This window comes from Blastocatellia bacterium (genome assembly GCA_035275065.1).
In the GTDB taxonomy this organism is placed as follows: Bacteria; Acidobacteriota; Blastocatellia; order UBA7656; family UBA7656; genus DATENM01.
This window is the reverse complement of the sequence record DATENM010000105.1, coordinates 115,073-168,743: the sequence shown is the minus strand read 5'-3', so window position 1 is coordinate 168,743 and position 53,671 is coordinate 115,073. Positions and strand designations below refer to the sequence as shown.

General features: G+C 57.0%; 38 protein-coding genes (1 of these 38 only partly in view). 10 read left to right on the top strand and 28 right to left on the bottom strand.

Annotation, left to right across the window (positions count from 1 at the left end):
• Nucleotides 1-47: 47 nt before the first annotated feature.
• From VJ464_23680 to VJ464_23665, 4 genes are all read right to left on the bottom strand, one after another.
• Nucleotides 48-593, bottom strand: a complete 546-nt coding sequence (locus VJ464_23680) for a hypothetical protein (protein HKQ08147.1) — start codon at nt 591-593, stop codon at nt 48-50.
• Nucleotides 590-1,201 carry a hypothetical protein gene (locus tag VJ464_23675; protein HKQ08146.1) on the bottom strand — a complete coding sequence of 204 codons (612 nt, stop codon included), beginning with the start codon at nt 1,199-1,201 and terminating at the stop codon, nt 590-592. The genes VJ464_23680 and VJ464_23675 overlap by 4 nt, the downstream gene beginning before the upstream one ends.
• A gap of 184 nt (nt 1,202-1,385) precedes the next feature.
• The gene (locus VJ464_23670; protein HKQ08145.1) at nt 1,386-3,095 is read right to left on the bottom strand and encodes a ParB/RepB/Spo0J family partition protein; all 1,710 of its coding nucleotides are present in this window, start codon (nt 3,093-3,095) and stop codon (nt 1,386-1,388) included.
• A 90-nt stretch (nt 3,096-3,185) separates the two neighbouring features.
• Nucleotides 3,186-3,470, bottom strand: a complete 285-nt coding sequence (locus VJ464_23665) for a hypothetical protein (protein HKQ08144.1) — start codon at nt 3,468-3,470, stop codon at nt 3,186-3,188.
• A gap of 320 nt (nt 3,471-3,790) precedes the next feature.
• Here VJ464_23665 and VJ464_23660 point away from each other — a divergent pair, with 320 nt between their 5' ends.
• From VJ464_23660 to VJ464_23650, 3 genes are read left to right on the top strand one after another with little or no spacing between them, the layout of a single operon-like run.
• Nucleotides 3,791-4,225, top strand: a complete 435-nt coding sequence (locus tag VJ464_23660; GenBank protein HKQ08143.1) for a MerR family transcriptional regulator — start codon at nt 3,791-3,793, stop codon at nt 4,223-4,225.
• Nucleotides 4,222-4,452, top strand: coding sequence for a hypothetical protein (locus VJ464_23655; GenBank protein ID HKQ08142.1), 231 nt, complete (start codon nt 4,222-4,224; stop codon nt 4,450-4,452). Before VJ464_23660 ends, VJ464_23655 begins: the two co-directional genes overlap by 4 nt.
• Nucleotides 4,453-4,479: 27 nt before the next feature.
• Nucleotides 4,480-5,202, top strand: coding sequence for a hypothetical protein (locus VJ464_23650; GenBank protein ID HKQ08141.1), 723 nt, complete (start codon nt 4,480-4,482; stop codon nt 5,200-5,202).
• Between the two features lie 203 nt (nt 5,203-5,405).
• Here VJ464_23650 and VJ464_23645 read toward each other — a convergent pair whose 3' ends face one another.
• The 8 genes from VJ464_23645 to VJ464_23610 all read right to left on the bottom strand — a co-directional run bounded on the left by VJ464_23645 (nt 5,406) and on the right by VJ464_23610 (nt 18,481).
• A complete protein-coding gene (locus tag VJ464_23645; protein ID HKQ08140.1) occupies nt 5,406-9,983 on the bottom strand; it encodes a strawberry notch family protein in 4,578 nt (1,525 codons plus the stop codon).
• 81 nt (nt 9,984-10,064) lie between these two features.
• Complete coding sequence (locus VJ464_23640) at nt 10,065-10,364, bottom strand: hypothetical protein (GenBank protein ID HKQ08139.1); 300 nt, start codon at nt 10,362-10,364, stop codon at nt 10,065-10,067.
• A gap of 116 nt (nt 10,365-10,480) precedes the next feature.
• Nucleotides 10,481-10,837 (bottom strand): HNH endonuclease, encoded by a 357-nt coding sequence (locus VJ464_23635; protein ID HKQ08138.1) that lies wholly within the window; start codon nt 10,835-10,837, stop codon nt 10,481-10,483.
• Between the two features lie 360 nt (nt 10,838-11,197).
• On the bottom strand, nt 11,198-14,788 hold the full coding sequence (locus VJ464_23630; GenBank protein HKQ08137.1) for a DUF4020 domain-containing protein: 3,591 nt from the start codon (nt 14,786-14,788) through the stop codon (nt 11,198-11,200).
• Nucleotides 14,789-14,917: 129 nt separating this feature from the next.
• Nucleotides 14,918-15,292: a hypothetical protein gene (locus tag VJ464_23625; GenBank protein ID HKQ08136.1), complete on the bottom strand. Its 375-nt coding sequence runs from the start codon at nt 15,290-15,292 to the stop codon at nt 14,918-14,920.
• Nucleotides 15,293-15,312: 20 nt separating this feature from the next.
• The gene (locus tag VJ464_23620; GenBank protein ID HKQ08135.1) at nt 15,313-15,657 is read right to left on the bottom strand and encodes a helix-turn-helix domain-containing protein; all 345 of its coding nucleotides are present in this window, start codon (nt 15,655-15,657) and stop codon (nt 15,313-15,315) included.
• Nucleotides 15,658-15,776: 119 nt separating this feature from the next.
• Complete coding sequence (locus VJ464_23615) at nt 15,777-16,181, bottom strand: helix-turn-helix transcriptional regulator (protein HKQ08134.1); 405 nt, start codon at nt 16,179-16,181, stop codon at nt 15,777-15,779.
• 908 nt (nt 16,182-17,089) lie between these two features.
• Nucleotides 17,090-18,481 (bottom strand): sigma-54 dependent transcriptional regulator, encoded by a 1,392-nt coding sequence (locus VJ464_23610; protein ID HKQ08133.1) that lies wholly within the window; start codon nt 18,479-18,481, stop codon nt 17,090-17,092.
• Between the two features lie 102 nt (nt 18,482-18,583).
• Between VJ464_23610 and VJ464_23605 the strand changes: the two genes are divergently transcribed.
• The 3 genes from VJ464_23605 to VJ464_23595 all read left to right on the top strand — a co-directional run bounded on the left by VJ464_23605 (nt 18,584) and on the right by VJ464_23595 (nt 21,509).
• Entirely contained in the window at nt 18,584-18,850 is a 267-nt protein-coding gene (locus tag VJ464_23605; protein ID HKQ08132.1) for a hypothetical protein, read from the top strand.
• A 262-nt stretch (nt 18,851-19,112) separates the two neighbouring features.
• Entirely contained in the window at nt 19,113-20,108 is a 996-nt protein-coding gene (locus VJ464_23600; protein HKQ08131.1) for a sigma-70 family RNA polymerase sigma factor, read from the top strand.
• Nucleotides 20,109-20,180: 72 nt separating this feature from the next.
• Entirely contained in the window at nt 20,181-21,509 is a 1,329-nt protein-coding gene (locus VJ464_23595) for a hypothetical protein (protein ID HKQ08130.1), read from the top strand.
• Nucleotides 21,510-21,511: 2 nt separating this feature from the next.
• Here the strand turns inward: VJ464_23595 and VJ464_23590 are convergent, their stop codons facing one another.
• From VJ464_23590 to VJ464_23565, 6 genes are all read right to left on the bottom strand, one after another.
• Entirely contained in the window at nt 21,512-24,337 is a 2,826-nt protein-coding gene (locus VJ464_23590; protein ID HKQ08129.1) for a CHAT domain-containing protein, read from the bottom strand.
• 724 nt (nt 24,338-25,061) lie between these two features.
• Entirely contained in the window at nt 25,062-27,005 is a 1,944-nt protein-coding gene (locus tag VJ464_23585) for an alpha/beta fold hydrolase (GenBank protein ID HKQ08128.1), read from the bottom strand.
• Between the two features lie 236 nt (nt 27,006-27,241).
• Nucleotides 27,242-27,652, bottom strand: coding sequence for a hypothetical protein (locus VJ464_23580; protein ID HKQ08127.1), 411 nt, complete (start codon nt 27,650-27,652; stop codon nt 27,242-27,244).
• Nucleotides 27,653-27,956: 304 nt separating this feature from the next.
• Nucleotides 27,957-28,454, bottom strand: coding sequence for a PIN domain-containing protein (locus tag VJ464_23575; GenBank protein ID HKQ08126.1), 498 nt, complete (start codon nt 28,452-28,454; stop codon nt 27,957-27,959).
• Nucleotides 28,444-28,662 (bottom strand): hypothetical protein, encoded by a 219-nt coding sequence (locus tag VJ464_23570; GenBank protein HKQ08125.1) that lies wholly within the window; start codon nt 28,660-28,662, stop codon nt 28,444-28,446. The genes VJ464_23575 and VJ464_23570 overlap by 11 nt, the downstream gene beginning before the upstream one ends.
• A gap of 111 nt (nt 28,663-28,773) precedes the next feature.
• A complete protein-coding gene (locus VJ464_23565) occupies nt 28,774-32,133 on the bottom strand; it encodes a DNA methyltransferase (protein ID HKQ08124.1) in 3,360 nt (1,119 codons plus the stop codon).
• A gap of 558 nt (nt 32,134-32,691) precedes the next feature.
• On the opposite strand from VJ464_23565, the gene VJ464_23560 reads away from it, so the two are divergent.
• A complete protein-coding gene (locus VJ464_23560) occupies nt 32,692-34,209 on the top strand; it encodes a serine hydrolase domain-containing protein (GenBank protein ID HKQ08123.1) in 1,518 nt (505 codons plus the stop codon).
• A gap of 319 nt (nt 34,210-34,528) precedes the next feature.
• On the opposite strand, the gene mnmG is transcribed toward VJ464_23560, so the two are convergent.
• Nucleotides 34,529-36,400 carry a tRNA uridine-5-carboxymethylaminomethyl(34) synthesis enzyme MnmG gene (mnmG, locus tag VJ464_23555; GenBank protein ID HKQ08122.1) on the bottom strand — a complete coding sequence of 624 codons (1,872 nt, stop codon included), beginning with the start codon at nt 36,398-36,400 and terminating at the stop codon, nt 34,529-34,531.
• Between the two features lie 110 nt (nt 36,401-36,510).
• Between mnmG and queD the strand changes: the two genes are divergently transcribed.
• Nucleotides 36,511-36,873, top strand: coding sequence for a 6-carboxytetrahydropterin synthase QueD (queD, locus tag VJ464_23550; protein HKQ08121.1), 363 nt, complete (start codon nt 36,511-36,513; stop codon nt 36,871-36,873).
• A gap of 168 nt (nt 36,874-37,041) precedes the next feature.
• Here the strand turns inward: queD and VJ464_23545 are convergent, their stop codons facing one another.
• Nucleotides 37,042-39,519 (bottom strand): diguanylate cyclase, encoded by a 2,478-nt coding sequence (locus tag VJ464_23545; protein HKQ08120.1) that lies wholly within the window; start codon nt 39,517-39,519, stop codon nt 37,042-37,044.
• Between the two features lie 364 nt (nt 39,520-39,883).
• On the opposite strand from VJ464_23545, the gene VJ464_23540 reads away from it, so the two are divergent.
• Nucleotides 39,884-40,519 (top strand): radical SAM protein, encoded by a 636-nt coding sequence (locus tag VJ464_23540; protein HKQ08119.1) that lies wholly within the window; start codon nt 39,884-39,886, stop codon nt 40,517-40,519.
• Nucleotides 40,520-40,641: 122 nt separating this feature from the next.
• Here the strand turns inward: VJ464_23540 and VJ464_23535 are convergent, their stop codons facing one another.
• Nucleotides 40,642-41,409, bottom strand: a complete 768-nt coding sequence (locus tag VJ464_23535) for an enoyl-ACP reductase (protein ID HKQ08118.1) — start codon at nt 41,407-41,409, stop codon at nt 40,642-40,644.
• A 104-nt stretch (nt 41,410-41,513) separates the two neighbouring features.
• Complete coding sequence (locus tag VJ464_23530; protein ID HKQ08117.1) at nt 41,514-43,451, bottom strand: M28 family peptidase; 1,938 nt, start codon at nt 43,449-43,451, stop codon at nt 41,514-41,516.
• A gap of 450 nt (nt 43,452-43,901) precedes the next feature.
• Here VJ464_23530 and VJ464_23525 point away from each other — a divergent pair, with 450 nt between their 5' ends.
• Nucleotides 43,902-47,537: an SBBP repeat-containing protein gene (locus tag VJ464_23525; protein HKQ08116.1), complete on the top strand. Its 3,636-nt coding sequence runs from the start codon at nt 43,902-43,904 to the stop codon at nt 47,535-47,537.
• Between the two features lie 24 nt (nt 47,538-47,561).
• Here the strand turns inward: VJ464_23525 and VJ464_23520 are convergent, their stop codons facing one another.
• The 6 genes from VJ464_23520 to VJ464_23495 form a co-directional block, all read right to left on the bottom strand.
• Complete coding sequence (locus tag VJ464_23520) at nt 47,562-48,029, bottom strand: hypothetical protein (GenBank protein HKQ08115.1); 468 nt, start codon at nt 48,027-48,029, stop codon at nt 47,562-47,564.
• A gap of 16 nt (nt 48,030-48,045) precedes the next feature.
• Complete coding sequence (locus VJ464_23515) at nt 48,046-49,281, bottom strand: M20/M25/M40 family metallo-hydrolase (protein ID HKQ08114.1); 1,236 nt, start codon at nt 49,279-49,281, stop codon at nt 48,046-48,048.
• A 210-nt stretch (nt 49,282-49,491) separates the two neighbouring features.
• A complete protein-coding gene (locus VJ464_23510; GenBank protein HKQ08113.1) occupies nt 49,492-50,934 on the bottom strand; it encodes a HEAT repeat domain-containing protein in 1,443 nt (480 codons plus the stop codon).
• Between the two features lie 348 nt (nt 50,935-51,282).
• Nucleotides 51,283-52,230, bottom strand: coding sequence for an amidohydrolase family protein (locus VJ464_23505; GenBank protein HKQ08112.1), 948 nt, complete (start codon nt 52,228-52,230; stop codon nt 51,283-51,285).
• Nucleotides 52,231-52,341: 111 nt separating this feature from the next.
• On the bottom strand, nt 52,342-53,307 hold the full coding sequence (gene ligD, locus VJ464_23500; protein HKQ08111.1) for a non-homologous end-joining DNA ligase: 966 nt from the start codon (nt 53,305-53,307) through the stop codon (nt 52,342-52,344).
• A 19-nt stretch (nt 53,308-53,326) separates the two neighbouring features.
• Nucleotides 53,327-53,671: the final stretch of a VWA domain-containing protein gene (locus tag VJ464_23495; GenBank protein ID HKQ08110.1), read on the bottom strand. Its footprint extends 693 nt past the window's final position; the window shows 345 of its 1,038 coding nt (coding positions 694-1,038); the start codon falls outside the window, past its right edge — the gene reads right to left on this strand; its stop codon occupies nt 53,327-53,329.

The following is a 53,671-nucleotide window of genomic DNA, read 5'->3' as shown; positions in this document are numbered from 1 at the left end:
GGAAGATGGGAGCTAACGTGCATAGCCTTAGGCGACTATTATGACTGTCACGAACTTTCTGAAGAAGTATTACTATCAAGCCACGCCCTCAATTCTTCTGTCAGAGCATCCTGTTTCCGCATCGCCTCGATGATCTCTTCGGTCTTCGGCCCGTTAAGTTCGACGAACGAATCAATCAAGCTTCTAAAATTATCAAGCGTGATCTCGTCAGAAATACCATCTCCCCGCAGCTCGCTGTCCGGGGCTTGATCGGCGTATTGCCCTCTGAGCACGCGCAGTACTTCTCCGGGCGTTCCGGCGTAGAGTACGCAAGTCTCCTGGTCAACCAACAGCCAGTGTGTCGCTTCCTCGTCCGAGCTTCCCAGGTTGTAGCCTTCGAGGTGCGGCGCAATTGAGTTGTGGCGGGTGAATAGCAGCCAGGAGTGCCAATGCCCATCAGCGCTGAGTCGTCCGTCCGAATAGATCACTACATCACCGTAAGGCGTCCAGTAGAATGCCACATAGCGCGCACATCCCGGATAGCCGATTGCCTGGGCGAGCATCGGCGGGGCTGATACTACTAACCTTCCCATCTGTAGGTCTTCTATATTCATAAAGCTCCTTGTGTATCAGTGCTCGTGTCTTCCGCGCCGAACATCTTCTTCCAGCATTTCGGGCAGGTGCCGCTGATGAGCAGCTCACGCATCGGCGGTGAAAGATACGGGAAGATGTTTTGTATGAACTCGGTCCTATTTGAGAGGCGATCATAGTCTGCCAGCTCTACCTTCAGGCCGTAGAACTGTCTGCACCCTATGCATTCAACGTAGAACACAACCGTAGTGGCTTCCTCGTCCACGCTGTCAATAACCGGCGCGATCACTATCGCCTGATAGCTTTCGTATCGCGGCAGCTCGCCCGAACTGATTAATCCGGCCAGTCCGCACAGCAAAACGGATGGCTCTCGGTCGCCGCCCGCGTCCGTCCGGCATTCGACAGTTGTGCCCGCTTCCTGGTGGTGGATAAAGCTGTTCAGGATTGCATCCACTCCCCCAGGCCCCGGCTGGTGCACGCTCGCGTACCATCTGGTTTGTCCCTGCTCGCGCAAGTGCCGCCACGCCTGCCAGAGAATACCCCTGTGATCGGTGTGGAAATAGAATTCATACTCGCCGTTGGTTCCGTGACTGAAAATAATTCCGCTCACTGTGATCTCTTCATTGTCCATTGTGAGAACCACCTTTCTCGTCGCTCGACGGTACAGGTGGCGGCGCGCTCCTCTTGAGTCGCCGCCACTCATATTGACTTTCTGTAGCTACTCACGCCCTCCGCTTAAACCCTCGCCTTGTTCTTCTACTTGCTACTTTTAGCTTTGGAGGCAAATTTGGCGTGTGCTTTCTTCCCGGCTACTTCTACCTTTCCCTTTTGAGGGGCTGCTCATAGACGACTGGTTTTCTAGTCACTTCGCCCTTCGTTACGGCGTCGAGATAAGCCTCGTGAGCGGCCTTGTATTTCTTTGCGCACAGCTCGACGCGCACCTGGGCGTCGATGAGCGTGTGGTTTACTTTGCGATCCTTGCTCAACTGTACGATGGGCTTTTGATCTACTTGATTGTGCTTGTACTGGTTGGCTCCGTAGTGGGCGAATGAGCACAGCATCATAAACTGTGCCAGTTGACTGTCATCGAGTTTGGCGATCTCGCGCAGCACTGCTGGCTGGTCATACCGGAGCTTGCTTGCCAGATCATCACTCCACCCGAACACTTCACAGATCGTGCGCTGGTCGTCGGAAGCAATGCGGCGGAAGAATTCTTTGGCGACTTCATTTAAGTGCCCCCGCTCAAGCGGCCACTTGTAAGTTTGAAGCGCCTCTTTCATCACTCGCTTGCGGACGATCTCGTCAACCTTAATGTCAAAGATTTCCTGCTTCCGCTTGTTCCGTTTTTCCGGCGAGTCGCCATTGCGCGAGTTGCTGCTTGTGCTGCTCGTCGAAGATGAGTAAGACGCGCCGACCCTGCCCATGTGGTCTTTGCAAGATTTCGCCCTGCATATCCAAATGACTCGACCCACTTCATCGCCTTCCGCGTAAACTGCCTGTTCCGCGAACTCACAACGGTCGGCTTTCTTCTCGATCTGCTGATAGTCGGACTTTCCGAGTGAGTCCTTTGCGCGGTTCGGGCTGTAGTACGGCGAAATGTAGGCGGCTGGCTTACCGCTTTTCGACTCTATCTCAGACATTCTGACCTGGACTAATGTTTGAATCTTTGCCTGGAAGCACATCGGATTCAGACACGTATCCGTGTTCTTAATGTCTGCAAAGAGGGTCTTGTTAAACCCTGAACGCTGCGGGCATTCGACACAGGTGAGACCGTCTTCTCTGAGTCTCGCGTCATCTAACTTGAAGGGAGCTTTTGTCAGGTTGAGGTGAATGTTTTGCTCAATCCAAGCCTGCAAGAATTTGACATGCCGGGCGGGTTTCTCCTTGTCGGATTGGTGTATGTACGTCTGTTCTTTCTGACTCCATACGCTCTTTCTCTCATAGCAGGCGGCCAGCGCGAAAGGCTGAAGCTCTGACGACAGGCGGCAGATTTCCAGTGCGTGGGCGAGGGTAATTAAGTCGTTGCGGAAGTCTTCCCGCGCTTCTTCGATAAGGTCAGTGAGCGCGAGCCTTCGCGCCACATATCGCGGGTCTTTTGCCAGACGTTGCGCGATGTCTGGGATTTCAAGCTTGGAAACATTCTTCAACCGCAAGAAGCCATCGGCTTCATCAAGCGGGTGAACATCTTCGCGTTGCAAGTTCTCTATAAGTTGGGCGTCAAGAGCCTCCTCGTCACTAAGATTCTTGACGCTCGCGGGAATCTCTTTGAGGCCAGCCTGATTTGCCGCTTTGAACCGCCGCTCTCCCGCGACGATCTGGAATCTCGCGCCGACCGGACGCACGAGAATAGGCTGTATGATGCCTTTCTCCTTAACACTCCGTGTCAGTTCAGCAAGGCTTTCCTTTTTGAAGGTTGTTCTCGTGTTCTTAGGCGGCGGGTCTATGAGGGTGATGGCGATCATTCTGAAGTCGCCCGCGCCGTTGTTTCCGCTGCCTGATGATTTCAAGTTAGCTTGTTTGTGCATAGCTTTTCTCCGTGTAGTGAAAGGTTGATGTGAAGGCTCGCGCGAGGACCGGTATCAGCGCACGCATCAAGACCACTTCATTACTCGCGGCTAGTTTTCAGAAGTTGAGACCATCACGGCGGTGCTTTGGCCTGCCTCTGATTCGTTGGCATCCGCCAGAGCGCGGCTCGCCGCTTCAAGGTTGCGGTTTGCGGCGTTGCAGTTCCGCGCAATCAGGTCGAGGTCTGAAAAGCTCACATCGCCAAGATGGTCGAAACTCTCTGCAATTCGCGCGGCGATGCGTGTCTGTTCGCGCGCGAATTCGATCAAATCTAAGGCGGGTTGCAATGTGGTTGTCGCGGGCGAGGATGTGGTGGTAGATTGTTGTTCGAGCATCTTACTTCCTTCCTTTCGACGGTTGGGGTGGATGTTTAAGGGCTTGGCGAGCGTTGGCGCGCTTTCCAGGCCCGTTCAATTTAATGCGCCGTTTCGTTATACCTCCTGCTCAATCGTTAATTCGGTTCATTCCAATCGACTGTCTACTTCTCTCATTCGTCTAAATATAATCTATAAGGTGTGTATTTGTCAAGAAGGTTTCAATATTTATGATAGTGTCATAGAGTGTTAATGGTTGGCTATAGCACAAAGCTACACTCTTTTATGTGCCCCACTTTTTGCTTGACTCTAGACCTAAGTCAAGGGTGTAGACTTGATTTGTGGCTGAGTCTCAATTACAGATAGGTCAAGTCGCGGCCCTCGCTGGTGTCAGCGTTGATACAGTGCGCTACTATGAGCGACAACGACTCCTAGAGCGTGCGCCCAGGTCAAGCGGCGGCTTTCGTCTCTTTACTGCTGAAACGGTCGAGCACATCCGGTTCATAAAACAAGCGCAGGATATTGGCCTGTCCCTCGTTGAGATTAAAGAACTCCTCATAACTACCGGCGGCGCAACGCAGTGTCAGCGCGTCCACGATCTCTTAAAAGAAAAGCTCTCCGAACTAGATGAGCGGATGCGAGCAATGCGTGAATTTCGCCGTACTTTAACTCGCCACCTCGTAGCCTGTGAGACTGAGTTACACGAACGCGGCGCAGCCGCCTCGTGCCCGGTGATTGTCAAAATTGCCGACAGCAAACGAAAGGCAAAGAAGTGAAAAAAGCACCGCTACTATTTGGTTGCATCCTACTGACTGTCTTTACAGCGCTGCCTCATTATACTGGGGCATCCCCCACCGTTGACCCATCGCCACAAGCAAGCAAGGCTACCGGCGCGGTGCGCAAAGGCTCCCTCGTTGATCTTAAAAGCGTTGAGCCGCTGAAAGAGGCATTCCAGCGCGACAGCGGCAAGATACGGCTGGTTGCCCTGGTTTCCCCTACCTGACCGATGTGCCGTTGGGGGTTCTCCAATATGGTCAAGACGCTCAAAGATATTCCCGATGATCGCGTGAGAGCCTACATCGTGTGGCTGCCGATTTTCGGGGGCGACTTCAAAGGCGCATCACAGGAACGCTCCAAGAGCTTCTCTGATGAGCGAGTGAATTATTTCCTAGACCCTGATTCATTAACCGGCGAACTGTGGAAACCTGTCCTCAAGCTCAACGATGACATTGCGTGGGATGTGTACTTGCTATACGGCCCGGACGCCAAGTGGGATAAAGAGCCGCCACAGCCCAATTTCTGGATGCATCAACTCAGCGGAGTAACCCAAGCACCGCGCTTAAACCAAATGGCATTCGAAGCGAAATTAAAAGAGATGCTACCGACTGCCAAAGAACAAAACACAACTAAGCCCAACAGCAATACCCAGACGAAAACCAAAGCCAAGAAAATGAGAATTGAATTTCTGTACTTCAAGAGTTGCCCGTCACATAAACAAGCCCTAGACAATTTGAAAGCGGCGCTGCGCGAATCGCACACAAACGCCGATCTAGTGCTTATCAATGTTGATTCAGAACAGAAGGCTCAAAAGGTTGGCTTTCAAGGTTCTCCCTCAATCAGGATCAACGGCAAAGATTTGGAAGGGCGAAACGAAGGCTCGAACTATAGCTGTCGGCTCTACCGCATCAACGGCAAGCCGACGACTGTTCCAAGCAAAGAGTTCATAATGGAAAAACTAGCGGCAGACAACTAATACCAACTTGCACTTTGAAATGAGATGACGGTTTGTCAAAAACCGCAGAAAAATCGAATCTGCTGGCAGACTTCTCCATCTCACTCCGATCTGCAAGTTGGTATAAGCTGCCGCCTGCGCCCTGCGATGAGATATGGTTAAGAGGCTACACCAGATTTGTACCTACCTGCTGATTGCCTTAGGCGTTGTTCATATTAATTTCTTTAAGCTGCTTGTGAAGCCGCCCCCTGTACCTCGTTAGGGGGCGGCTCGCTGTCTGTGAAATCGAAAGCTAACTGCGCTTGGAATTGATAACCTGTCGGCTTTCTCTTTGATGCCTGGCTCGCTGGCTCGTTAGAGAATAGTGGCTCTGAGAACAGCGGTTGCTGCGCTCGCACCTTCCGGCTGTCCGGCTCTGTTTTGGTTTCCCCCTCCTGTAAGAAATAGGTCTGAACGCTCGAAACTTCTATGCTTGGCGCGTCCGTTTCTCTTATCTCGCTCCCTTGCTCGCTTACTTCATCAATCTCACCTGCCGGAATAAACCACTGTTCAAGGTCAATGATTCTGGCTGGGCCTGCTTCCGGTAGACTTTGAATCTCTCCACCATCCTGGGCTTCCTCTGTTGCTTCTTCCGTTACGATCACCGGATAGGCTTGGAGCAACGCGGCTAGAATCTCTATCCCTTTGCTCTCGTCGGCGGGAATAAAAAAGCGTTGCTTCCAATTGATCTGCTCGTTTATCAAGCCAAGCGCTCTGAGGCTCGCAAACTTGTACGGGTCGGTGACGTGAAGCTCGACGGCTGCCTCGCCGTGTAGGTCTCCCTGTTTCAGCCTGAGATTTGACGCAAGGGTGATTTCTTCCCCTTCGCGCAAGACGGCGTTGTAAATCTGCGCGGGGTCTTGCAACCGCCTGGCGATTCCGAGTGAGCGCAACACTGTCCAGACTCGATCTGTCGGAATGTGAATGCCGACGATGCGCTGGCCTTCGTTGGTGCTGACTCTGACGACTCGCAAGCGGGTTTCCCGGTCGGTCTTTAGCCTCTGCCATAGCGGGATGATCGCGCCGCCCAGAATGTGAGTCTCTAAGGTTTCAATGGGCGGGATGGCCGCATATTTCATCATCCACCAATCGCGCGCCCGGTCGGGTGTGACCGCCTGATACTTTGTCGATAGCTCGGCTTCGTTAATGTAGTTGGTGCGCGGCGCTTCCGGCCTCCACACGGCAAAGGTGCGGAAGCTCTCACCTGTGCCTGGGTCGGTGTGGCGTCCCGATTCGATGACAAGGATGAAGTGGCCCTTCTTCCGGTGCTGTAAGAATGCCCCGCCTTTGCGCTCGCGTACCCGGTCGGCTTCCTCGAAGCTCACGGCCTGGCTCGGCTGGTCAACTTCTAACGTATAGTGGGTGGTCTGCGCGCCGGTTATTTCATCCGTGTAGACGACGCGCGGGGCCTTCGCCAATCTGATGGCAAGGGCTTTAATGTCGGTGACTCCCTCATCAAACGTGCCATTGACTTTGGCGTAGCGTACCGTCTGATCGAACAAATCAGCGAAGTAATCAAAAAGTGCGTTCTGTTCATCGACACACAAGGCAAGCACTCGATTAAGGAAGCGGGGCACATTGTACTCATCTTCCTTTCTGATTTCCTCGCCGCCGTCCTTGTTCTTGACGAGCAGGCCAATGTCGCGCAACGTTTGGCGCGGGTTGTCGAGTCTGGGCACGCTCTCGCCCACCATGATGCGCCGTAGTAGCAGGCTCAAGGCGGCTCTGCCTTCCTGGGTTTCAAAGTTATACTTGGCAAGGTCGCCGTTGTCGGCGGCTCCCCGGTCGCCTTTGGTCAACGCTCCGAGACTGCCAAGCCTGCGCGCGATGGTGGAGGAAAAACGTTTCTCGCCGCCTAGCTCGGTTGACAGCAAAACATATTCTGGCGGTACTGCTTGGTCGCTGCGGTGCGTGCGTCCGAAGGTCTGCATCTGTTTATCGGCTGACCATCCGAGTTCAAGTGTGATGTGGACGCGGCGCTGTTTATTTGCGGTGCGGTTGGAAGCATGCAGAGATATTCCGGTGCTGGCCGCATCGCTGATGATCGCTGCGTGTTTCCTTCCCTGTTGAAACTGCTCCATTTCATGAACGTTGGTTCTGTCCATTGCTACGCCTTCGGGCGCTCGCTTCTTGTACTCGACTCGTCCGGTGCGCGGGTCACGAATGAGGCGGCGCGTCCGGCCTGTGAGTTCCGCTACGCTATGCTCTCCCAAATGATTAACAAGCTGGTCAAGTGGGTTCTCTGGAAGTTCTAAGGCTGACAAGCCATCAATCAAATTCTGCCTCATCTGTAGGGCTTGCTTGCTCTGTACGATGTTCCCCTGTCCGTCTTTGACCGGCACTTGAATAGTTTTGCCGGTGGCCGGGTCGGTCACGTCCTGGTAAAGCGTTGTCGGGAATCCGCGCTCAACCATCGCGGCTATCACTTCTCGCGGCGAGAAGTCCAAATCTTCAAGCATCCCGCCTGCTGCCGTCGCCCGCGCCACCTGCTCGCGTGTCCTCGCCTCGCCTGTGCCGACTAATGAAATGACAACTGACTTGCCTTCGCTCAAAGCGGCTTCGGTTTCGGCTATCACGCTCGGCACTTTGAAGGCGCAGATCACTTGGCGGAAGAAGCGTTGATGATCGCCCCAAAACTTATTTAGAGCGACGGCGCGGGCGCGCGTTCCGCCGCCTGTAACTGCAAGCGCCGCGTCAATGTCTTTCAAGACCACCTGCCACGCCTTAGCCGCATGGTCATACATTGCGCGCTGCTGCGGGGTCAGCCGGTGGATGCGCTCGCGGTACTCAACCGCTTTACCTGAGTTGGGACAAACGCCGAAAGAGATAGAGCCAGAAAGATACATACCGAGTGCTTTCATATCGCGGCTGACCATTTCCATTGCGCCGACGCCGCCCTGCTCGATCTCCTGCATAAACTCCTGGAAGCCGCCCGGAAAGCTCGTCCCCTTGCCCCAAAGTCCAAGCCTGGTCATATAGGCCATATTGCGCACGTCGGTTGCTCCGGTGGCGCTGGAATAAACGACGCGATAATCAGGGTTGCTCTCTGGGTTTTGTAGATCGACCACAGCCTGGCCGGTCAGCGTCGGCTCTCCACGCCCGCCCGCTAGTGCGTTCTTCGCCTTGTGTGACTCGTCAAGGATGACAACCGCCTCGCTGCCGAGCCAGCGCATGATTTGGTCTAATCGCTTGGCTCCATTCTTGGCTGCGGAGATGAGAGAAGAATAAGAGCTAAAGACAACCCCGCGCGGCAAGGCGATCTCTCCGGCTGCTGAAAAATCGTTGATGCGTGCGAGTGGGATACGCCGGAGTCCCAAGTCTTTAAGGTCGCGCCGGGTTGATTCCAGCAAGTCGTTATTGACTGAGAGCCACAACGCGCGCTGTCGTCCCTGATTCCAATTGTCCGCAATGATGCCAGCAAGAATTCGGCCTTTGCCTACGCCTGTGCCATCCCCGACAAAGAAGCCGGCGCGCGAGCCATCAGCTAATCGCTGCTCGTGTCGCTGCCCGGCATAGATGACTCGCTCAAGCTGAATGTCTGACAGTAAGCCTCTGGTGATGATCTCTGGCGCGAGGTGCGGCCTGTAGGTTATATCCGGCGGTAGCACGGCGGCCATTGACGCCGATTCGACGATCTGCGCGGGGTGCGGTTTTCCTCCCCTGAGCTTGGCGCAGGCGTAGGGGACAAACAAAGCGTTTTCTTCTGCCTCTGCATCGTCGGCCTCTGTTTCGGTTGCGGCGGTGCGTGCTGCCAAGTCTTCTAATGCTGCCCAGGCATCCTCTAGCGATTCGGCGGCTCCCCAACGGATATGGTTTAGCTGTTCCTGCCAGTTATCGCCCGGCGTCGCTCCGGTCTTATCAATGACCAGAATTTGATTGTCAAAGGTCGTGCCGTATTTCCCATATTCTTTGCCGTTCAAATGGAAGTTGGCGCGCACGTTATAAAGGCGCGCGATGCGCTGCCACCATTCGGTAAAGGCCGGACGCTCCAAGCTCATCCCTTCGCCGACAATGGCGACAAGCCGCCCGCCTTCCTGTAACCGGCGGAGTGCGCTTTCAATGTGCCGCGCGCCGTACAGCGTGCGATGCTGTACGACTCTCCCGCCTGTCGCGCTAAACGGCGGGTTCATCAAGATGGCGGTCGGCTGGATTTCGGGGGGCAATAGGTCATCAAGAATTTCAGCGTCTATGCCGAACGTCTCAAAGCCTAATTCTTGGATGAGCAAAGCGCGGCGGCGCGAGTTGATCTCATTGCACACAACGCGCGCACCGATGGAGCGCGGCCAGATGGCTAGGCTGGCAGTTCCTGCCGATGGCTCAAGCACAAGGTCTGACGGCTGCGGGTTCAACACCCTTGTCGCGAGGTATGCGAGCGTGGGCGGCGTCGAGAATTGTTGTAGCTCGGTCTGTTCTGCGGTGCGGTCTGTCTGTCTCGGCAACTGCTCGGTGAGCGGGCGCAGGTGAAAGCTGATCGCCTCTTTGCCGTCCATCTGCATAAGCTCGCGCGCCTTGCTTTCCAGCAAGTATTTGTTGACTGCCGTTTCTAGCGCGTCATAAGCATCGCGCGGCGTGTAGGTGCCTTGTGCGCGGCTGCCGCCAAAGTTGCGGTTCGCTATCTCCGTAAACTTCGGGTTATCAATGCGCTCGCCAGCGCTCAAGCGTTCGATAAGCTCACGGATAAGGCTATTGGTTCCGGCGATTAAATCAGACGCGGCAACCTGCCGCGTGGTCGCGGGTGTGGCGGTAGATGGCTGTTCGAGCATCTTGCTTCCTTCCTTTCGACGGTTGGGGTGGATGGTGTGAAGGCTTGGCAAGTGTTGGCGCACTCTCCATGCCCGTTTGGTCTAATGCTCCCTTTCGTTATAAAGCTGTAACAAACGGTAAGCCGCGCGATGCTTGCAAGGCTTATGATTGGCGAAGGCGGGGCAAAGTCCCTGCTCAGTTCGGCAGACTCCGTTCACCGCGTAGTTGTGGCCTGACTCGCTCAAGATCAAGAGCGTTCCGTCATCTGCCAGTTCCAGGCAGCGGTTGGTCTGGATGAGTTCTGCGCCGCGTTTGATGGCGTTCGTCCAGCGCTCGTCGCCCCGCACGGTCTCAAGCGCCTGATTGACGACCTGCTGAAATACCGCCTCGTTGACCATCACCGGCTCGCTCCCTTCTGTCGCGCGGCGGCGACAAATATCTAATAATATACACGTTATAGTATATATTTGTCAAGCTACTCGGGCTTTCGCTATTGGTCTTCATTCTTCAATCGGCTCTATGCGCTACGCGCTTCGGCCTTTCGATCTCCGGCTGTGCCTTCGATCAAGGCGCTTGCTAAGGCGAGTGGCAGCTTGCGGCCTCGTTGCTTTCTAATCCGGTCTTGCGCCTTCTTCGTCGCCCACACTTGCCAGTCTTTAGCCTGGCGGGATGAGTTGCAGGAGCGGCAAGCGGTGACGAGATTCGTCGTCTCGTGTGTGCCCCCAAGACTTCGCGGAATGAGGTGGTCTAGCGTCACGTCGAACGGATCGGCGTCGTGCAGATCGCGCAAGCAGTACACACAGATAAAACCGTCGCGCAAGTAGATCGCCAGTCTTACCGCCTTGTGAATCCAGCCGCCGCTTAACTTCGCCACCGCTCGCCCCTCTGGTCGGTTGTTCCCGCTGCAATCTGTTCGACCGCAGAGGCCAAAGCCCTCACGACAGGGTTCCCGTCAGTCAATGGGGCGCTTCGTAGTCAGCGGAGCGGAATCTGGAATGGAACGGAGTGCGGAGCTGCAAGCGGAGCGTCTACGGAGTGAAATGGAAGATGAAGCGGAGCAAAGCGCCCGGCTGAAAGCCGCTTGCCATTGACTGACGGGATGTCGTGGTACAATCTTGGCGGGTCGAACAGATGAAGTAATTAATCTCATGCGTTATTTGCACGGATCTTTACTTCATCCGCTCTTCATCTGATGATGGTTGGTAAGCCAATAATAGGCAGAACCACCTGAATACTACGCTCCGCCTATGTATCCCCTCAAATGCGGGCTCACATAAGCACCTAACCGGAGCAGAGAGTCAGTAATTCGCCGAAGGCGATCCGCTGGTATGTTCGCATCCATAAGATCATCTAAGATGGCCATGAAGGGCGCAGATTGGACGACACATTCGCTGGCCGCTGGTAATAGATGCTCCAACAGACCTGCTACCGCTTCAGGGTGCCTGTTTGATAGACCCTGTTCATTGATGAGGTAGAAAAGAAAACCATCCCCTAGAGTAGGGGCGGAAGATGCGCTGATAAGCTCTACCACCGAATCAAAGACGGGCTCAAGTTCCAGGGACCATTCAATCATCTGTTTCAGTTCTTCGGCGCTTAGCTGCCGGGGGATGCCCTGTAATCTCTGATACCAGTACCCACTTATCCACCCATCCCAACGGACTCGCTTTGTATCGTCTGAGAGCGGTCGGAGGTAATATGCAACGTACGATGCGAATCGAGCGCGATCCTCATTCTGAACACCTACCAGGAACTGACTCAACCATTCGCCGGGCTCATAATGAACAAAAACACCAGCCAATTGGTTAATGATCATCTCCCGCAATTTGGCCAACCTTACTGACAGCAGAGGGAATAGCTGTGTCATAAAAGGTAGCAGTTTATTGCAGGCTGCTGCATCCCACCTTCCGATGTGCAGAAAGCCATTCCAAGCTTGCTCTGCCTGCTTCTCTCCTCGGGACCAATCGAAGAGGGGTAATAATTGCCGGGTACTCCAATCACTATCATTGGAGTGGAGGAAGCTGAAGTGGGCCGCCATAACTATTCTTCCCATCTCAGCCGCCCTAGAGGTCCCAACGAGGACTCGCTCGAAAAAGCCTCTGGCGTTTTCCGGCAAGCTTTGCCATTCCTCTTTCCCCTCGCTGCGCCTTTTCGATAGACCATAAATCCAAAAGTTTACCACCTGGCCGCCCGGGCTGTTTATGGCTTCGAATAACCAATCTTCTGGATCCGCATCTTCGGCCCCAGCGTTCTCATCTGGATGTTCTGCTTCCAACAGAGGCCATACCATCTCAGACATCGTTTCGATCTGTGACAGCAGGGAGTATGGCAGGCTGCCATCTGGAATATCCACCGACTTGGCGAGAAGCTCCGCAATTGTCGAGGCATGCACAAGAAGGGTTTGCTCGCTCTGCAACAGGCCGAGGACATTGGTCCAATCTGTTTCAGACAGTCTAGTCCGTGTCCACCCACGAATCATTGCATTTCCCAATGGTGTGCCGAGCACCGCCCTAGTTCTTAGGGCTTCGGCAAGTTTCCATCTCCAATCGAATGACTCCCTAACGGCTTGAGTGACATTGTTCATCACATGGCCGCTGGCCTGTTCTGCAATCAGCGATTCGACTATGGATTCCGGTTCCCTCGAGAGCAATTCTTCGGTCTGGAATTGTTGGTATCGCGGGTCGGACGCAGATTCCTCATCAAACGGCGCCCCCCAGCTAAAGGTCATCCAGTGGTCGAGGTCTGGGTGTTCACGCGGCGCAAACTCTGGGTGGAGGCTCTGAACATATTGGAGTTTTTCCGAGGTGATCGGGCAATCAGGCGCGGCCTGGGAGAGCCACACCAAGAGATTATAAACGCGATAGTCCGCATGCAGAGCCTCATCCGGTTCCGTGCCTTGCCCAGCGAGGTTCGCCATGGCTTGTTCCAGCAGGCCGTTTTTGGTTGCCTCATTGCTGGCAGGATAAGCCGCATTGAGGAGTTGAAAAACTTCATGTTTTAGCTGAGTCCTGAAGAGCCATCCCTCATCGAGAACCCAGGCGATTTTAGCATCTGGGGAGACGTGTTCAGATTTGGCTATCCCATAAATCGCCAGCCGTTGCAAGATCGGGGATTCAGACGCCGCCCACTTACTTAGAATCGAGGAAGCCAATTCGCTATTAGTAACCAGCAGACATTCAATGATGTCCCGCGCGGCTTCAATCAGTATATCAATTTTGTACAACCCTGAGTTCTGGCCATGTTCTTCAATGGCGCTTCTTCCATAACTTACTGGGTCCCAGGTCTCATTTGCCTCTCCGGTGGCGCGCAATAGCGAGTGGATTTGCTGAAGCCGACTGGTAACTATCGGCTCAAGGTCGCTTGCAAAGGATTCGATGTGTGGATGGAAGACCTGCTGCCAGGACTGTCTGACCCAGTAATCATCACCGACAAGGGAGACCTTAAACCGGGCTTGCCGCCGTGTGGTTTCGCCGTAGGCGGAAAGATCGATGGCCTTCTCCAATACAACCTCTGGCGTGACCAAGTATTCGAAGAGCAAAAGAGCGCTTCGATTATCGTCAGGGGGCCTGCAGGCACTAAGGTTGTATTCGAGAAATTGATTGCGGAACAATACGTGTGGAGCAGAGCGGAGGAGTAGAATAATCCATTTTGCGCGGATGACTGGATCTATCTCGTCATGGTGGTGCCATGTGTGCCAGGCGATTCGGTTCCACAGGATCGCACTCAGCAGCGGGCCTTTTCGCTGGATTGTGCCGAGACCGTCTTCAGATTGATTACCCACAAAGTTGGCCGCAAACCACTTAGATAACTCGTCGGCGAGATCGTTAGCTTTGCCATGCGGATCAAACAGGGCATCGAGTAGTCCGCGGTTCTCGCACCATCGTAACCATTCCGGACTCCTGGCATAACTCGCGAACAACCTGGCTGTCGCGGTTCTTTTGAGAATATCTTCGATGTAGGCAATCTCATTTTGATCAAGCGGTGGGGAGAGGGACACTATCTGGCTAATACGCTCCTCGTGATCGAGGAACCCCATACGGTTTCGTTTGGCCCATTCCGTGATTGCTGTTGGAAGCGCGCGGTATTCGTTCCCTCCTTCCGTCTTCGGAAACAGTATTTTGGATACGCCAATGTTCTCCCACAATTCACTGCTATCATCGGACCTGACCAAGGCATACCGATCTGTTCCCGGCGGGAGCCCCCTGGCCAAGTACTTCAGTATCGTGTCTTCGTGGCTGTACCCAACAAACAACACGGTGAAGTTGCTAAATAACCCTAGGAGGAAGCGGGTCGCCCACGCCTCAGTAAGGTAAGCCCTGCCAAAATCGATGTCAGTAAGAATCAGCTCCTCTGGCTCCTGCTCTACAGACCCATGCAGATAAACGACGCCCTTAAAACGATGGCCAAGGGGCAAAGCCGGTGCTCGGTAGGTTTCAGGCCTAGCCCCAAGCAACTCGATGGCAGCCGCCGAAAGGTGATTGTCAAAATTCGTAGTTACAATCCGAACATCCGCCGCGCTCTTGAACAACGAGATTAGTCCGAAATGCAACTGGCTCGGCTTCGACGCCGGGTCAGTCAGCTTTTGTCTTACAATGCTGTGGACATCGACGCCCTGCGATTTGATCCTGCCCAAGAACCTTTCAACCGGCTCATTTGGTTCGGGCTCACTAAATCCTGATTGCTGCGCCACTTGGATAGCAAGTTTCTTGAAATCGGGATAATTTGAAGGTGGTCCCATTGATACACCTGCGCCAGCAAAAATGACGAGCCTGCCTTCACGCGGCGCGGTAAGAAGCTTATCGGGAAAGTTCACGTCGCTAATCAACATAATCCGTTATGAACCTACAAATACAGTTCGTGTATACGATTACTCGGAGGATACGAAATGTCCTCGGCCAGTTCGATCTGTTGTCAATAATCGTTATGAGTTTTGTTTTGAGACATCATACATCCACTTCTATTTTGAGATTTGTCGCTGCTGAAAGTTCTCCCCATCGCGCTCGATCACGGCTCCTGCGGGGAACTGCATAGCCAGATCAAGAAGCGCGTCGGCCTGTTCGTTGAAGATTTCATCGTCAACACCAAGCTCGCCATAGCCCTGATTTGCTTTTCCGATCAGACGACGATACTCCCCCAACGTGATAGCCGATTCGACAACCTTCATCGTTGTCGTGCCCTTACCGCTTTTGATTCCGACCATCGAACGAACGCAATCGCACCCGGCGTGTAAACAATCACAATCGCTAACCATCACAACCTCGCCATCGGGCACGAAATTGAAATCTCCGGACCGCTGGCCTTGTGTTTCATTTGTTGCAACGATGATTTTCATCCTTCCTGCCTCACCTTAATTTAGCCCTTCTTGCTGCTGCGCCCCTTCTTACCAACTCCGCCAGCGGTCTTGCCTGTACTCTGACCCTGTCGCTGGCCCTTTCGCAACTTGCGCTTGTATTCACGCTGGTATTCGCGTTCCCGTTCTCCCCGTTTGTTCTCCGATGGCTCCTGTGAGATTGTTCCTTCGGGCCGGCCTGCCGGTCGCCGATTCTTCTGGTACGCTTCGAGCGATTCCATCGTGATCCACAAGTCGCGGCCTCGCTTCTCACCTCTCAGCACTTTTTTGTAGAACAGCAGCCGGATGTGAGGAGGAGTGACGCCGAGGAATCGGGCAGCTTCAGGCGTCGTCATTTCTTCAGCCATTTTTTTGTCTCGCATAAGTAACGAGATACACCTTTGCGTGTGTATTTGTCAATCGGCCTAGGGGAATGCTGAGGTGAAGTATAGAAATATCCGAACAATTACAACGGCTCGCCACGCTCTTATTCCTTATTGGACTCAATGAGAGCAACGATTGCTTTCAGCTTGGCGGGCTTCAAAGATAAAAGCGTTTGTACTGCGCGGGTCAGTTCGGGACTGGCAATAATCCTCTCCATCGCTTTGACAAGCACAGGGCCGGGCCACAATTCGCCGCCTTTCTTCCCCTTCAATGGGACGCCGCGAGCTACCCTGAACAGTTCTTCTTCGTCAACGCCCAAGCCTTCGGCAAGAGCTTGGAGCTTTACAACAGAAGGGTATTTCGTTCTGCCTCTTACGATTTTGGTGATGTAAGCGTCAACAATCTTGCCGCCGCTTCGTCTTTCAACGTCTTTGGGATTGAGACCCCTTTCCTTCATCACCCGTTGTACATACTTTGGGAGTGATTCCACTTCTTGAGAGTGGTCCATGCGCGCTCCAAACTCTGCATCTTGTGATTGACATTGCCATAAGCAGTAGTTTAGTATTGCGCCTGGACAACAATAGTTGCCCAGGCAGCTACAATTGTTCAACTGCCTGTTTCTGCGTCGGAGGAGACACACCGCCCAGCTACCAACTTAAGGATGTGTCCTCTCGAAGCGTGTTTGTAACACATTAACCACAGGGTACTCAAGAGATGGAGCGAACAGTCTGTGCGATATGTGCTGGTACAGGCATAGTAGTTCGACCTTTAGAGTACCCGAACCTTATTGATTCACGGTGGTGTCTTCAATGTGAGGTCGGGAGGGACCTTGCTCGACTGATAGACACCACAGTCGCCCGTACTTTGGGAAAGGTACGGGCGGCCTAATCTTTAATCCTCCATGAGGTTAATAAGTCTTTAGCGGCTAAGAGGGAGTGTGCGTGTTTGGATAATTACCCAGAACTCCAACTGATGCACATTCCCTCACTTTTTCCCTATGTTCCAGAAACAGAAAGAAGCCTCCCGACATATCGAAGGTATCCTTTCTAGGGGAGGGTTCAATTTTTCCTCCGGCAAACTTACCCTTCCTGACCATCGGCAATGGATCGTGTTTGAGTATGGGCAAAAACAGCTAGGGATTGATAGCGCTTCCGGGCTTTGGGTGCGAGCCTCATCGGGTGAGGACTGGCGTTGCTTATCAATGCCCTGCACGGTGAGCGGAGCAGCGCTGGCCGTGGAGTTTCTCACTTCCGATTAACTTTATGTAGAGGTGCTCGCAGGCATTAGGCCAGAAACGGTGTTTAGCAGCGGCGATCATAGCGCAGCGATAACAATCAAGGGACGAATCAGCGCATGAGGTCATAAAGGGATAGTTCAGCTAGATTTCTACGCCTTCGACGGTCTGGGTCCTACGGGTCAGCTACCTGTTCGCTGCCGTGCGCGTTCCAGTCGATGATAGAGTGCCGTACGTTCTATCCCAAGCCAGCGTGCCGCTTGTGAGTGATTCCCTCCGACATGCGCGCGCACGAGCTCATAGATATTCAGTTGCTGGCGATTGAAATGGTCGTCGAGCGGTTCGCCGGCGCGCAATACAGCGATGTATTCGATTTCATCTCCGGCAGTTGCAGCCCCTTGGATAATGTGGACTTCGCTATTCACTTGCTCAACTGTGATGACTCCGCCTGCGCCAGTCTGGGCGACCAATCGTTCGAGCATATTCTCTAATTCTCTTACGTTACCCGGCCAGTGATAAGCAGATAAAGCGTGTAGTGCAGCTTCCTCGATTTCAATCGGCGATGTGTGTTGCATCTTTTGTTGGGTTACTTTGAGAAAATGCGGAACGAGCGAGAAAATGTCTGTACGGCGTTCCCTCAGTGAGGGCATGCGGATGGCTAGAACATGCAACCTGTAATAAAGATCTTCACGGAACCTTTTTTCGGCCACCTCACGCCGGAGGTCTTTATTGGTTGCTGCGATGACCCGCACATCAACGTCGATTTCATGGTGCGCGCCGATGGGCCGGACTTTTCGTTCCTGCAAAACACGAAGTAATTTCACCTGCATGGCAAGCGGCATCTCGCCAACCTCGTCGAGGAAGATTGTCCCTCCATTAGCCGCTTCAAACAGCCCCTTGCGATTCACAAGCGCGCCGGTGAAGGCTCCCTTTAAGTAACCGAAAAGCTCGGATTCAAGCAGCGCTTCTGCGAAGGCTCCGCAGTTGATCGCGACAAATGGCTTATTTGCCCGCGCGCCAAGATTATGGATGGCGCGCGCCACAAGCTCCTTCCCGGTTCCTGATTCCCCAATGATGAGCGTTGTTGCATTGCAGTCGGCTGCCGATTTGATTGAACGTTTTAGTGCCTGCATCGGCCCTGAGTCGCCGATGATGTTAGTCATTTCAGGAGTTGATGGTTCTGCCGGCTTCCCGTGCTCCGTCCACAATTTCCGTTCGCATAACTCAACCCGCTGCGCCGCCATGTAGGCGGCGCTCTCGATCTCGCCGTGAATATCCGGACCGATACTTCCTGCGAGCATCAAGACAAGGCGGGTCTGCCCACCCTCAACACGCGCTTCGAGCTCGCAGAACCCTGTAGTTATCGGTGAAATCTCTCGCGGTTTCCATTCACGGTTTAAGCCAGGACGCAGGAGTCGGATGCCGCGCAGGATAATGCCTCTGCTCATCACGATCCCCGCCAAATACTCTAAAGTTTCTTCGGTGGTCACACATCGCGCCAGCTTGATGATTGGGTTGATGGAGATTGAGTAAGAATCCTTAGCTGCTTGCAGCACCCTCCAGCTTTGTGCCATTACAGACTTCTCCTGTCACGACTTCAGCCACGCTTCAACTATGCGAAGCCCAGGCAGACTCGTTTCTTTGAATAATTCTTCCCGTTTTCAGCCTGAGATTGAATGACTCTCTTTATCTATAAGACGGTGGCGATTGGCGTTTCTCCCTTCGCGCAAGACCAAACCCGTTTTGTTTTTTCCATGAATATTGCCCAGTTGCATATTCAAAAGACTTCAGGTATTTTACCCGCTGCGGGATTAGGAACCTCACCGCCCGCAGGTGCTTGCACCTTGATTGACGTATCCCCTGCCTCAAAAAGAGAGGTGCGGTCTGTCCCAAGCTATGAAGCTGATCAAAGAGCCGCATCATCGACAAGGGCTTTTTTCTAAAAGCCTATAAGAGTCTCAACCGTTTCAATTAACGTGGGTTTCGGAACTCCCTAAGGTCCATAGCGTTTTTAGGCTAGCATTAGGGATTGGGAAGAAGAACATTACGAACCAACAGGGATGGGCAATTCAACTCGAAGCCACTCCAACTTCACTCCACTGATGGACACGTATGCAATTTCGCAGATCTGCTAATGATTCGATTCTGAAGAGGTTCTTGTCCGCTAAACCGGGAGCCGAGTCGTCGCGACAATTGGCTATGCTTTTGACCGAGCATGCAGAAGCGCGGATTAAGAATATTCTCATGGCGCGCCTGCATGCCTATTTCAATAATTACGAGCGTCACCCTGATTTCGAAGACCTCTATAGCGAGGTCAAAACCAAATTGGTGACTTATCTGGAAGAGCTTAAGGCCGCTCCCACGACCCGCCCCTGTAAGGATTTTCGCAGTTATGTTGCCGGCATCGCTCATAATGCCTGCAATGACTATTTGCGGCAGATGTACCCGGCGCGAACTCGACTCTATAAACAGGTTCGTGACCTACTCCAAGCCCATCCGGATTTCGCCATCTGGAGAGCCAGAGATGAAAACAACAAGAGCGACTGGATCTGTGGATTCACCGCCTGGCAAGAGGTGAAAAGTGCATCCAAAGCCGCCGGCTGGCTGCAAGAGGTTTACGAGAATCCACAGACCCTCATCGAAGCATTGGCTCAAGATACCCATATTCAACTCATGGAGCTTGATGACTTGCTGGCCGCCATCTTCAATCAAGTCGGCGAGCCCGTCGGCGTCGATGACCTCGTTAGTGTCATCGCTGACATCAAAGGCATCCGAGACCTGCCAGCGCTTTCCTTCGACAGCGACGAAGATGACCTGGCGCAGAACCTGTCTGATGCGAGGATACGCATAGACTCGATCCTGGAGATGCGTGAGCCGTTGGCGAGGGTTTGGGAAGGGCTTTGCCAGTTGCCGCGTGATGAATTCAAAGTCTATATCCTTTATGCCCACGATACGGGCGGAGAAGATCTGATCACTCTTTTTCTGGCAGCTAAAATAGTGACGGCGGCGCAGGTCGCCGAGTCACTCGATCTGTCCATTGAGCAATTTCAAGAGCTTTGGTTCAATAGATTGCCACTTGATAATGAAAGCATCGCCAAAGAACTGAATATCAAGATCGAGCGGGTTTACAAACTCCGTTTCCAGGCCGGCAAGCGCCTGAAGAATTTTCTCGCCAACACAAATAAAAGTTTGAACCGGTAGAAGATTTGGCTTTCGTCACCGTCTACTATAAATAGAGGGGCTTGTAAGATTTGGCCACTCCTGTCAGAAACTATGATTACGCATCTATCGGCTGAAGAGATCGAAGATTACGCGAAACGTCGGGCACGACGTCCAGAGGTGGCGTGCGTGAATGAACATCTCTTCAATTGCGTGGTCTGCTACCAGCAATTCCTCAGCGTATTTCAGACTCAGCGTCGCTTCCCGATAGAGATTGACCTGGATGACCTGGCGGGCTTTAGGGGCTGGCATCTCCAAGGAGAAGAGTTGAAGGCCTATGTCGCTAGTCAGATGGATGAGCCTGATCGCAGATATGCGAGCCGCCATCTGAGAGAATGCGCCTGGTGCAGAGAGGAAGTGAGTTATTTTTCGGAGTTCACTAGCAAGCTGGATTTTTATCTCTCAAGACGACATGCTCCGCTCAAACTGCCGCGTGCGCGCAGCAGGTTTCTCGACAGGCTTAGTGCGATACCCGTTGCTTGGAGCCCTGTACGATTGGCAGGTGCTGCGGCCCTGGTAATCCTATTGATCTCAGCCACCTGGCTGTGGTCAGTGCGTGGGACAAATCCTCAGAGCAAAGGCGCAACTTTATCCGCACAATCTCAAGAAGACAGCTCATCGCCGACGCGAGTCCCTTCAGTTGCGCAGGCGACAGATACACCCCAGCCCGTTGGAACGTCACGGCCAGATACAACAACTAAGGCTGGTCAGATAATTGATTCGAAGCATCAGTTGGGAAGATCGAATTCGCCGGTTCCAGCCATTCAGGTCTCGCCAAAGGGCAGGGATGTGGAGAAACTTCGGCGAGAGATCGAAGCATCGCTGATTGCTGAAAATCTCGCTATGCCATCAGTCATCGAGACCTTTGATCGAACCCGAGTTGTGCTTCGCGGCGATGACAACAAGAGCGAGTCTTTCCAAATCACGAGCCCTTATAACACTCTCATCAGTGATGATCAGTCAACCTTTCGGTGGACAGCTTTAAGCGGAGCGTCGAGCTATGTCGTTTCTGTTTATGACACGAATCTCAATTTGATTGCAACCAGCGCACCGCTCACTGCGACCGAGTGGCTGGCGCCAAACCGGTTCAAGCGAGGTAAGGTCTACACTTGGATTGTGACGGCACTGAAGGATGGCAAGGAAATTCTCGCGCCTACGTTGCCGGCCAGGGCAGAATTTAAGATCATCGAGAGTTCCGAATTGCTTCAACTCAATCGCCAGACCAGACAGATTCATTCAGATGCGGCGCGCGGCGTGCTGTACGCCAAGGCCGGACTGCTTGATGAAGCTGAACGGGAGTTTCAAAAACATCTTGCTCTTTATCCTGCCGATGAGCAGGCCAGGAAGTTGCTCAAAGCCGTCAAATCGTGGCGCGAACCCTAAGCCTAAAACCCGCCGTCTCCGACTACAACAAAGCCCGCCCAGTAGAATGGTTTCATGCGATAGCGGGGATCTCTGATCATCTCGAGTGCCGCCTCGCGCCATGCTTCTGCTTTGGTCATCTGCTGCGCTTTCTTATGAAAAGCCACCATCAATCGAGTGGTCGTTTCGGATGGCACTTTCCATTGGCTGGCGACCGTCGTCGGCACGCCCGCCACAAACAGCGCCCAGGTCATTCCGATCATGCCTTCCCCCGCGCCGACGTGCCCTCTGGCCGTATCGCACGCGGATAACACAACCATCTGAGCCTTCAGGTCCATTTCCATCAACTCCCAGGCTTCAAGCAGGCCATCCTCGTTTGAATGCTCACCGGTGGCAAGCACCAGATAGGAATACAGCGGGCTGCGATCATTCAGGACGCCATGCGTGGCAAAGTGGATAACCTGGTATTTTCCCATCTCTACCTTTACCACCTCCTCACGTGCCGCTGAGCCGACATGAATGTTGCTGGCTTTTGGCCCATAGACCTCGTTACCGATGGTCTGCACCTCTCTTTCGGTTTCAGGCAGAGAAACAAACGGCGCATTTCTGACGGCTTGCACCCGCGCCAGGGCTTCGCCGCCGATGGTCGGGTTGCCGATGGCGTACAGTCGCGAAGTTGAAACCGATTCAGCTTGTCTATCTTTACTGACAGAAGAAGACTTGAGGCCCGCCGCCCGCTTCCTCATCTCACGCAGCACCTGCAGCGATGGCGCATAGTACAGCGAATGAAGCTCTTGCAAATATTTGTCGGCAGGTGTTTGCAAGGCTTGGAAGGGCAACTCCCAGAGTGGGCCATCAGGGACAATGCAAAGGGTGGTCTTCCCCCGTAAGAGGTGTTCTACAGGTTTAACCAGCAGGTTATACAATTCTCCACCGCGCTGGCGAAAACCCGGATGATTGGCGGCAAGCATCTTGCGGAAGTCCTCAACGAGATTGGCCAGATCACTTCGCCTGGCACTGATAGAGTAAACCTTGGTTGCTATCTTAGCCGATCTTGTCGAAGCCCTGGTCAGCGCAAATAGAAAGGTACTATCGTTGGTCACTACATATTCCAGCAGGATGGTCCGGGCATCAGGTATGAGCGCCGCCGCATCATCCATCGTCAAGGGTGGCAGCAGCCCTCGCTTCACTTTCAACTCCGGATGCGCGGCAAACAAAGTGACCTGAAATTCTTCATATGCACTGCGCGCTCTTTGCAAGCGCGTCTCGATCTCTTCGATGCGAGTATGATCTGCTGGCTGGCGGCTCTTCTCGGCGTTGACTTGCGCATTGAGGGCAACCATCTCGCTGTATAGCCGGCGTTCTTCGAGTTGCTCTTGTTGACTCAGCGACTTGTTGATGTTAATTCTCCCGTTGCGCAGCACGTCCAGCAATACACGGGCCTTGGCGCGTTCGGCATAGTCGAGCGCCTGGGCCGGGTCGTTTTGATTGACGAATAAATCGATCATTGTATGGTAGGGAGCCACCCGATTTTGGAAGAATCGCTGATAGTCTGGTTCGCCACCGGAGACTTGCGAGCGTAACTGCTCAATGGTCAAGATGGCATTTTGTAGAGATTGTTGCGCGAGAGCAGGTTGCTTAAGGGCCAAATGAGCTTTCCCTTTTAAAGTGAGCGCCAGGTAACCGATCCCCGGCAGGTTGATCCGGTCGGCGAGAGCCGCCGCGCGATCAGCCAACTCTATGGCTTTCAGATCATTACCCTGCGAATGATGAAGCTCTCCTAAGTGCCACAATGTCGCCGCCGCTTCGGGCCTGTCCCCGACCTGCTCAGCCAGGACCAGACTTCGGTTCAAACAGTCTGCTGCCAGACCATACTTTCCTTGCGACTGGTAGAGCGACCCAAGCGCGGTTTGTGGGTAGATCAGGAATCCGGGCGACTTTGTTGCTTCCCCTATTTTCAGGCTGTCCTGTAAGAATTTCAGCGCCATTTCATATTCGCCCTGCTCACGGTAGGCGATGCCCTTATTCAGCAGAATGGTGGCCATCCCCAATTGGTCATTGATTTCCTTTGCGATTTGCAGGCCCTGGTCTAAGTAGTCGAACATCTTCTCGTAATCGCCTTGCTCCGCATACAACGTGCCGATGCTGGTAAGTAGGTTTTCGAGCCGTTGCCTTTCATTCAATCCCTTCACTATGTCCATAGCCTGGCTGTAATCATTGAATGCCTGGACATAGTTGCCGGTGGCGCTGTGCGCCTGACCCAGGTAGACGAGGGCGTCTGCCATCGAGAGACGCTCGTTCAACTCCTTGAATATCACCAGACACCTTTGCAAATGGCCTATTGCCTCTTCGTGATCTCCCTGCCACAGGCTCACCATTCCTATAGTTAAAAGCGCGCTGGCGCTCAGCTTATTATCTTTCAACGCTTCGGCAAGGGTCAGGCTCTGCCCAGCATAGTCTTTGGCGCTTTTATAATTCCCAACTCCCAGATACACGAAACCGATTCGATTAAGCGACTTCGCCAAACGGGGCCGATCATTCAATTCTACGGCGCTCTGCCTGGCAATGCCATAAATCAGTAACGACCTGGTCGAGTCATTTGTGTCATATGCATGGTCGGCTTCTTTGATCAATCGCTCCCAGAGCTGATCGGTGATCAAATGTCTATGCGAGATGAGTAAAGCCTGCGACTCTTCCTCCGAGTGTACAGCGGTCAGCACCGAGAACAGATCATTATCACTCTGCGTCGGCGCAGAATGGATGGATTGCGCCAGAGCCAGTACTGGAAGCAAAGACATAGCCCATAGAGCAAACTGCAAGACCTGTGTTGCACTTTTACGACCTATCATACTAATTCCTCGCTCCCGCAACTGGTTCGAGTCGCCGGAATTTATTTGTAGGCTAAACAATTCAGCTCATGTATCCATCTAAATGCTGAGCCGGGTTAATCAGCCCTTCTTGCGAGGTCTCGCACTTAGCGGATACATGAGCTGGTGTTTCTACTTCCTATGGCGCAACTCTCCGACTCATTTGTTTTGACGGCGGTGCCTTGCCCGCAGTCAGTTTTGAAAAGAGTTGCCATTAAGGTTCATTGCGCTGGCTTAGTTACTGCCCGGCACGCCAGGCGGACGTGGCGGACGTGGCTTTGCGCAGCCAGGACACTGAGGTCCACCAGATTCTGGTGCGGCTGGCGCTGCGGTCTGCGATCCGCCGGCGAACCCGGTTGCATCTTGTACGGTTACGGTTTGTGTTTCCCCGACTGCTTGGGTGGCGACTGGCGCGCTTCCGAAAACGAAATAATCCCAGAACATTCTTAACGAGTCGAACCAGCCGAAGCCCAGAAACAAGACGAGACAGGAGCAAGCCAGCAGGTGCCTGCACTTGTTCGATTTCACAGAAATACCTCCATGCGCTGCTGTATGAAGGCAGCGATAATATAAGCGTTCATCTCCACATCGCACGGGATGTGTTGGTGAACCAAAGGTGAGGTAGTCTTTAGCGGTTACTACTATTGGGGCTTACCATAATGGGGCTGTGACGCTCCCTATCGTTCGATAGATGACATAGAACTGATCATTTCAGCAGATACTCTTTCATGAAAAGCACGGTGGCGTAGAACTGATAGTCCCGGTTTTTCTTTTTGACGAAGCCGTGCCCCTCATCATTTGCCGCCAAATACCAGACTGGCACGCCATTTTTCCTGACGGCACGGACGATCTGTTCCGACTCGGTCGGCGGGACCAACGAATCATTCTTACCCTGAACGACGAAGAGAGGTGTCTTGATTTTCTGCGCGTTGTTCAGTGGTGCAATGCTCTCTAAGAACGCCCGCATCTTCGGGTCTCGTTCATCGCCGTATTCGACTCGCTGAAGCTCTCTCACCCAACTGTCCGAATTTTCCAGGTAGGTGACCAAGTTCGACGGTCCCACAATGGAGTGGACGGCGCGCAGGCGGTCGCTATAGTTCGCTGCCACGGCGAGCGCCAGATACCCGCCGTAGCTTTCGCCGAAGACCATGACCCGGTCGGCATCCAAGTCTGGCTGCGTCTTAATCCAATCGAGCAACGCGCCGATGTCCTTATGTGCATCCTCGCGCCGCAACCCGTCGTCAAGCTTCAGGAAAGTTTTGCCGTAACCCGACGAGCCGCGCACGTTCGGGTAGATGACCGCAACCCCCAGTTCGTTCAGATAATAGTTGACCCTGCCGGCAAAGGTCGGTCGCGTCTGCACCTGCGGCCCGCCGTGCAGGCCGATGAGCACCGGACGCTTGCCGCTGAACTTTGCTGGCGGGCGGTAGAGGAATCCAGAGATCATCCGCGCATCGAAGCTCTTCCAGCGAATGAGTTCCGCCTCTGAGAAGCTCTCCGTGTTAATGCCGCCCGTTTCGCTGAAGGTCCAGCGCTCTAATTTACCAGTCTGACTGTCGAACGAATAAACGTCGGTCGGATACCGAGCCGAGGTAAAAGCGAAGCCAAGCTCGCGCCCATTCGGGTGCCACTTGATTCCAGATACGACACCGGTCGGCAGCTTGGGTGCTAGCTTTTCTCCGCATGTCTCAAGGTCGAGCAGATGCAGGCGACCGATGCCGTCTTCATTGCTGACGAAGGCCAGGGTTTTCCCATCCGACGAGAGGTCGAATTCATCGATGTCGGCTTGGATGCGGTCGGTCAATACCTTGTATTGCCGGGTGGCGAGATCAATATAGGCGAGCCGCTGAAACTCCGAATCCCGATCCGTCGTGATATAGACGCCTTTGCCGTCCTTGCTGAACTGAGCGAGCCAATAAGCAGTCTGCTTGTTGCCTTCTTTCGGAGTGAGGAGACTCTTCTCGCCGGTCTTCACGTCAATGACCCAGAGATTATTTTCATTGGCGGAAATATGCTGGTAGATGAGCGCCTTGCGGTCGTCCGGTGACCAGTCATAAGGAATCCAGAACCCGCCTTCCAATTGCGCTAGCATCCGGTTGCTCTTTGGATCAAGCGGGTTAACGACATACAAGTCCATGTCCGTGCCGTTGCGCCGCGTCGAGCCGTACATGAGCCACTCGCCGGAGTTTGACCACACGGGAGATTCATTTCGCGATTTGCCGTCGGTCAGCAGCGTGATCTCGCCTGTGGCCATGTCATAGCGATAGAGCTGATTGAGCTCATCGCCGTTCGAATCTTTGGTGAAAATGAAGCAGCCGCCTTTCTTCGGCTGGTAGATGCCGCCACTGACGTAATCCGGGAAGAAGGTGAGTTGCGTGCGCGCGCCGCCAGGGAATTTTAGCGTGTGGATCTGCGGTGTCTCGCCGAATTCGGTGCTGATCAGCATCTCCCGCCTGGTCGGGTGCCAACTCGCCAGATAGCCATAGCGGAAGTGGGTATAGCGGCTCGTTGATTCTGCGAGTGCTGCCGGTATTTTTGGAACGCCTTCCACGACCAGATTGTCGCCTGGAGCAATCTCATTGCTTTGTGCGGCAACGGTGAAATGTGCAGCTAAAATGAAGGCAACTAAAACATTCAAAAGCATTTTCATATTTCAGCGATCCCTTTAAGTGCTAATTCCGTAAAACTCCTGCCTATCTCTATAAGACGGTGCCAACGGCCATTTCTTCCAACGGCTATGGCCATTATTTCTATAGTCCAGCTAAGTGGATCAGTTGATATGATTATTGTCATTTCGAAGTGATTGGTATCCGCCTCCACTTCGGACGGATTGAAGACGCCCTTGATTCACCGATTACCTGCCATCGCTATAGAAGAATGACGCGCCTACGCAAGAGCTTCTTCACAGAACTCCCTCGCCGCGCGCGCGAGGGCAGGATCGTCCTCTCCAAGGCGGTGAGTGCAATGCATCACGAGCAAACGGTACACGTTCATCAGCACCCATACGAACGCTTTGGTTTCAGGATTTCGTGCGCAATCTGCCACCGGCTCATAAGCGTCATGAAGCATTACATATATTGACGGCTCCAAGGCGTTGATCGTCATTCCAACGCCCGCAAACGAGGCGGGGAGTTCCTCAGTAGACGGCAGCGACAGATCCTCACGGCCTGTGACTTCCCTCGCAGTCTTCTCCATCACCTCAAATGAGAACCCTTCTATCTTATCGAGCATCCGCCTTGCAGCATAGACGAAATGATAACGGTCACCGGCATTGGATGGGAGTGCATCGGTCTGCATTTGTCTGATACCCAATTCTGCTATTGATATTTCGAATTATACCCCAAAAGCGGCTCGGTTTTAGTCAGTCACGCAATCAGGACGAAGCCTCCTTGTTGAAGTAGCGGCAGCAGCCGTGCGGATTTTTACTCTAAGTAATGCCAGAGATCGAAGAATGTTTCGATGGCGGCTTTTTTGTCGCCGATGAGCCTCGCCTAGTTGTATGAGAGCAGGCTAGTGGTGCTCTCGGCTCAAACGCGGATCGCGTTGCGGGCGCGAGGGGGATCGGTCTTCACCGGATTAATGGCTGACCTGAAGGACGGTCTCAGACATCGGTTGGCTCCCACAGATGAATCGCCGGCACGCGTCCAAAGTCAGCATCATGAGTAATCACGTCAGAAATGCCAAACCTGAGTGCACAAGCCAAGCTAATCGAGTCGTTCACGAAGAGACCATGCGCCAAGCGCAAGGCGTGGCTCGCTGAGATGTCCGCAGTCGTCACTTCAATGACTTGGAAGGGCAGTCGTAAGAGCTTCTCGACCTCCGTAATATAATCGCCCAACCCGGTGATCAGCGCCGCGTTGGCCTTCAGTTTTTTCAGAGGCTGTCCAGACGTGATGAATTTCTTCGCCAGCGCTTCAGCCATCATACGCCGGTGCAAGACCTCAGCGATGATCGTGGTGGTAATGAAAGCTTGGACTTCATAGCGTCCGACTCGCTCAATAAATTCCGTACATTCATCCGACAGGTCGGCGAGGTGGTAGATGAAGATGTTGGCATCAACCAAGCAGGGCGTCGCTGCGGGGAGGGCTTTAATATCCACAGTACTCTTCATCCTCGGCCAAGGCGATGAGGGTTTCACGGTCAAGGCCCTTGATTGTGCCGCGCGTTTCCCTAACGATGGCAAGGTTGTTTTCGATTTCCGCTTCGGTTGCTTCAACGTCTTTGATCAGTTTGGCGGCTAGTTCCCGGCGCTCGTTCAAGGGGAGCGCCCGCGCCGCCTCTAATAAATGCTCTAATGCTGCACTCATAAGTTGCCCTTCCCGTCTCTTCTAGCTTCTGTAGATAACCATTTATAGCATACATTTTGGGGCTGCGTCAGGCTACGCTTCTCCGTCACGGTGAAACCGGTTGACTGCGCATCAATGTTCGACCTCACGCTGCAACAAGGCAATCTCATCGGGAGTCAGATAGAATAGCGCGTACACCCGCCGATTCAGTTCCGCTTCCGCGTCGGCCAGTTCGCGCGACATCTGCTCCACCTCGCGGCGCTTCTCGTCAAGGTAAGGCTCCCACTCATCGGCAGTGCGCGGGTTTCTGAACAGGTTGGCCTTTAGCTTGAAACTTGACTTCAAGGCTTCACCGAGTTGGATTAATGAGAGCATCCACCACGCCTGCGCTTTCAGGTTGAGCGCCGGCGCTTCGCTCTGGGTGAATTCTGCGAAGCTGCCGGTGAGCCGCCGGCGCACGTTCTCTTGCAGATCGTAGCGCCGCTGGCCGAGTGCGTTACACCTCTGGGCGAGTTCTGCAATCGCTTCTCTATCTGCATCGGCGGCTTCAGGGATTGGTAGCTGTTCCATGAACTGTCCGAAGAGCCTGTATTGCCAGCGATCACCACGCAGGCGTAGCGGCTGCGCAATCTTGCTGATCAGGAACCACGTCGCCCAAGAGGACAGTATGCCGAGCAGGTAGTAATCGCCGCCTGGAATGATGTAACCCGTGTTGCCCAGGTATCGAGCCTGCGTGTCTATGTTGAAGCGTGGCAGCTTGCTGATGTCCGGCCAGACGATCTTCGTTTCTTCGAAAGTTTTCCAGTAATCAACCGTATCTTGTATTTCGAACCATTGATATGCGCCTTCCTTCCGGCCCGGCCATTTGCCATCTCGTGCCTCATTCCAGTTGGCGGGCTTTGGTTCTAGTCTCTTGCGATGTTGCGATAGATATTCGAAAACCGCAGGGTAGCTCTCGATTTCAATGCCGCGCCGCGTGAAGATCAGATATTGATTCGTGTGCTCGATGTACCAGGAGCGAAGATGCTGACCTTGAATAAATGGCTTGATGATTTCAGCACTCTTTCGGTCTTTAGCTACTAATTCTTCACGACGTGTACCATCAATAATAAACACTTCATTCAAGCCTGTTATTACGCCTCGCAATAATCCACCTTGCGTGCGACCTGACAGAGGCTTTCCAACCTGCATCATCTTGGCGCGAAGGGTGCGCACTTCGTCGCTGTCGAGTTCCCAAGCGTTTGCGCCGAGATGGCTGGTGGTCAAGGTCGGCGCTGCCACGATCACATCCGACAGGTTCTCTGGCGGCTCGCCTTTTGTCAGCCACTTGAACAAACGCATCGGGCCGCCCGGCGCGCACTTGCTCATCACCGCTATCGGCGGGCGAATCATCTCCGCCGCTTCAAACGGCTGGTACTCGCCGAAGTCGATCAGCGATTCGACCCGCGTCTGCCCGGCGAGATACTTTCTCAGCGGCGCGCCGAAGTTGCCGCGCACCCAACTCCCCGACGTGATGAAGCCGACGCGCCCGCCATCGCGCAGCAGTTCGACTGCAAGCTCATAGAAATAGGTGAAGATGTCGGCCACCCCGTGATAGCTCTTGAAACTCCGCTCCCAGTGCGGCTTGTATGGCGCGAGCCATTCCTGGCGGATGTACGGTGGGTTGGCGATGATCACGTCGAAGCCGCCGGCGGCGAAGATTTCAGGAAACGCTGCGCGCCAGTCGAAGGCTTTGGCGTCAACCGCCGTGTCATTCACCACGCTGTTGCCGACCCGTATGCTGTGGTCAAGGTCGGTCAACACCTTGCCACGTTGCGCCGTCTTGATCCACAAGCTCAGCTTGCAAATCTCTATCGCCTCTTCGTTGAGGTCGACGCCGAACAGGTTATTGAGCAGGATGTGGCTGTCGAGGTCGAACAGCGAACGATGGCCGCGCAACTCTTCAAGCCTGTCGTTCGATGCCTGATAGGTAGCGTGGAGCTGGTCGAAGGCTTCGATCAGAAACGCGCCGCTGCCGCAGGCCGGATCAAGGATGCGGATGTGCGCTAGTTCGTCCTGCCAAGCTTCCCAGAAACGCACCAGCGCGGCGCGCTGTGGACGGTTGAGGGCGTCGAGATCGTAAGCATTCGGGTCGGCCAGCGCCTTCTCAGCAGTGTTCTCGGCCTCGCCGTGATGCGCCCGCCGCAGTTGCTCGAAGCGTTCCTTCAGCGTTGCGCCGAGCGTCTGCTCGATGATGTAGCGCGTGATGAAGGCCGGCGTGTAGAACGCGCCTTCCTTTTTGCGGCGCGTCTTATGTTTCTCCAGCCCCAGGCGCTCGGTGAGTCCACTCAACTCGTTGCGTAGCTTTTCCAGATCGGTGATGGATTGCTCGAAGATGTGGCCGAGGATGTCGACATCGACGCTACGGGCCTCAGCGGATTGGGCATCGGCCAGCACCTGATGTGCGGGCCGGTAATCATAGCTGGCCAGATCACGAAAATAACGACACACTTCATCAGGGACAATCAGGCTGTTGAGCAACGCATCATCGGCGAACAAGCCACCGTTGTAGCGCGGGATGCCAAGCGCCGGGCTGCCCTGATCGATGGCGCGAAACAGGCCGCGAAAGTTGTCCCAGATGGGCCGCGGGTTGTAGGGATCAGTATGCTCGTAGGCTTTTTTCACAGTGTCAGGCGGCAGCAAACCGCGATCTTCCGAGAAAGCACAAAACAGGACGCGGTCGAGCAGCTTCTGCGTGCCGGCCAGCACTTCATGCGGCGAGACCTCAGGGTTCATACGGCGCAGGTGCTCGAAGGCGTCTTCGCGAATGTCGGCATAGCGAATGTAAAATTCCTTACTCAGTTCCCGCCCGGCGATCTCTGACGCATTCAGCAGGTCGTATAGATGGCACTGCCCGGCCACTGGCGCAACCCGTTCGGCGCTCAGCAGAAAGATGAATTTCTTGAGCAATGCCTCATCCGCAGCCAGCGATTCGGCGTCGAAACGTTCGTAGGTGTACTGGTCAGAGCCTTTGTGATAAAGCCGCGTCTGCCGCATGGAGGTGACGATGATCCAGTCACAGGGCAAGTTAATCGCGTAGCGATAGCCTTGATCGACTGCCGACATGCGCCGTCCGGCGAACGGACGATCAAGCGGGTCTTTCGGCCCTTTGCCTTCAACTGCGATCACGTATTGATTGCCCGCCGGACGAAATTGACCGATCACGGCATCAGCGAATTGGCCATCCACCTCGACGTGTTTTTCGAGTGAGATGGTGTACCGATTCGGGCTTTCTGCGGGACCAGTGTAGCCGAGCAGGCCGAAGAAGAAATCGGCGATGAACTGCGGCAGTAATTCGCGCTCCTTGAAAGCATCGGCGCGACCGGAAGCGAACATCTCAGCCCACTGGCCAAGCTTGGGGCGTAGACCCTGAACACGGTCAGGCAGTTGAAAGGCGACGAGATGAGGCCGCAAGACTTCGGGACGAAATAACGGCTTGGCGACAGTCGGCAAAGACGGCTCCTTTCTGCGTACAGGCAGTTCGCCACTGTTATAGTCAACGCGGCTGTACGTGTAAAGCCGGATTAAAGAGATTCATTGTCCATGGGCCTGTGTCAATGACCCGGGGTAATCAAGCGTCTCCTTCCCTTGAAAATGATCGCGAACCAATCCGGGGCCGATGGCCAATCCCTTATCGGCAGGTTCCACTTCCCGCTGATGTTGCGCAATGCCCCTACTAGGACAGTGCCTCGAAATATCTTCCCTGAAGAATATCTTTTGTGCAGCAGCGCCGAATCCGCCGTCTCTTGGCCGCCTTGCGACTCTTGGTTCAGATCGGAAACGGCGTACGGGCGACTAAGGCTCGGTCACAGTTCGGTCACAGTTCGGTCACAGATTCGTGCAAAACACTGCGAAACTTTCCGGCGGAAATTAAGGCAAAACAAAGAAAACAGACTGTGAGCCACGTACTTTTTTACATCCTTAACAATCTCTTTTCGCTTGCTTAACCATGCGGGCCGGCAAAGCGGGTATAGTTGTCCTGTGCCGATCCTGGGAATTAAAAACGGAGGAATGATGAATTCAGCGAAGTCCACTTATCTGAGAAGCTCGGCGGTCATCTCGGTGATCGCGGCGCTGCTGGCGGCCCTGGCCATCGCCCAGACGCCGGCCAACGCCAAGCTGCCTGAAACGCCGGCAGGCAAGACCTTCGGCGCGTTCCTGGTCGCCTTCAACAGCGGCAACCTCGAAACCATGCGCCGCTTTCACAGCGACCACGGCGGCAATGTCGATAATGCCGAGCAGGACATGGAGTTCTATAATCAGAGCGGCGGCCTCGTGCTGCATAGCGCCAAAGCATCGGGCGAGTTCGAGATCGAAGCGCTGGTGCAGACTAAGAAAGATGGCAACTGGCTGAACTTCACCATGCGCGTCGAATCGTCTGCGCCCTACCCGCCGACAGCCATCCAGGCACAACCCGCCGAAGCGCCCCGCGATGCGCCGAAGAATGATGCCGGCGCGGCTAAACCACCCGAAGCCGCTGCCGCCCCCGCCAGGCGATTGAGCGAAGCCGAAGTCACGCAATCGCTCACCGCTTTCCTTGAAGAACGGGCGAAGGATGATCGCTTCTCCGGCGTCGTGCTGCTCGCCAGAGAAGGCAAGCCATTTTTCGTGAAAGCCTATGGCCTGGCCGATAAAGCCAAAAACCTGCCCAACAACCCGCAGACAAAATTCAATCTCGGCTCGATGAACAAGATGTTCACCGCCGTCGCCATCGCGCAACTGGCCGAGCAGGGCAAGCTGTCGTTCGATGATAAGGTCAGCAAGTTTCTGCCCGACTACCCGAACAAGGACGTCGCCAATAAAGTCACCATTCATCACTTGCTGACGCACACGTCGGGACTCGGCTCGTACTGGAATGCCAAGTTCGACGCGCGCCGCGCCCAGATCAAAACCGTCGCCGATTACCTGGCGCTGTTCGCCGACGAGCCGCTGTTGTTCGAGCCGGGAGCGCGCTTTGAATACAGCAACTCCGGCTTCATCGTCCTCGGCGCGATTGTCGAGAAGGTGTCGGGCCAAAGTTATTACGACTATGTCCGCAAGCACATCTACGAGCCTGCCGGCATGAAGAACACCGACGCCTATCAAATGACCGAAGAGACGCCGAACCTGGCGATGGGCTACACGAACATGGGACCAAACGACAGGCCGGCGAGCGGCCCGCGCCGCCCGAATACCGAGACACGCCCGAATCGCGGCGGCCCGGCGGGCGGCGGTTATTCGACCGTCGAAGACCTGCTACGCTTTGCCACGGCGCTCCGAGAACACAAGCTGCTCAGCGCCAAGATGACCGAGTTTATCACGACCGGCAAAGTCTCGATGGGGCCGGGCAAATACGGTTACGGCTTCGGCGATATGCAGGTGAACGGCCAGCGCTTCATTGGCCACAACGGCGGCGCGCCGGGCATCGGCTCGGACCTGAGCATCTTTCCGGAGCTGGGATATGTCGCGGTGGTGATGACCAATTATGACCCGCCGCTGATGATGCCGGTGGCGCGCCGCGCGCGCGAGCTGCTGACGCAAGGCCATTGATGACACTGGATGTGGCGCAAGCTAACAGCTTGCGCGAGTCCGTGCGCAAGCTGTTAGCTTGCGCCACATTTCGCGCGCCGGCGATGGCGCGAGCAAAGCGGAATCCGCCCGATGCGCCTTGCCCTTTGAGCCATCGCCGGCGCGCGAACGTTTGCGGATGATCGCTGTGAATTGATGCGGCCAATAAAAAAAGGGCGAGTCGTTTGCACATCGTCTCGCCCTACCATTCTGCTTACTTTGGAGAAGAGATAGCAGTACTTTGCTGCTACTCAAATTCTAACAGGCGCGGCGGCCAATAGCTAGAGGCGACCACGGCGGGTCAATCTCTGAGCGCGGCCATCAACAAAATCGAAACCGCCGCGGGGGTGACGCCGGGGATGCGGGCCGCCTGGCCAATCGTCCGCGGTCGCACACGCCCGAGCTTCTGCACCACCTCATTCGACAGGCCCGCTATCCGCGCAAAATCAAGACTGCCGGGAATCTCCAGCTCGTCATAGCGACCGCGCTTACGCGCCAGCGACTCCTGATCTTTCAAGTAGCCGGCGTAGCGGATGTCATTCATCGCCACAACAATCTCTTTCTGGCTGACCTCCGCGCCCAGGCCGGCGGTGATGATCTCAAGCAGCCGCTGCGGGCTGCAATCCGGGCGGCGCGCCAGGTAATCGAGCCGCTTACCGCTATAGGCATCTGCCGCGCCTTCGAGCTGCAACTCCTCAAGCACCGCGTCGCCCAGATCATTCACCCGCGCCGCCTGCATATACTCCTTAACGCGGGCGACATCGCGCTGGCGGCGCAGGAAGGCTTCATAATCGGCGTCGCTCATCGCGCCGATGGCGTGGGCCATCGGCGTCAAGCGCTGGTCGGCGTTGTCATAGCGCAGCGACAGGCGCATCTCCGCGCGCGAGGTGAACATGCGGTAAGGCTCGTCGGCGCCTTTCGTCACCAGGTCATCAACCATCACGCCGATGTAGCTCTGGCTGCGGTCGAAGGTCACCGTGTCGCGCCCCGTAGCCATCAGCGCCGCGTTGATGCCGGCGACAATGCCCTGCCCCGCGGCCTCTTCATAGCCCGATGTGCCGTTGATCTGACCGGCATGAAACAGCCCGCGCACCCGCCGGGTTTCGAGCGTCGCGTCGAGCTCGCGCGGGTCAACGAAGTCGTATTCGACCGCATAACCGGGCCGCAGCATCTTCACGCTTTCGAGGCCAGGAATCTTGCGGACGAACGCCAGTTGCACCGCTTCGGGCATGCTGGTCGAGATGCCGTTCGGGTAGATTTCGTAGGTTTGATAACCTTCCGGCTCCAGAAAGATCTGATGGCGCGGCTTATCGCTGAACTTCACCACCTTGTCTTCGATGGACGGACAGTAGCGCGGCCCGATGCCGGTGATCTCGCCGCTGAACAACGGCGACTGATCGAGGTTGCGGCGAATCTCGTCGTGTACCGCTTCGTTGGTGTAGCCGATGAAGCATTCGATCTGCGGGCGATCAAGGCGCTCGGTCTTGAACGAAAACGGCACGGGCCGCTCATCGCCCGGCTGGCGCTCGAACCGGGTGTAATCGATGGTGCGGCCATCGAGTCGCGGCGGCGTGCCGGTCTTGAGCCGGCCCATCTGAAAGCCGACGGCGCGAATCGAAGCGGCCAGTTTGAGCGAAGCCGGGTCGCCGGCGCGGCCCGCCTGAAAAGTCTTGCGGCCGCAGTGAATCAAGCCGTTTAGAAACGTCCCCGTCGTTAAGACCACCGAACGGCTTTCGAGGATGGTGCCGCAAGCCATTTCGACGCCGGTGACGCGCTCGCCGGTTATGCGAATCTCCGCGGCTTCGCCTTCGATGATCGTCAGGTTTTCCGTGAGGCTCAAGCGGCGGCGCATCTCTGCGCGGTAGAGATTGCGGTCGGCCTGGGCGCGCGGCGACTGCACCGCCGGGCCGCGACTGCGATTGAGCAAGCGGAACTGGATGCCTGTGGCATCGATGACTTCGCCCATAATGCCGCCGAGCGCGTCGACTTCGCGCACCAGGTGGCCTTTGGCGATGCCGCCGATGGCCGGGTTGCAGCTCATCTGGCCGATGCTGTTGGCGTCAATCGTCAGTAGCGCGGTGCGGGCGCCGAGCCGTGCGGCAATATAAGCCGCCTCGCAGCCGGCGTGGCCGCCGCCGATGACGATCACATCAAACTGGTGTTCTGCACTCATACTGCGCTCGCGTTTCCTCTCAAGTCGCTTTCAGTAGGATAGCATGCGCGTCGTCATCTTCTCTACGCGGCGATTGCAGACGGCGGCGGCCTGCGGCTAAGATGAGGCAGATGATTGTCGAGCTGGTCAAAGAGTTTCGCTTCGAATCGGCGCACCGCTTACCGCGCGTGCCGGCAGATCACAAGTGCGCGCGGCTGCACGGTCACTCATTCGTCTGCGAGGTCGCGGTGCGCGGCGAAGTGGACCCGCGGACCGGCTGGTTCATCGATTACGGCGACATCAGCGACGCCTTCGAGCCCTTGCGCCTGCAACTGGACCATTACTACCTGAACGAGATTGACGGGCTGGAGAACGCCACCAGTGAAAACCTGGCACGCTGGATATGGGAGAGGCTGGAAGGCCGTGTGTCCGGGCTCCACCGCATCACGATTCGCGAAACCTGCCTGAGCCGCTGCGACTATTATGGCGAATAGGAGCCAGGAAGCAGGAAGCAGGAGGCAGGAGGCAGTCAGGACATCCGTACAAATGCAGAAGGCAGCCGGCCATGATGCGAAGATCATATGCCTTGCTGCCTTCACGGCTTTATTACTGCTTCCTGCCTCCTGCTTCCTGCTTCCTGGCTCCTGCCTCCTGCTTCCTGCCTACATGACTTGTGCGACGATGGGCTCCAGGTCGTCGGGCTCAGGCGTCGGCGCTTCAACGAGCAGGGCTTTGCGTCGTAGCTTGTCGCTGTACATCGCTCGATCAGCCGCCAGCAGCAGCTCGTCCAAGGTGTCGCCATCAACCCCGAAGCTCGCCCAGCCGATGCTGATGCCTAAGGTTATCCCCGCCTGCTTGAACCCGAAGTCGTGATTGTCTATGACGCGCTGCACGCGCCGCACCAGCTCGCGCGCGCCTTCCTGATCAATGTGCAGGATGGCGACGAACTCGTCGCCGGCATAGCGGCCTAGAAAGTCCGAGGCGCGAATCTGCCGCGCCAGTATCTGCGCCACTTCGCGCATGACCCGGTCGCCGGTCTGATGGCCGAGCGTGTCGTTGATCGCCTTGAAGCCGTCAAGGTCCATCATCAGGAGCGAGAACGGCAGGTTGAAGCGCCGGGCGCGGCTCGCCGATTCTTCGAACTTGTGGCGCAAGGCGCGCGCGTTCGGCAAACCGGTCAGCAGGTCGGTCAGGGCAATGGCCTGCGTCTCTTCATGCTGCAAGGCGTTGGCGATGGCGTCGGAAGCCAGCTTGGCGACCGCTTCGAGCAATCGCAGGTGGTCAGTTGCATAGGCCGCCAGGTCTGCGTGATAGAGCGTCAACACGCCCAGCACTTCGTCGCCTTTCATCAGCGGCACGCTCATCGCCGTACGGTATTCGTCGCCGGGTTCAATGTGCGCGGCTTTAAAGTCGAGATGCGGGTCGCAGTTGTACATCGGCTGGCGGTTGGCCGCGACGTAGCCGGTGATGCCCGAGTTGAGCATAATCGACTGCCCTTTGAAGCGCCCGGCATGGCGTCCCGCGGCGTGCATCGCTTCCAGCTCGATTGAATCGGTCTTTTGCAGGTAGAGCACGCAGGTCGTGTAACTGACGATGTCTTGCAGGCGCGACGAAAAGACCGCGAACATATCGCGCAGGTCGAGACTGGTGCCGATGGTCTGGGCGATGTCGTAAAGCGTAATGACTTCGCGGTGCGCGTTGCGAATCTGCTCATACACCGCGCCGCGGTTTTCGGGGCGCTGCGGTGATGTCTGCACCAGGCTGGTAAGCGTCATCCGAGTATTGGTTTGCGTCAGCCGCTGCCGGCGCACCTCTTCTTCAAAGCGCGGCAGTTGCTCAAGGAAGACGCGCACCACCTGCGGGTCGTACTTGGCGCCGGCGCCGGTCTCTAGCAGGGTGATGGCTTCGTCGCGTGTCAGCCCTTTGCGGTACTGGCGATCTTCGCGCGCCGCGTCGAAGCAATCAACCACCGAGAGAATCCGCGCCGTCATCGGTATCTCGTCGCCGCGCAGGCCGTCCGGATAGCCTGTGCCATCCCAGCGCTCGTGATGATGGCGCACGACCGGCACGACCGGGTAAGGAAAGCCGACGCGCTCTAGTATCTCTGCGCCGACCGTCGTGTGGACTTTCATCTTCTCGAACTCGGCGACCGTCAGGGCGCTCGGCTTGTTGAGAATGTAATCGGGCACGGCGAGCTTGCCGATGTCATGCAGCAAGGCTCCGGCCTTCAAGGCTTCGACCTCAACGTCAGAGAGGCCGAACATGCGGCCCATCCCGGTCGCGTAAATCTGCACGCGCTGGACGTGATCGTGGGTCGTTTCGTCTTTGGCGTCAATGGCGATGGCCAGCGCCTCGATAGTGCGCAAGTGCAGGTCGGTCATCTGCTCGGCATGGCTCATCGAGGAGCGCACGCGGTCGAGATAGACCTTGTAGGTGAAATAGGTGATGGCGGCAATCGGCACAGAGATGATGAAGGCGTAAAACGAGATGACCGAAAGCAACTGGACGACGAAGCAGGCGGCCACCGCGCCGGCGAAGTAGGTGATCGAAGTCCACAAGAACGATTCCTGCCATGTCTTGAGCAGGCTCTTTTTGTCGCGCAAGGCGTTCACGATACTGACCAGCCCGGAGTTCACCAGGTAATGCGTCAAGGCCATGGTTTCGGCCATCAGCAGCAGGCGGCCAAAGCTGGTGTGCATCTCTGCCGCCGGCAGCCATTGATCAGCGCCGGTGTGCGCCTCTGGCGGAAAGAGGCCGTTGGCGACCAGGCCGGAAACGAATATCGACAGGCTCATCACCGCGACGTTGAACGGCATGACGCGGCGCTTGTTCGGATACTTCAGCGAGCAGGCCAGCCCGTTGATCCCGGCCAGCACCACCGACGGCATCACGCCATAAAGTATCAGCGAGATGTAGAGGCAGGCGTCGTCGAGGGTCACCGTGCCGGAGGTCTTCGGAATGTGAATGTCTGTGCGCCCGACGACGACGACCGTCACCAGGCTGAGCAGAAGCCAGTTGATATGAAACTGATTGCCGAGGGCGAGATGAGACACAGCACATGCAAAGATAGCCAGGCCGACCGTAGAGACGACGGCGAGAAAGATATTCGAGGCCCGACTTTCCTTCGACGGTTGTGACATCGCCTCACCATGGCGCGGTAGAATCGAATCGGCTCACACAGCGCGTGACGCGCTGACGAAAGTGCGCCCATCCTAGATCAACCCGTGTGCCACATCGCAAGCCGCCCGCGCGGCGGCTAAATTCTTCTGAGTTGTGGCAATGGCGACCCCTCCACAGGGCCTTTTTGGGGCGAATAGCGACTTTTTCTTGATGGTCACGGTGACGGGCGGGCCAGCAGGCGGCGCCGGCAGCCGTTTACGGCCTTGCGCCGGCGAATGGCGGATTCGGTCACAATGAAGGAATCGCCCGGCTGAATCGGTCATTTTTCCGTAACCCGCTCGCGCCGCGCCACGAAGCGGGATAGAATCTTTCAAGCGAAAACCGATGCGGATCACAGAGATTTACCAGAGCATTCAGGGCGAATCGAGCTATGCCGGGCTGCCGTGCGTCTTCGTGCGGACGACCGGATGCGACCTGCGCTGCACGTGGTGCGATTCGGAGTTCACCTTCACCGGCGGCACGCGCATGACGGTAGACGAGGTCATGACCGAGGTCGAAAAGTACGCCTGTCCGCTGGTCGAGCTGACCGGCGGCGAGCCGCTCTTGCAACCGGAAATTTATGAGCTGGCGACGCGGCTGTGCGACGCCGGCCATCGGGTGCTGATCGAAACCGGCGGCCACCGCGACATCTCGAAGCTCGACCCGCGCGTCGTTCGCATCATGGATTTGAAGTGCCCGGCGTCGGGCGAATCGGAGAAGAATCTCTGGTCGAATCTCGAAGACCTGCGCCCGGCGGACGAAATCAAATTCGTCCTCGCCGACCGCAACGATTATGAGTGGACGCGGCAGGTGATTCGCGACCACCGGCTCGAAGACCGCGCGCATATCCTGCTCTCGACCGCATTTGGTCAGGTCGAGCCGCGGCAGGTGGTCGCCTGGATGTTGGAAGACGGTTTGCGGGCGCGCTTTCAGCTCCAGCTTCACAAGTTCATCTGGCCGCCGGACGCGCGCCGCCGCTGAGGCAGGAGGCAGGAGGCAGGAAGCAGGAGGCAGTTCTCGGAATCGGCAACGTTTTACTGCATAGCAGCAAGCGATAAATCAGTTCTGAACTGCCTCCTGCTTCCTGCCTCCTGCTTCCTGCCTTACATCCCCATGATGTTATAGCCGCTATCGACGTGAATGATCTCGCCGGTCATGCCGCGCGACATATTCGACAACAGGAAGAGCGCCGCGTCGGCGACTTCCGATTGATCGATGTTGCGGCGCAGCGGCGCGTGGTTGCGCATGTGCTCAAGTATCTTCGAGAAGCCGCCGATGCCTGCCGAAGCCAGGGTCTTGACCGGCCCGGCGGAGATGCCATTGACGCGAATGCCCTGCGGGCCGAGATTCGCGGCCAGGTACTTGACGCTCATGTCGAGCGCCGCCTTGGCAATTCCCATGATGTTGTAGCCGGGAATGACGCGCTCGCCGCCCAGGTAAGACAGGGTGATGATGCTGCCATTGCGCCCTTCCATCAGCGCCGCCGCCTGCCGCGCAATCGCCGTCAGCGAGTAAACGCTGATGTCGTGAGCGATGCGATAGCCTTCGCGTGAGGTGTTGATGTAATCGCCTTCAAGCTCTTCGCGCAGCGCGTAAGCGACGCCGTGAACGACGAAGTCGAGGCCGCCAAGTTCGTCCCGCAATTGGGCGAAGACGGCGACGATGTCTTCGTCTTTGCTCACATCGCAGGGCAACACCAGCGGATTGTTCAACTGCTCGGCCAGCTCGCGGGCGTTCTCTTCGAGCCGCTCGCCCTGGTAAGTGATACAGATGCGCGCGCCGTCGTCATTAGCGCGGCGAGCGATGGCCCATGCCAGGCTGCGCTTATTGGCGACGCCGAATACGACGCCCGTCTTTCCTTCTAAGAGCATGTTTCTCCTATCCGGGTGCCGGGTGTCGGGTGCTGGATAATGCGGCGCTCTCTTCCCAATCTCCAACACCCAGCACCCGACACCTAACGCCCAGCACCCATCTCCTACTGCCGTTTCTCAGGCGTGATCTTCAACACCATGTCGCGCCCGTCGCGGCGAATAGCGATTTCGACTTCCTCGCCGCCGCGCAATTCGCCGAGCGCGTAGGTGTAATCATAGACGTTCTTCACCGGCGTCTTGCCGAGCCGCGTGATCAGGTCGCCGGCCTTGAGCCCGGCTCGCTCGGCGGGCGAGCCGGCGCGCACGCCGTCGAGTTTCATGCCGCCGCTCTGATCCGCGTAGTTGGGGATCGTGCCGAGGTAGACGCGAAAGCCGCCGGCGGTCGGCTTCGATTCGCTCTTCACTTTGACAAAGGCGATGCGTTGCGGCTCGTCGGCAACCGCCGTGGCAATCTCGCGCACGAAAGCGGCGACCTGGCGGATGCCTTCGGCATTGATCTTATCGGCGGTGTCGCTCGGCTTGTGATAATCGTCGTGCGTCGAAGTGAAGAAAAACAGCACGGGGATGTCTTTGACATAGAACGACTGGTGATCGCTGGGGCCGAAGCCGTCCTGCCCGTAGCTCAGCTCAAAGCGGCTCTGGGAGCCATTTCCAGCCGGCATCGCCTTGACCGCGCCGGCGGCGTTGAGGCGCTCGACGAGCGGCTTCCACGCCGGGCTCGTGCCCATGCCGCCGATGAACAGCGAGCGGTTGCGCAATCGCCCGACCATGTCCATGTTGAGCATCGCCACGGTTGAAGCGATGGGCACCGGCGGATTTTTGGTGTAAGCCGCGGAGCCCAGCAAGCCGAGCTCTTCGCCGGAAAAGGCGACGAAGACGACGCTGCGTTTGAGCCGCTCGCCGCTGGCCATCGCATGCGCCAGCTCGAGCAGCGCCGCGGTGCCCGAAGCGTTATCGTCAGCGCCGTGATGAATCTGGCCGTCGGGGTTGGCGGCAAGCGATTCCGGCCCGCCCAGTCCCAGGTGGTCGTAATGCGCGCCGATGACAATGTATTCGGAGGCCAGTTGCGGGTCGCTGCCCGGCAGCAGCCCGACGATGTTGGCGGCATTGCCGTTCACCTTGATGACGTCGCTCTTGAAGGTAGCGGTGACGCGGTCGGCGGACGAATCCTTGGTGATCGTCGGGCGCTTCCCTGGGAAATTTGCCAGGCGCGTCTTGGCACGCTCGACGGCGTCAGCGCCGCTGAATTCGCTCTTGACCGGTGTGGTTTTCTTATCTTCAAGAATCGCGTTGGCGACGACGCGGCTGATGACCACCGCCGGGATGCCCGCGTCGAGGAAGTTCAAATCGTGATGCAGGCGCGATAGGCGGTCGTGCTGAAAGACTTTCTCTTCGCTGATAAAGATGACGCCGCGCGCCTGTTTCTCGCGCGCCTTCAACGTCTTGTTTTGAATCTCCAGGCCGGGCTGGGTGTACTGGGCGAAGCGCCCGTGCGGATTGTCGCCGTCGGGGCTGCCGCGCAGGATCATCACCAGCTTGCCTTTCACGTCCATGCCGTCATAGTCGTCGTACGGCAATTCGGGCGCGCTGATGCCGTAGCCGGCGAAGACGACTTCGCCGGTCGCCGCTTCCGGCGAAGAAAAAGCCAGCGGCATGAAGTCGTCGCCGACCTTGTAGTTCTGCTCACTCTTCGCCGCTTTCACCTGAAACATATTCCGCGGGCCAAGCTCGACGCGCGCCACGAAGCTGAACGGTTGCAGGTAGCCGGCCTTGGAAGCGGGCTTGAGGCCGGCGTCGCGGAATTGCTTTTCGATGTAGCGGGCGGCGAGGTCTGCGCCGGGAGTGCCGGCGCGGCGGCCCTGCAACGGGTCGGAGGCGAGATAGCCGACGTGCTCGCGAATGCGCTCGCTCGAAAGCTCGGCGGGCGCATTGGCCTGCTGGTCAAAGTCAGGCGCGGCGCTCGCCGGTTGGAAGGCCGGCGCGGCGGCGCTGAGCAAAAACGCGATGGCGAGAACCAGCAGGAGAATCTTTCGTGAGTTCATGCGAGCTTACTCCCTATGGGTGAACGTCAAGCGCACTGAAGATGCAGAATCGGTTGTCAAACTGAAGGCGGCGGCGCGCGTCGCCAGCCGATGGCTCATCATAGCCAGCCGTGCGAACGAGTGTCAATGGCCGCAGGCTGACGCCAGGCCGCCGCGCCATTGGCGAGAGGCTATAGCCTTGCCACATATAATGTTTTTGCAATAGATTTCAATTGCTGGAAGGTAGAGTTGACGATACAATTTATATTAGTAATGACGTTAGTAATGATTGCTGTCGGTAAAGATTGTCCCGAATAATCCTGAAATTATGCTGAAGACCGATTGACGGCAAAACCGCTGCGAGTGTGTCAGCGATTCGTCTCGTAGACTTCATCAAGTGATGATTCTCAGGTTGTTGAAACAAGAGCTTGCGTCACAGTAGCGCCAGGCTCGTCAGAAGAAGGAGTGCCCATGTCCGTTGACCAATTCCTGTCTAAACGCCTGCTCGCGGTGTGTTTGACGATGGCCGCGCTGTTCAACTGGGTGTTACTACCGGCCAGCACGTCGGCAAGCGCGGCGACCGCGCCAGAATTGGCTTTGAGCCCGACGGTCGGCGAGACCGCACGGGCGCGAGCGCGGGCGGCTTATGGCGATCTGCCGATGCGCTTTGAACGCAATCAAGGGCAGTTCGACGAGCGCGTCCGCTACGCCGCACGCGGCGCGGGCTACGCGCTCTGGCTGACCGCTGACGGAGCTGTGCTGAGCTTGCTCGGCGGCGCGCGCCAGCCCGCAGACGACGCGGCGCAGGACGAACTCGCGCAAGCCGAGCGGAGCGCGTCGGCCCGCGAAGCAGCGACGGCGGTGATCCGCATGAAACTGCTCAACGCCAACCCGGCGGCAAACGTGACGGGCACAGAGGAGATGGCCGGGCGCAGCAATTACTTCGTCGGCAAGGACGCGGCGAAGTGGCGCGCCGGCGTCAGCAACTATGCGAGGGTGGCGGTGCGCGGCGTCTACCGCGGCGTCGACATGGTCTACTACGGCAACGGGCGGCAGTTGGAGTATGACTTCAACGTGGCCGCAGGAGCCAATCCTGCGGCTATCGGCTGGCGCATTGCGGGAGCCAAACGGCTGCGCGTTGACGCAACGGGCGAGCTGGTGATGGCGACGGCGGCGGGCGAGGTGCGGCAGCACAAGCCTGTGGCCTATCAGGAGATCAACGGCGAGCGGCGCGAGGTGGCGGCGCGCTACGTGCTGCGCGGCAAGAACCGTGTGAGCTTTGCGCTTGGCCATTACGACCGCCGCCAGCCGCTGGTGATCGATCCGGTGCTGGGGTATTCGACCTACCTCGGCGGCAGCAATGATGACGAGGGCCATGCCATTGCGGTGGATGGGGCGGGCAATGCCTACGTCACCGGGCTGACTTTTTCGACGGACTTTCCAACGGCCTCTGCGGTGCAGCCATTGGGGGGCGCCCTGCCTGACCTCTTTGTGGCGAAGCTGAATGCCAACGGCACGGCCCTGGTCTATTCGACCTACCTCGGCGGCAGCGATTATGATGATGCCAATAGCATTGCTGTCGATACGGTGGGCAATGCTTATGTCACGGGCTTCACGCAGTCGCTAAACTTCCCGACCGTCAACCCTCTGCAATCGCCGCACGGCAATCTCATATCAAACTCGGATGCCTTCGTCGCTAAGCTGAATGCGGCGGGCACGGCGCTGGTGTATTCCACCTACCTGGGCGGCAATGGACGGGACAAAGGGCTGTCCATTGCTGTGGACGCCACCGGCAATGCCTGCGTCGCCGGGTGGACGACCTCGACCGATTTTCAAACCGTCAACGCCTTGCAGGCGACGCCCGGCGGCAATGGCGATGCGTTTGTGTCGAAGTTGAATGCCGCGGGCACAGCGTTTGTCTATTCGACCTATCTGGGCGGTGATGGCGGCGACTGGGGGGCTGCCATTGCCGTTGATAACGCCGGCAGCGTGTATGTGGCGGGCGCGACCAATTCGCCCAATTTCCCGCTGGTCAACCCCATACAGTCCGATTTCAAATGCAAGACGGCATTTAAGACACTCGACGGGGCAGCGAACTGGGCGGCCATGAACAATGGCCTGCCGGTTTATGCTGAGGTGGATGCCCTGGCCGTTGACCCACAAACGCCATCCACGGTTTATGCCGCCACCTCGCCGCCCGGCGTTTACAAAAGCACGGATGGCGGCGACACCTGGAGTACGTCGAGCAACGGGTTGCCGCAAGCGACGTTGAACGCCCTGGCGGTCAGCCCGGCGACGCCTTCAACCTTATTTCTGGCGACGGCCAACGGCGTTTACCGAAGCACGGACGCGGGAGCGAGCTGGAGCGTAGCCGGCCAGTCTTTTGGTCCCGCATATTCTATTGCGTTCGATCCAGTGAACCCGGCAAATGTCTACGTCGGCAGGAACAACAGCGTCTCCAAGAGCACGGACGGCGGCAACAGTTGGGCGACGCCGCAGTTTTATGGCGATGGTTATCTGCCCGGCGCTGTTCATGCAATCGCCGTTGACCCGAATACGCCGTCAACGCTTTACATCGGCGGCAAGGGCATATTCAAGAATACGGTCGGTGGCGGCGGCGACTACTGGGAACCTGCCGGCTTCGTAAACTCATCGCAGACGATCTACTCTTTGACCATCGATCCAACCAACTCGGCAACGATTTATGCGGCCACCTCCTACCATATCTATAAGTCCACGGATGGCAGCGGCACCTGGAGCCAGCTTGATAATAATCCCGTCCAAAGTATCCGCGCTCTGGTGATTAATCCGGCGGTCACCTCGACGCTTTACGCGGCAGTCTATGGCGGCGGCGTGATTAAGAGCATGGACGGCGGCGGCAGTTGGGCCACCGTGAACAATGGCTTGAGTAATCTGTTGGCAACAGCGCTGGCCATTGACCCGCAAAACCCGTCGAGGCTTTATACCGGCGCGGCGGTCGCGGGCGACGGCTTTGTCGCGAAACTGGACGCGGCGGGCGCGGCGCTGACCTATTCGACTTATCTCGGCGGCAACGAGGCCGATTCGTGCGCCGCCATCGCCGTGGATGCCGGCGGCAATGCATATGTCACGGGGCCGACGACGGCAAACGACTTTCCCACCGTCAATCCACTGCAAAGCTATAGCGGCGGCAATGACGTCTTCGTCGCGAAGTTGAATAACACGGGCACGGCCCTGGCCTATTCGACCTATCTCGGCGGCAGCGGGTATGACACGTCCTATGGTCTGGCGATTGACGGGACAGGTAACGCCTTCGTGACGGGCTACACGCTGTCGGCAGATTTCCTGGCGACCGACCCGGCGCGAACTTACGCTGACGCGTTCGTGGCCGGCTTGAACCCGGCGGGTAGCGCGCTCATCTATTCGACTTCGCTCGGCGGCCAGACCAATGAGGAGGCCGGCAAAGGCATCGCCATTGACCCTGCCGGCAATGTTTACGTCACGGGCTACACGGGGGCTGCCGACTTCCCGGTGACGCCGGGAGCCTGGCAAACCGTCTCGCACGGCTATCACGATGCCTTCATAACGAAGATTGCTTTCACCTGTTCACCGAGCCTGGCGGCGGCAAGCGCGGCGTTTACCACCAGAGGCGGCAGCGGCAGCGTGAAGGTGCAGGCAGCCGCCGGCTGCGCCTGGCAGGCGACGAGCAACGCCGGTTGGATCATCATCGCTTCTGCCCGCGATGGCGTCGGTGATAGCGACGTGAAATTCGAAGTGCGCGAAAATCCAGACGGCGCATTCCGCACCGGCACGCTGACGGTCGGCGAACAGACATTCACCATCTACCAGGCGGGCGCAGGGTCTGAGAATTGTCAGGTAGCTCTCAACTCCGCGTTTGCGGCCTACCCGGCCAGCGGCGGCTTCGGCTCGACGTACGTGAGCGCAGGGGCGGGCTGCACCTGGACAGCGCAGACGAAGGCGAGTTGGATTACGATCACCCCGGCAACCAATGGAACGGGCAGTCAACTCGTCAATTACACGGTGGCGGTCAACCCGAGCGGCGCGGCGCGCAAAGCCACCATCCGCATCGGCGGGCAGACCTTGTCAGTCAAGCAGAAGGGTCACTGATTTGATGAACGCCTGGGGCGCGGCTCATTCGACGGTGGCGACGGCTTCGCGCTTGAAGAGGCGCGGCACGCCGCAAAGCAGCGCTAGAAAGGTCAAGGCGAGCAGTATGGCGGGGGTCTGCACGCCCTGCGTCGTCGCCAGCATCGGCGCGCGCAGCAACGAGAGCAACTGCGGCAGGCCCATCGTTACCAGCAGCGCCCACCATGCCCAGCGCTCGCCGCGACGATAGGGCACGAGCACGACAAACAGGCCGAGCAGCGCGTAGCCGAGCGCCCAGGTTGCGGCGGTCGCCCGCCGCCCACGTATGGCTTTCACAGCGTCTTCGTTGCCGGTCGCCGCGCGGACGTCATTCAGCGTATAGCCCGGCGCGATACTTTCCTGCGACCAGGTGTAGGCAATCCGCAACGATTGAGCCGCCAAGATCGCCGTCGCCGCCAGCACCACAAACATCAGCACCCAGCTTGCCAGGAACAAGATTCTCGCGCCTTTCATCGTCGCTCCTTTTTGCTTACTGAATTCCCGCCAGGGCCGCCGCCAGCAGGATGGTCTTCTTGACGCCGCGATAATACGGCTCGATCTCGCACCACTCGCCGAGCGAGTGATCGCCGCCGCACGGCCCGGCGCCGGTCGAGAAGGCGTTGAGCCCGGCCAACAGCGCGACGTTTGAATTGTTCGAGCCGGTCGGCGACACCGTGACGTTTTCAAACCCCATCGCGCGATGCACCGCTTCGCCCATGCGCACGCCGAACGATTCGCGGTTGCCCGGCAGTTGCGCCGCCGGCAGCTTCTCTTCGACGTCTTCGACCTTCAACTGAAAGCCGGCGCGCTCGGCCTCTTCGCGGCAGATGTCGGTGATGCGCTTCTCGAAATCATCAATGGCCTTCTGGTCGGTCGAGCGCAGATCAACCGTAAACCATGCGTCGGCGGCCTTGGCATTGACCACTTCAGCGCCGCCGAGCATGCCGATGTTGAGGTTGACATCCGGCTGCTGCGGCAGCTCAAGCTGGTAGATGCGCGAGATGGCGCGCGCCAGCGGCAGGCTCGCCGAGTAAGGCGGCGTCTTTGAGCGCGTGTGGCCGCCCGGCCCGATGAAATGAAACTTGTACCAGTTGATGCCGATGCCGCCATAGGTCAGCCCCTGATAGCCGCCGTCGAGCGCGACGTACTGGCCGATGCGCTCTTTGTTCTCCTGAATAAAATGCTTGGCGCCGCCAAACGAAGTCTCTTCGGCGACGGTGAAGACGAAGAGCAGATCGCTCTGCGTCTTGACGCCGGCTTCGTTCATGGCGCGGATCGCCGCGAGCAAGGCTTCAACGTTGCGTGTGTCATCACCGACGCCGGGCGCGTAGATTTTGCCGTCGCGAATTTCCGCCTTGATCTTCAAGCCTTCCTGAAAGACGGTGTCGAGGTGTGCGTCAAAGACCACGGGCTTGCCCGTGCCCGCGCCTTTGCGGACGGCAATGACATTGCCAACGGTGTCGCTATAGACTCGGTCGAGCTTATAGGTTTCAAGCAACCGCTTAACGAAAGCGGCGCGCGGCTGTTCTTTGCCCGACGGCGCGTTGATCTCGGTAATCGTCTTCCACTCGTTCAGGATGTCGTCGCGGTGCGCGTCAATATAATCAAACGCCCGCTTGAGTTCGGCGCGCTCCATGATAGCTTTCGCCTGAGCGTTGTAATCCTGGGCTTGTACAGTAACCGAAACCACTGCCGCGCAGATGAGCGCAGCCACCAGCTTTCTCATTTTTGCTCCCCGTTGATGGATTGAATTGACGAAGCCGTATTGTAAAGGCGCGCGGCGAGCAGGAGCAACAGAGAAGGAGGCAGGAAGCAGGAAGCAGGAGGCAGTCAGGAAAAAGGCAGCAAGTGTTGAGCGATGACTCACGCTTGCTGCCTTTGAATGTTGGCAGCCGGTTTTACTGCTTCCTGCTTCCTGCCTCCTGCCTCCTTCCCATTACGGGTTCGCGGCGCGGCGCGGGCGCGGCGCATCGGCTTCCGAAGTGCGGCGCATGGCCGGGTCGTGGACGCGCGGGCGGCCTGACAGACGCCACTCGATGCGCTTGATGGCGAGGTGAGCGATCTCCGAGGTCTCGGCCCCCGAAGTCTGCGCGATAGGCTGCAACTCTCTGATGGTGTCGGCGTCGCCGATGCGGCCCAGAATATCGATGACCTGCTGGCGGACGATGCGGTTGCTCGAACGCACGTGCGGGTAGAGGTCGGCCGGATGGGCTTCCATCAGGTAAGCGCGCGCCTGGTCTTGCTGGTCGGTGTCGAGCTTGCGGATGATGTTCTGAATGTTCGGGCGACTGCCCATCTTGTAGAGCGCGAAATACTCGGCGAGCTTGACGTCGCCATTGCCTTCGGTCAAGACCAGCCGCGAGATTTGATCGAGATAACGCGCCTCGCCAATGCGCGCCAACCCTTCAAAGGCGTACTGGCGGCGGTCGCCATCTTTGTCCGTCATGTTCTCGACGAAGGTTTGCTCGGCGCGGTCGTCGCCGATCAACGACAGCGCCCACAGCGCCGCTTCGTCGCGCGGCGGCAGATAGCTGAGGCGGCCTTTCACCTTGTGCATGACTTTGGCCACCGTGCCTTTCTTCTCCGGCCCCAGCCCGTAAACCGACAGCAGCGGCTCGACCGCCGCCCGGTACTTGAGCAAGCCTGCGGCGACCATCGCCTGGGTGCGGACTTTGTGATTCGAGTCGCGGAAGTAGGGGATGAGGTAGCGGCCCGCCGCCGGGTCGCCGATCTTGATGAAGGCGCGAATCACGTCAATGCGCACGTCCTGGTCGGCGTTCAAGGCGTCGGCGAGTTGCGGGATGGCCGTCCCGCCGCGCAGCACGCCGAGGGCGCGAATGGCCGACACCCGCACGTCGCGCACGCCGTCGCCGCGTGCCGTGTCGCCGAGCGCTTGAATGATCTCGGGCTGGACGAAGATGTACGGCTCGACGATGGCATGGTCGCTGGTGTCGAGAAACGGGTTGAACCAGTTCCAGCCGTCGCGGCGGTTGGTGATGAAATCGATGTCATGCTCGGTGTAGAGCATGACCAGCGCTTTGACGGCGGCGTCGCGCACAGGGTCGCTGGGGTCTTTCAACGCGCCGAGCATGTCTGGAAGCGCCGTAAAGTCTTTGAGCTTGCCGAGGGCGTTGACCGCTTCAAGGCGGACCTCGCGGTCATCGTCTTTGCGGGCGCTGACGGCGAGCGCTTCGACGGCGAGCTGGTTGCGCTCGCGGCGCTCGCCGAGCTTGCGCGCGGCGTCGCGGCGCGTCGAGACGTTCGGACTTTTCAAATAAGCGAGCAAGGTTTCAAGCGATTCGTCGCTGGCATGGATGGCGGTGGCGAACAGGATAAGAGCCACAGCGGCGCACAAGGTTCGCGCGAAAGTCGTATGCATAACGAAACACCTCTGGAGCGAGACTGTTGGCCGTTTGGATTGAGGCCGAGGGGCTTGCTTTGCGGGAACCTGTCCTTCCGATGAGCTATTGTCTGCCCGCCGCCGCGTCTAAGTCAAGCGCCGACCGGCAGCCCTCAGGGCCTATTCATTCTCGAATAACCATCGGATATAAACCGCCAAGACGCCAAGATCGCCAAGAAAAGCTCGGCGTTCTCTTGGCGTCCTTGGCGTCTTGGCGGTTCAAGTCCAGAGAATAAATAGACCCTGCGGCAGCCCTACGCACGGGGCGCGGCGGCGACGAAGGGTTCGGGCCATTTAATAGATGGCTCTTCATGCGAGCCAGATCATTCACGGCGTCACCTTCAACAAACCAGCGGCGTTCTCCCAAAGAATTCGCCGCTTGTCTTCCGCCGTCAGATAGTCCGCTCGCTTAATGGCCTGCACCGCCGGCGTGATCATCTGCGGCCATACCATCTGGTCCGAGCCGAACAGTATCCGGTCGCTGCCGACCGTCTCGACCGCTTCCTTCAGCATCCGATTAAACACGCTCGGGCCAAGAATCCAATTGACCACCGCCGTGTCGAGATAGACATTGGGGTAAGCATAGAGCATATAGAGGGCGTGATCAGCGAACGGCCAGCCCATGTGCATGATGACGACCTTGAGCTTCGGGAAGCGAATCACCACATCTTGAAGGAGCAAAGGGTCGCCCAGCTCGACTCTAAACTTCGGCGAGACCAACTGCTGTGGCTCCGGGCCGTCTAAGCCCGTGTGAAAGAATACCGGGATGCCTTTCCGTTCGCAGACTTCATAGTAAGGAAATAGCATCGGATCATTCAGCGCCAGCCCGTCATAGGCGAGCCCCAGTTCGCCCATCGCCCGCCATTTGCCCTGGTCAATTTCACGCTCGAACTGCATGGCCGCGGCCCGGTGATCCTTCGTGTCGGGCGACGTGTCGGGCGTGAACGAAGGGAGGAACCGACCGGGGTGAGCTTTCGCCCAGCTCTGCACCAGATCATTCTCGCCGCTGAGCACGCCCAGTCGCACATTGTTGCTGTCCATGTAGGCAATCGTTCGCTTCAACAGCGCCGCCGGATCGGTCACCATGCGGTTGGCGGTCTTGCGGTGCGCGCCGAAGCTGGCCGAGTCGGCTTTCTTATAGGGTTCCGGGCTTGTTGCATGCAGGTGAACGTCGAGCGCCTTATCGTCGAGGGGCTTGATTCTTTTAGTCGGCGTCTGCCCGGCAGAAGTCGAACACGCGATCAGAAAGACGGCCACTAGCGCGCCATATTTCATCGTCTAGCCTTTCATCTATGGTTTTACGGCAAACAGGTTTTATGCCGGATCGGTTATCACGTCAACCTGCAATCGTGTAAGACAGTCGAGCAACGAACAGCCACCGTTGGGCTAGAGCTTCGGCAACGCTTGCCGGTTTTTGAACATGTCGCGCCAGAGGTCGCCTTTCTTTGCCAGCCGCCGCGGCACCGTCTTGATCGTGAAATCGCCGATCTCGAAGCCGCGCGCGATCTCTTGCCAGGTGATGGGCGTTGAAACGCTGGCTCCCGCTTTGGCGCGCACCGTGTAAACCGCCGCCGCCGCTTTGCCGCGCGCGTTCTGCTGCCAGTCTACGTAAACCTGATCTTTCTTGCGCTCGGCAATCCGGCGCTCGACCGTGGCGATCCGCGGCACGCGCTCGGCGACGCGCTCGGAGACCTGCTCGGCAAAGCGCGCCACCACTTCGTAATCATAGCGCCTGACTAGCGGCACATAGATGTGAATGCCTGCCGAGCCCGAAGTCTTTGGATAGCCGGTGAGCTTCAGCGCTTTCAACACGTCGCGCAAAATCAGCGCCACCTGACGGACGTTCGCGAACGGCGAGCCGTGCGGGTCGAGGTCGAAGACCACATAATCCGGGTGATCCAGATCGCCGACGCGCGAATGCCACGGGTGCTGCTCGATAGTGCCCATGTTGACCAGATAGATGAGCGCCGCCAGATCGCTATACACCGCATAATTGATCGCCCGTCCGGCTTCGCTCTGCAACTCAATCGTCTTTAACAGGTCGGGCGCGTCTTCGACGTTGTGCTGAAAAAACATCGGCGCGCGAATGCCGTTCGGGTAGCGTTTGAGGATCGTCGGGCGGTCTTTCAGGTAAGGCAGCATGGTCTTGCCGACGGCTAGGTAGTAAGCCAGCAGGTCGCCTTTCGTATAGCCCTCGTCCGGCCAGTAGACGCGGTCGAGGCTGGTGACTTCGACCGTAGTGCGCCCGATGCGCAGCCGCCGGTCGCCGGCAGGTTCAGGTTCTTGAAGAAAGCTCGTCGTCGAGATAACTTGATCGTCGTGCGGTCGGGTCGGGTTGGCGCGGCGCGGCATCCGGTGTCCGCCTTTCGCTTCAGGATTTCGGCGCGTAATAGCCACGGCGGGCGCGCACGTTGAGCGCTTTGCCGCGCGCCGTGACCGTCAAGCGTCGCCAGCGTCCATCGTGTTTCTTGTTCGTCGGGTAGAAGCTCAGGGTGTATTGATTACGCAGCTCGTCAACGATGTTGGTAAAAGCCGATTCGAGGTCGTTGCCCTGCGGCGTGTGGACGTAGCGCCCGCCGGTCTGCGCCGCGAACTCTTTCAGCTCGCCGCGCCCGTGCCGCAGCATCAGCGCTTCCTGCGTGCTGCCCATCAGCGTGTTGTCGTCAATCAGATCGATGGTGTAGACGACGATGCCCGCGGCCAGCGCCCGCTTCAT

Excerpts from the sequence above, each read along its gene's own strand:
- VJ464_23680 (HKQ08147.1), bottom strand. The coding sequence starts at position 593 with ATGAATATAGAAGACCTACAGATGGGAAGGTTAGTAGTATCAGCCCCG.
- VJ464_23675 (HKQ08146.1), bottom strand. The coding sequence starts at position 1,201 with ATGGACAATGAAGAGATCACAGTGAGCGGAATTATTTTCAGTCACGGA.
- VJ464_23670 (HKQ08145.1), bottom strand. The coding sequence starts at position 3,095 with ATGCACAAACAAGCTAACTTGAAATCATCAGGCAGCGGAAACAACGGC.
- VJ464_23665 (HKQ08144.1), bottom strand. The coding sequence starts at position 3,470 with ATGCTCGAACAACAATCTACCACCACATCCTCGCCCGCGACAACCACA.
- VJ464_23650 (HKQ08141.1), top strand. The coding sequence starts at position 4,480 with ATGGTCAAGACGCTCAAAGATATTCCCGATGATCGCGTGAGAGCCTAC.
- VJ464_23645 (HKQ08140.1), bottom strand. The coding sequence starts at position 9,983 with ATGCTCGAACAGCCATCTACCGCCACACCCGCGACCACGCGGCAGGTT.
- VJ464_23630 (HKQ08137.1), bottom strand. The coding sequence starts at position 14,788 with ATGTTGATTAGCGACGTGAACTTTCCCGATAAGCTTCTTACCGCGCCG.
- VJ464_23625 (HKQ08136.1), bottom strand. The coding sequence starts at position 15,292 with ATGAAAATCATCGTTGCAACAAATGAAACACAAGGCCAGCGGTCCGGA.
- VJ464_23620 (HKQ08135.1), bottom strand. The coding sequence starts at position 15,657 with ATGGCTGAAGAAATGACGACGCCTGAAGCTGCCCGATTCCTCGGCGTC.
- VJ464_23615 (HKQ08134.1), bottom strand. The coding sequence starts at position 16,181 with ATGGACCACTCTCAAGAAGTGGAATCACTCCCAAAGTATGTACAACGG.
- VJ464_23610 (HKQ08133.1), bottom strand. The coding sequence starts at position 18,481 with ATGGCACAAAGCTGGAGGGTGCTGCAAGCAGCTAAGGATTCTTACTCA.
- VJ464_23605 (HKQ08132.1), top strand. The coding sequence starts at position 18,584 with ATGACTCTCTTTATCTATAAGACGGTGGCGATTGGCGTTTCTCCCTTC.
- VJ464_23595 (HKQ08130.1), top strand. The coding sequence starts at position 20,181 with ATGATTACGCATCTATCGGCTGAAGAGATCGAAGATTACGCGAAACGT.
- VJ464_23590 (HKQ08129.1), bottom strand. The coding sequence starts at position 24,337 with ATGATAGGTCGTAAAAGTGCAACACAGGTCTTGCAGTTTGCTCTATGG.
- VJ464_23585 (HKQ08128.1), bottom strand. The coding sequence starts at position 27,005 with ATGAAAATGCTTTTGAATGTTTTAGTTGCCTTCATTTTAGCTGCACAT.
- VJ464_23580 (HKQ08127.1), bottom strand. The coding sequence starts at position 27,652 with ATGCAGACCGATGCACTCCCATCCAATGCCGGTGACCGTTATCATTTC.
- VJ464_23570 (HKQ08125.1), bottom strand. The coding sequence starts at position 28,662 with ATGAGTGCAGCATTAGAGCATTTATTAGAGGCGGCGCGGGCGCTCCCC.
- VJ464_23560 (HKQ08123.1), top strand. The coding sequence starts at position 32,692 with ATGATGAATTCAGCGAAGTCCACTTATCTGAGAAGCTCGGCGGTCATC.
- mnmG (HKQ08122.1), bottom strand. The coding sequence starts at position 36,400 with ATGAGTGCAGAACACCAGTTTGATGTGATCGTCATCGGCGGCGGCCAC.
- queD (HKQ08121.1), top strand. The coding sequence starts at position 36,511 with ATGATTGTCGAGCTGGTCAAAGAGTTTCGCTTCGAATCGGCGCACCGC.
- VJ464_23545 (HKQ08120.1), bottom strand. The coding sequence starts at position 39,519 with ATGTCACAACCGTCGAAGGAAAGTCGGGCCTCGAATATCTTTCTCGCC.
- VJ464_23540 (HKQ08119.1), top strand. The coding sequence starts at position 39,884 with ATGCGGATCACAGAGATTTACCAGAGCATTCAGGGCGAATCGAGCTAT.
- VJ464_23535 (HKQ08118.1), bottom strand. The coding sequence starts at position 41,409 with ATGCTCTTAGAAGGAAAGACGGGCGTCGTATTCGGCGTCGCCAATAAG.
- VJ464_23530 (HKQ08117.1), bottom strand. The coding sequence starts at position 43,451 with ATGAACTCACGAAAGATTCTCCTGCTGGTTCTCGCCATCGCGTTTTTG.
- VJ464_23525 (HKQ08116.1), top strand. The coding sequence starts at position 43,902 with ATGTCCGTTGACCAATTCCTGTCTAAACGCCTGCTCGCGGTGTGTTTG.
- VJ464_23520 (HKQ08115.1), bottom strand. The coding sequence starts at position 48,029 with ATGAAAGGCGCGAGAATCTTGTTCCTGGCAAGCTGGGTGCTGATGTTT.
- VJ464_23515 (HKQ08114.1), bottom strand. The coding sequence starts at position 49,281 with ATGAGAAAGCTGGTGGCTGCGCTCATCTGCGCGGCAGTGGTTTCGGTT.
- VJ464_23510 (HKQ08113.1), bottom strand. The coding sequence starts at position 50,934 with ATGCATACGACTTTCGCGCGAACCTTGTGCGCCGCTGTGGCTCTTATC.
- VJ464_23505 (HKQ08112.1), bottom strand. The coding sequence starts at position 52,230 with ATGAAATATGGCGCGCTAGTGGCCGTCTTTCTGATCGCGTGTTCGACT.
- ligD (HKQ08111.1), bottom strand. The coding sequence starts at position 53,307 with ATGCCGCGCCGCGCCAACCCGACCCGACCGCACGACGATCAAGTTATC.